The sequence below is a fragment of the Stenotrophomonas sp. LARHCG68 genome (assembly GCF_052871705.1).
Map to the genome: position 1 here is coordinate 623,434 of NZ_JBIXJV010000001.1, position 57,671 is coordinate 681,104.

General features: G+C 66.9%; 46 protein-coding genes (2 of these 46 only partly in view). 33 read left to right on the top strand and 13 right to left on the bottom strand.

The genetic code is table 11. The features are described from left to right. From ACIPR8_RS02710 to ACIPR8_RS02740, 7 genes are all read left to right on the top strand, one after another. Positions 1 to 285: the 3' end of a parallel beta-helix domain-containing protein gene (locus ACIPR8_RS02710; RefSeq protein WP_313252003.1), read on the top strand. Its footprint begins 951 nt before the window's first position; 285 of the gene's 1,236 nt are visible here — the last part of the coding sequence; the start codon falls outside the window, past its left edge; the stop codon is at positions 283 to 285. Positions 286 to 294: 9 nt separating this feature from the next. Further along, complete coding sequence (locus ACIPR8_RS02715) at positions 295 to 1,485, top strand: SO2930 family diheme c-type cytochrome (RefSeq protein ID WP_446540078.1); 1,191 nt, start codon at positions 295 to 297, stop codon at positions 1,483 to 1,485. 56 nt (positions 1,486 to 1,541) lie between these two features. Next, complete coding sequence (locus ACIPR8_RS02720; RefSeq protein WP_446540079.1) at positions 1,542 to 3,959, top strand: TonB-dependent receptor; 2,418 nt, start codon at positions 1,542 to 1,544, stop codon at positions 3,957 to 3,959. A gap of 198 nt (positions 3,960 to 4,157) precedes the next feature. Beyond that, a complete protein-coding gene (gene recG / locus ACIPR8_RS02725) occupies positions 4,158 to 6,263 on the top strand; it encodes an ATP-dependent DNA helicase RecG (RefSeq protein ID WP_313251998.1) in 2,106 nt (701 codons plus the stop codon). 64 nt (positions 6,264 to 6,327) lie between these two features. Next, positions 6,328 to 7,263 carry a nucleoside hydrolase gene (locus ACIPR8_RS02730; RefSeq protein ID WP_192287519.1) on the top strand — a complete coding sequence of 312 codons (936 nt, stop codon included), beginning with the start codon at positions 6,328 to 6,330 and terminating at the stop codon, positions 7,261 to 7,263. Between the two features lie 86 nt (positions 7,264 to 7,349). Then, on the top strand, positions 7,350 to 7,592 hold the full coding sequence (locus ACIPR8_RS02735) for a type B 50S ribosomal protein L31 (RefSeq protein ID WP_132865460.1): 243 nt from the start codon (positions 7,350 to 7,352) through the stop codon (positions 7,590 to 7,592). 296 nt (positions 7,593 to 7,888) lie between these two features. Further along, positions 7,889 to 9,163 (top strand): citrate synthase, encoded by a 1,275-nt coding sequence (locus tag ACIPR8_RS02740; protein WP_132865459.1) that lies wholly within the window; start codon positions 7,889 to 7,891, stop codon positions 9,161 to 9,163. A gap of 249 nt (positions 9,164 to 9,412) precedes the next feature. On the opposite strand, the gene ACIPR8_RS02745 is transcribed toward ACIPR8_RS02740, so the two are convergent. Together ACIPR8_RS02745 and ACIPR8_RS02750 are read right to left on the bottom strand one after the other, a co-directional pair. Then, positions 9,413 to 10,033 (bottom strand): hypothetical protein, encoded by a 621-nt coding sequence (locus ACIPR8_RS02745; protein WP_446540080.1) that lies wholly within the window; start codon positions 10,031 to 10,033, stop codon positions 9,413 to 9,415. Positions 10,034 to 10,110: 77 nt separating this feature from the next. Next, on the bottom strand, positions 10,111 to 12,543 hold the full coding sequence (locus ACIPR8_RS02750; protein WP_446540081.1) for a penicillin-binding protein 1A: 2,433 nt from the start codon (positions 12,541 to 12,543) through the stop codon (positions 10,111 to 10,113). 213 nt (positions 12,544 to 12,756) lie between these two features. Here ACIPR8_RS02750 and ACIPR8_RS02755 point away from each other — a divergent pair, with 213 nt between their 5' ends. The 14 genes from ACIPR8_RS02755 to ACIPR8_RS02820 all read left to right on the top strand — a co-directional run bounded on the left by ACIPR8_RS02755 (position 12,757) and on the right by ACIPR8_RS02820 (position 29,175). Then, a complete protein-coding gene (locus ACIPR8_RS02755; protein WP_132865456.1) occupies positions 12,757 to 13,815 on the top strand; it encodes a pilus assembly protein PilM in 1,059 nt (352 codons plus the stop codon). Next, positions 13,815 to 14,567 (top strand): PilN domain-containing protein, encoded by a 753-nt coding sequence (locus ACIPR8_RS02760; RefSeq protein WP_446540082.1) that lies wholly within the window; start codon positions 13,815 to 13,817, stop codon positions 14,565 to 14,567. Before ACIPR8_RS02755 ends, ACIPR8_RS02760 begins: the two co-directional genes overlap by 1 nt. Next, positions 14,564 to 15,241 (top strand): type 4a pilus biogenesis protein PilO, encoded by a 678-nt coding sequence (locus tag ACIPR8_RS02765; protein WP_323439171.1) that lies wholly within the window; start codon positions 14,564 to 14,566, stop codon positions 15,239 to 15,241. Before ACIPR8_RS02760 ends, ACIPR8_RS02765 begins: the two co-directional genes overlap by 4 nt. Next, on the top strand, positions 15,238 to 15,768 hold the full coding sequence (locus ACIPR8_RS02770; RefSeq protein WP_446540083.1) for a pilus assembly protein PilP: 531 nt from the start codon (positions 15,238 to 15,240) through the stop codon (positions 15,766 to 15,768). Before ACIPR8_RS02765 ends, ACIPR8_RS02770 begins: the two co-directional genes overlap by 4 nt. A 19-nt stretch (positions 15,769 to 15,787) precedes the next feature. Further along, complete coding sequence (locus tag ACIPR8_RS02775) at positions 15,788 to 17,677, top strand: type IV pilus secretin PilQ (protein ID WP_323439172.1); 1,890 nt, start codon at positions 15,788 to 15,790, stop codon at positions 17,675 to 17,677. Positions 17,678 to 17,774: 97 nt separating this feature from the next. Then, positions 17,775 to 18,794: an AAA family ATPase gene (locus ACIPR8_RS02780; RefSeq protein ID WP_192287512.1), complete on the top strand. Its 1,020-nt coding sequence runs from the start codon at positions 17,775 to 17,777 to the stop codon at positions 18,792 to 18,794. Between the two features lie 68 nt (positions 18,795 to 18,862). Next, positions 18,863 to 19,789, top strand: coding sequence for a DUF58 domain-containing protein (locus tag ACIPR8_RS02785; protein ID WP_446540084.1), 927 nt, complete (start codon positions 18,863 to 18,865; stop codon positions 19,787 to 19,789). After that, positions 19,786 to 20,241 (top strand): DUF4381 domain-containing protein, encoded by a 456-nt coding sequence (locus ACIPR8_RS02790; protein ID WP_446540620.1) that lies wholly within the window; start codon positions 19,786 to 19,788, stop codon positions 20,239 to 20,241. Before ACIPR8_RS02785 ends, ACIPR8_RS02790 begins: the two co-directional genes overlap by 4 nt. Beyond that, on the top strand, positions 20,241 to 21,242 hold the full coding sequence (locus ACIPR8_RS02795) for a vWA domain-containing protein (protein WP_132865449.1): 1,002 nt from the start codon (positions 20,241 to 20,243) through the stop codon (positions 21,240 to 21,242). The genes ACIPR8_RS02790 and ACIPR8_RS02795 overlap by 1 nt, the downstream gene beginning before the upstream one ends. Then, the gene (locus ACIPR8_RS02800; protein ID WP_446540085.1) at positions 21,239 to 23,152 is read left to right on the top strand and encodes a VWA domain-containing protein; all 1,914 of its coding nucleotides are present in this window, start codon (positions 21,239 to 21,241) and stop codon (positions 23,150 to 23,152) included. The genes ACIPR8_RS02795 and ACIPR8_RS02800 overlap by 4 nt, the downstream gene beginning before the upstream one ends. 35 nt (positions 23,153 to 23,187) lie before the next feature. Continuing rightward, positions 23,188 to 24,831: a BatD family protein gene (locus ACIPR8_RS02805; RefSeq protein ID WP_446540086.1), complete on the top strand. Its 1,644-nt coding sequence runs from the start codon at positions 23,188 to 23,190 to the stop codon at positions 24,829 to 24,831. Positions 24,832 to 24,887: 56 nt separating this feature from the next. Beyond that, positions 24,888 to 26,195, top strand: a complete 1,308-nt coding sequence (locus ACIPR8_RS02810; RefSeq protein ID WP_446540087.1) for a dicarboxylate/amino acid:cation symporter — start codon at positions 24,888 to 24,890, stop codon at positions 26,193 to 26,195. Between the two features lie 171 nt (positions 26,196 to 26,366). After that, entirely contained in the window at positions 26,367 to 28,373 is a 2,007-nt protein-coding gene (gene tkt / locus ACIPR8_RS02815) for a transketolase (RefSeq protein WP_446540088.1), read from the top strand. A 406-nt stretch (positions 28,374 to 28,779) separates the two neighbouring features. Continuing rightward, positions 28,780 to 29,175, top strand: coding sequence for a hypothetical protein (locus tag ACIPR8_RS02820; RefSeq protein ID WP_446540089.1), 396 nt, complete (start codon positions 28,780 to 28,782; stop codon positions 29,173 to 29,175). Positions 29,176 to 29,230: 55 nt separating this feature from the next. Here the strand turns inward: ACIPR8_RS02820 and ACIPR8_RS02825 are convergent, their stop codons facing one another. The 4 genes from ACIPR8_RS02825 to ACIPR8_RS02840 all read right to left on the bottom strand — a co-directional run bounded on the left by ACIPR8_RS02825 (position 29,231) and on the right by ACIPR8_RS02840 (position 36,950). Beyond that, entirely contained in the window at positions 29,231 to 30,634 is a 1,404-nt protein-coding gene (locus ACIPR8_RS02825; protein WP_446540090.1) for an HlyD family type I secretion periplasmic adaptor subunit, read from the bottom strand. Positions 30,635 to 30,644: 10 nt separating this feature from the next. Further along, entirely contained in the window at positions 30,645 to 32,774 is a 2,130-nt protein-coding gene (locus ACIPR8_RS02830) for a type I secretion system permease/ATPase (RefSeq protein WP_446540091.1), read from the bottom strand. Positions 32,775 to 32,960: 186 nt separating this feature from the next. Further along, positions 32,961 to 34,691: a M10 family metallopeptidase C-terminal domain-containing protein gene (locus ACIPR8_RS02835; RefSeq protein ID WP_446540092.1), complete on the bottom strand. Its 1,731-nt coding sequence runs from the start codon at positions 34,689 to 34,691 to the stop codon at positions 32,961 to 32,963. Positions 34,692 to 34,991: 300 nt separating this feature from the next. Continuing rightward, a complete protein-coding gene (locus tag ACIPR8_RS02840) occupies positions 34,992 to 36,950 on the bottom strand; it encodes an acetyl-CoA hydrolase/transferase C-terminal domain-containing protein (protein ID WP_446540093.1) in 1,959 nt (652 codons plus the stop codon). 121 nt (positions 36,951 to 37,071) lie between these two features. Between ACIPR8_RS02840 and ACIPR8_RS02845 the strand changes: the two genes are divergently transcribed. Genes ACIPR8_RS02845 through ACIPR8_RS02855 form a run of 3 tightly spaced genes read left to right on the top strand, consistent with a single transcriptional unit; the run spans position 37,072 to position 39,528 of the window. Then, a complete protein-coding gene (locus ACIPR8_RS02845) occupies positions 37,072 to 37,443 on the top strand; it encodes a BlaI/MecI/CopY family transcriptional regulator (protein WP_446540621.1) in 372 nt (123 codons plus the stop codon). Then, positions 37,430 to 38,965 carry a TonB family protein gene (locus ACIPR8_RS02850; RefSeq protein ID WP_446540094.1) on the top strand — a complete coding sequence of 512 codons (1,536 nt, stop codon included), beginning with the start codon at positions 37,430 to 37,432 and terminating at the stop codon, positions 38,963 to 38,965. Before ACIPR8_RS02845 ends, ACIPR8_RS02850 begins: the two co-directional genes overlap by 14 nt. A 2-nt stretch (positions 38,966 to 38,967) precedes the next feature. Beyond that, a complete protein-coding gene (locus tag ACIPR8_RS02855; RefSeq protein ID WP_446540095.1) occupies positions 38,968 to 39,528 on the top strand; it encodes a hypothetical protein in 561 nt (186 codons plus the stop codon). Positions 39,529 to 39,576: 48 nt separating this feature from the next. On the opposite strand, the gene ACIPR8_RS02860 is transcribed toward ACIPR8_RS02855, so the two are convergent. Together ACIPR8_RS02860 and ACIPR8_RS02865 are read right to left on the bottom strand one after the other, a co-directional pair. Continuing rightward, positions 39,577 to 40,395, bottom strand: a complete 819-nt coding sequence (locus ACIPR8_RS02860) for a S1/P1 nuclease (protein WP_446540096.1) — start codon at positions 40,393 to 40,395, stop codon at positions 39,577 to 39,579. Positions 40,396 to 40,500: 105 nt separating this feature from the next. Beyond that, a complete protein-coding gene (locus ACIPR8_RS02865; RefSeq protein WP_132865437.1) occupies positions 40,501 to 41,145 on the bottom strand; it encodes an OmpW/AlkL family protein in 645 nt (214 codons plus the stop codon). 211 nt (positions 41,146 to 41,356) lie between these two features. On the opposite strand from ACIPR8_RS02865, the gene gap reads away from it, so the two are divergent. Beyond that, positions 41,357 to 42,358, top strand: a complete 1,002-nt coding sequence (gene gap / locus ACIPR8_RS02870) for a type I glyceraldehyde-3-phosphate dehydrogenase (protein WP_192287497.1) — start codon at positions 41,357 to 41,359, stop codon at positions 42,356 to 42,358. Between the two features lie 125 nt (positions 42,359 to 42,483). Here the strand turns inward: gap and ACIPR8_RS02875 are convergent, their stop codons facing one another. Then, complete coding sequence (locus ACIPR8_RS02875; protein ID WP_446540097.1) at positions 42,484 to 43,524, bottom strand: pirin family protein; 1,041 nt, start codon at positions 43,522 to 43,524, stop codon at positions 42,484 to 42,486. Positions 43,525 to 43,636: 112 nt separating this feature from the next. Between ACIPR8_RS02875 and ACIPR8_RS02880 the strand changes: the two genes are divergently transcribed. From ACIPR8_RS02880 to ACIPR8_RS02890, 3 genes are all read left to right on the top strand, one after another. Then, positions 43,637 to 44,044 (top strand): winged helix-turn-helix transcriptional regulator, encoded by a 408-nt coding sequence (locus ACIPR8_RS02880; RefSeq protein WP_446540098.1) that lies wholly within the window; start codon positions 43,637 to 43,639, stop codon positions 44,042 to 44,044. A 97-nt stretch (positions 44,045 to 44,141) separates the two neighbouring features. Next, the gene (locus ACIPR8_RS02885) at positions 44,142 to 46,853 is read left to right on the top strand and encodes a DUF2339 domain-containing protein (RefSeq protein ID WP_446540099.1); all 2,712 of its coding nucleotides are present in this window, start codon (positions 44,142 to 44,144) and stop codon (positions 46,851 to 46,853) included. Then, positions 46,850 to 48,229 (top strand): DUF3999 domain-containing protein, encoded by a 1,380-nt coding sequence (locus ACIPR8_RS02890; protein WP_446540100.1) that lies wholly within the window; start codon positions 46,850 to 46,852, stop codon positions 48,227 to 48,229. The genes ACIPR8_RS02885 and ACIPR8_RS02890 overlap by 4 nt, the downstream gene beginning before the upstream one ends. A gap of 255 nt (positions 48,230 to 48,484) precedes the next feature. On the opposite strand, the gene ACIPR8_RS02895 is transcribed toward ACIPR8_RS02890, so the two are convergent. Next, positions 48,485 to 49,045 (bottom strand): GNAT family N-acetyltransferase, encoded by a 561-nt coding sequence (locus ACIPR8_RS02895; protein ID WP_446540101.1) that lies wholly within the window; start codon positions 49,043 to 49,045, stop codon positions 48,485 to 48,487. An 81-nt stretch (positions 49,046 to 49,126) separates the two neighbouring features. Here ACIPR8_RS02895 and ACIPR8_RS02900 point away from each other — a divergent pair, with 81 nt between their 5' ends. The 5 genes from ACIPR8_RS02900 to ACIPR8_RS02920 all read left to right on the top strand — a co-directional run bounded on the left by ACIPR8_RS02900 (position 49,127) and on the right by ACIPR8_RS02920 (position 55,530). After that, positions 49,127 to 50,305: a phosphoglycerate kinase gene (locus ACIPR8_RS02900; protein ID WP_446540102.1), complete on the top strand. Its 1,179-nt coding sequence runs from the start codon at positions 49,127 to 49,129 to the stop codon at positions 50,303 to 50,305. Beyond that, on the top strand, positions 50,302 to 50,946 hold the full coding sequence (locus ACIPR8_RS02905) for an HAD hydrolase-like protein (RefSeq protein ID WP_446540103.1): 645 nt from the start codon (positions 50,302 to 50,304) through the stop codon (positions 50,944 to 50,946). The genes ACIPR8_RS02900 and ACIPR8_RS02905 overlap by 4 nt, the downstream gene beginning before the upstream one ends. A gap of 355 nt (positions 50,947 to 51,301) precedes the next feature. Then, on the top strand, positions 51,302 to 52,768 hold the full coding sequence (pyk, locus tag ACIPR8_RS02910; protein WP_132865428.1) for a pyruvate kinase: 1,467 nt from the start codon (positions 51,302 to 51,304) through the stop codon (positions 52,766 to 52,768). Positions 52,769 to 52,933: 165 nt separating this feature from the next. After that, positions 52,934 to 53,938, top strand: coding sequence for a class I fructose-bisphosphate aldolase (locus ACIPR8_RS02915; RefSeq protein ID WP_132865427.1), 1,005 nt, complete (start codon positions 52,934 to 52,936; stop codon positions 53,936 to 53,938). Positions 53,939 to 54,204: 266 nt separating this feature from the next. Continuing rightward, on the top strand, positions 54,205 to 55,530 hold the full coding sequence (locus ACIPR8_RS02920; RefSeq protein ID WP_446540104.1) for a M1 family metallopeptidase: 1,326 nt from the start codon (positions 54,205 to 54,207) through the stop codon (positions 55,528 to 55,530). Positions 55,531 to 55,642: 112 nt separating this feature from the next. On the opposite strand, the gene ACIPR8_RS02925 is transcribed toward ACIPR8_RS02920, so the two are convergent. The 3 genes from ACIPR8_RS02925 to cysG all read right to left on the bottom strand — a co-directional run. Beyond that, positions 55,643 to 56,227 (bottom strand): O-acetyl-ADP-ribose deacetylase, encoded by a 585-nt coding sequence (locus tag ACIPR8_RS02925; protein WP_132865425.1) that lies wholly within the window; start codon positions 56,225 to 56,227, stop codon positions 55,643 to 55,645. Positions 56,228 to 56,404: 177 nt separating this feature from the next. Next, entirely contained in the window at positions 56,405 to 57,364 is a 960-nt protein-coding gene (gene cysK / locus ACIPR8_RS02930) for a cysteine synthase A (protein WP_192287487.1), read from the bottom strand. 22 nt (positions 57,365 to 57,386) lie between these two features. Next, positions 57,387 to 57,671 carry the end of a siroheme synthase CysG gene (cysG, locus tag ACIPR8_RS02935; protein WP_446540105.1) on the bottom strand. 1,179 nt of this gene lie beyond the right edge of the window, so 285 of the gene's 1,464 nt are visible here — the last part of the coding sequence; its start codon lies beyond the right edge, outside the window; it ends in the stop codon at positions 57,387 to 57,389.

The window sequence follows — 57,671 nt, forward strand, 5'->3', positions numbered from 1 at the left end:
ACGCTGTCCGGCGGCGGTGATTCCCCCGATGGCCTGGACCTGAAGGCGCTGAAGGTCGCCACCTTCGGCCTGACCGGCAACTTCCCGGACGTGTTGTGGGATGGCTACTTCAACGCCAACCGGGTGGTCGACGGGGTCCGGATGGGCCCGCAGATCTGCCTGCGCGACGTCAACGGCGTGATCAACGCCGATGGCCCCGGGGGCTACAAGAATCCGAGCAAGGACCTCAAGCCGTTCGATTGTGAATTGCCGCGCCTGCCGGCAATCGACCTGAAGCGGGGTTGAGGACGACCGATGCGTGCGATGCGTGTGCGGGTAGGCATGATGATCGGCGTACTGCTGGCCCTGGTGGGGTGCAGCGGCAAGCCGGCGGTGCATTTCTTCGACGAGGGCCAGCCTGCGACGCTGGACCAGTGGCACGTGCTGCGGGTCGAGGGGGGCAAGCTGCGACTCAATGACGGGGTGGTGCCGTATGACCTGAACACCCCGTTGTTCAGCGATTACGCACACAAGCTGCGCACGGTATGGATGCCGGAAGGAAAGGCCGCCGGCTATCAGCCGGAGAATGCCTTCGATTTTCCGGTCGGCACCATCCTCAGCAAGACGTTCTACTACCCGCTGCCGGAAGGGGGCGGCGCTGACGCCATGGCGGTGGCGCGTACGCCGCCCTCGCAGTCCTCGTTGGAGGGTGAGGCGCTGGACCTGTCCAGGGTGCGCCTGATCGAAACGCGGCTGCTGGTGCATCGCCAACAGGGCTGGGTGGCGTTGCCGTATGTATGGAACCGCGAGCAGACCGTTGCCACGCTCAAGCGCACCGGCGATACGGTTGAACTGGAGCTGGTGGACGCGGCCGGCGCGCGCGAGGCGCTGAGCTACCAGGTCCCGGACCAGAACCAATGCGGCGGCTGCCACATCACCGACAACCGGTCGCGCAAGTTGCTGCCGATCGGTCCCAAGGCCCGGAACCTCAACCGTGACTTCGACTACGCCGGGGGGCGCGAGAACCAGTTGGCGCACCTGGCACGGGTGGGTTACCTGCAGGGCGCGCCGGCCCCGGCGCAGGCACCATGGGCCGCCGATGCCACCGATCCGCAGGCATCGCTGGATGCGCGTGCACGCGCCTACCTGGACGTGAACTGCGGGCATTGCCACAGCCGCACCGGCCCGGCGATCACCTCCGGGCTGTGGCTGGACGCGCCCACCCGCGATCACCTGAAACTCGGCCTGTGCAAGCAGCCCATCGCCGCCGGCAAGGGCACCGGCAACCGGTTGTATGACGTGCTGCCCGGTGATGCCGATGCCTCGATCATCGCCTTCCGCATGGACAGCGACGATCCGGCGGTGATGATGCCGGAGCTGGGCAGGGCGGTGGTGCACAAGGAAGGTCTGGCATTGATCCGGCAATGGATCAATGGGCTTGAAGGGAGTTGCGATACGACGGCCGGCGCGGGGCCGGTCAACACGACGGGACCGCCGGCCGGTTGAGGTCGGTTTCACCCACTGCTGGGAGAGAGGCGATGCGAGTGAAACAAAGGAGTCTGGTGACAGGGCTGCAGCGGGCGATGGCCGGGCTGGTGGTGCTGGGGACGGCCGGTACGGCCATGGCGCAATCGGCGACGGAGGACGCGGCGACCACGCTGGACCGGATCACGGTCACCGCGCAGAGCCGCCAGCAGGAGATCCAGGACGTACCGATCGCCCTGCAGGTGGTCGACCAGAACCTGCTCAGCGACGTGGCCGCCGAGAACCTGGGTGACATCGACGCCTTCGTGCCGGGCCTGGTGATCGATGCGGTACAGCCGACCCAGCCTTCGTTCCGGCTGCGCGGCGTGGAAACCGACGATTTCGGCATCGGCACCGATCCGGCCGTGGGCATCTTCGTCGACGGCGTGTACGGGGGGCGCGGCGGCGGGGTGCTGTTGCCGTTCGTCGACGTGGAGCGCATCGAAGTACTGAAGGGCCCGCAGGGCACGCTGTTCGGCCGCAACACCGCCGCCGGTGCGATCTCGCTGATCACCCGCCGGCCACAGGCCGACGTGGAAGCGCGCGCGACGGTGCGGGTCGGCAACTACGGCAAGAAGTACGCCGATGCGATGTGGAACATTCCCACCGGCGACAACTCCGCGCTGCGCTTCAACGCCCTGATCAATACCAGCGATGGCTGGTTCCAGGACGGTGCCACCGGCAAGGACCTGGGCGGGGACAATGTCTGGGCCACGCGCGCGGCCTGGCAGTCGCGCTTTGGCGACAACACCACCGCCTACATCACCTGGGACCATGAAAGCCTGGACCAGAATGGCCGCGTCACCACCGGCATCGTGGCCCTGCCGGACTACCCGGCGCGCCCCACCGTGCCAGTGGATCCCAACGACTACCTGGACCCGCGCAAGGTCAAGACCTACAGCGATGCCGACAATGCCGAATGGCGCACGTTCGATGGCGTGACCCTGATCGTCGACCATGCGCTGGCCTGGGGCAATTTCACCTCGACCAGTTCCTGGCGCAAGTACGACTCGACCAACCACACCGAGGAGGACGGGACCAACCGCGCCGACCTGTACGTGGACTCGAAGAACACCGAGAGCAACGAGACCTTCTACCAGGAGTTCAAGTTCTCCGGCAGCAACGACCACATCGACTGGGTGGCCGGCGCCAGCTACTTCAACGAGGACGCGCGCCAGGCCAGCGAGGTCAATACCAACACCGAGGCGGTGGACAACATCGTCCGCAACATGGGCATCGCCCCCACGCCCGACGGCAGCCTGTTCGGCTTCACCTCGATGCTGGCGCAGATGAACGGCATCCCGATCTCGTTGGTGGGCGAAAAGTGGAACGAGCGCTTCCTCAACACGCTCGACACCACGTCCTATGCGGTGTTCGGTGACGTGATCTGGAAGGCCACCGACCGCCTCAACCTGACCTTCGGCCTGCGCTACACGCGCGACGAGAAGGACTTCACCTGGCTCAACACACCGCGCAACGCGCCCGGCCTGGAGGCCAAGCTGGACACGCTGGAGGCGCTGGGCTTCTTCCAGGCGCTGGCCGGGATGGGCGTTCCGATCACCCGTGAACTGCTGACCTTCGACATGGCCTTCATCGATGCGCCGGCGATGGTCAACAAGGGCAAGCTGGTCCGCGACAAGAAGCTCTGGAGCGACTGGAGCCCGCGCTTCGTCATCGACTACCACGTCAATGACGACACCATGGTGTTCGCGTCGCTGGCCAAGGGCTACAAGGCCGGTGGCTTCAACGCGCTGCAGATCGGCCCGGCGTTCGAGAACGAGGACGTGTGGAACCTGGAGATGGGCATCAAGCAGAGCTTCGCCCGCTTCTCGTACAACGCCTCGGTCTTCCACTACCGCTATGACAACCGCCAGGCCATCCGCCTGGTCGACCCGGACCCGAACAACCCGGTCGATATCCCGCGCTACGTCTTCGACACCGGTGACCTGGAGGCGACCGGCGTGGACTTCGACATGCGCTGGAAAGTCACCGATGCCTTCAGCCTGGATGCGCAGGCCGAGTGGATCGACTCCAAGTACAAGAACTACGTGACGCCGGAGGGTGTCGACCTGGACGGCGAGCCGACCGGCGAACCGCACTTCACCGCTTCGGCCGGCGCCGCATACCAGGCTGATCTCGGTGGCAACGGCCAGCTGCGCTTCTCTGTCCGGCAGGCGTACCGCGGCGCACAGCGTTGCAACGAGGCCTCCGACCTGCAGGGTGACTGCGGCATCAGCAGGCTGCTCAACGTGGGCCAATCGCGGCAACGCACGGATGCACGCATCGCCTGGACCTCGCCGCTGGGCCACTTCAACTGGGCGGTGTACGCCAACAACGTGTTCGACAAGCAGTACGTGCGCGGCCTGAACACCTACGGCCGTGGCCCGCTGGGCGTGGTCGGCGCGACCATCACCGATCCGCGCACCTACGGTCTGGAAATGACCGTGAAGTTCTAGGCGTTCCAAGCCCTTCTCCCGTGCACGGGAGAAGGGCCGGGATGAGGGCAGGGGGACAGGCAGGTCCCCCGAAGGCGCCCAGACACAGCCCTCATCCCACCTTTCACCTCGGACTTCCAACGCTGCAAGGGGAAGGAAACCCCGGCGCCCACCGCGGCCGGGGTTTCTGTTTTGGGCACATGACGGCATCCTTGTCACATGTCTGCCCGTCGTGACGCCGTATCCCTTGACCTGTCCACCGAACCGCTCAGTCGCCTTGCCGGCGTCGGACCGCGGGTGGCCGCCAAGCTGGAGGCGCGGGGGCTGACCACGCTGCAGGACCTGTGGCTGCACCTGCCGCTGCGCTACGAGGACCGCACCACGCTGCTGCCGATCCGCGCGTTGAAGGCGGGCCTGGCCGCGCAGGTGGAGGGCAGGGTGGAGGCGGTGGAGCGTGGTTTCCGCTACCGGCCGATGCTGCGCGTGGCCATCGGCGATGATTCCGGCGGCACGCTGGTGCTGCGCTTCTTCCATTTCCGCGCCGCGCAGGTGGCGCAGTTCAGCGTCGGTACGCGGCTGCGTTGCTATGGCACGCCGCGCCCCGGGCAGCACGGGCTGGAAATCGTCCATCCCAGCTATCGGGTACTCGGCGACGCCGAGGAGGCCGGGCTGGGCGAAGCGCTGGACCCGGTGTATCCGGCGGTGGAAGGCATCGGTCCGGCCAGCCTGCGCAAGCTGATCGGGCAGGCGCTGGATCGCCTGCCGGAGGAGGCACGGCTGGAACTGCTGCCGGCCGATCTGCTGGCCGGCCTGAACCTGCCATCGCTACGTGACGCCCTGCTGACCATGCACCGCCCGCCGGCCACGGCCGACATCGCCGCGCTGGCCGCCGGGACGCATCCGGCGCAGCGTCGCCTGGCGATGGAGGAACTGCTGGCCCATCACCTGAGCCTGCGCCGCCAGCGCATCGCCCTGCAGCAGCATCGCGCGCCGTCGCTGCGTGGCCGTGATGGGCTGGTCAAGGCTTTGCTCGACGCCTTGCCGTTCAAGCTGACCGGTGCCCAGCAGCGCGTGTTCGACGAGATCCGCAAGGATCTGGCGCGGGCCCACCCGATGTTGCGGCTGGTGCAGGGCGATGTCGGTTCGGGCAAGACCGTGGTCGCCGCGCTGGCGGCGATGTTGGCGGTCGAGCGCGGCAAGCAGGTGGCGCTGGCCGCGCCGACCGAGTTGCTTGCCGAACAGCATCTGGCCAACCTGCGTGGCTGGCTGGAGCCGTTGGGCGTGCGCGTCGCGTGGCTGGCCGGCAAGGTCACCGGCAAGGCGCGCAACAAGGTGCTGGAGGACGTCGCCTCCGGGCACGCGCAGGTGGTGGTCGGCACGCATGCATTGATGCAGGACAACGTGGTGTTCAACGACCTGGCGCTGGCCATCGTCGACGAGCAGCACCGCTTCGGCGTGCACCAGCGCCTGGCCCTGCGCGACAAGGGCGCCAGCGCCGGCGTCGTGCCGCACCAGCTGGTGATGACCGCCACCCCCATCCCGCGCACGCTGGCCATGGCCGCGTATTCGGACCTGGATGTCTCGGCCATCGACGAGCTGCCCCCCGGGCGCACGCCGGTGCAGACCATCGTGATCAGCGCCGAACGTCGTCCCGAACTGGTCGAGCGCATCCGTGTCGCCTGCCAGCAGGGGCGCCAGGTGTATTGGGTGTGCACGTTGATCGACGAAAGCGACGAGGTCGTTGCCACTGCCGCGCAGGCCACCTTCGAGGCGCTGTCGGCGCAGTTGCCGGAACTGCGCATCGGGCTGGTGCACGGGCGCATGAAGGCGGCCGAGAAGCAGGCGGCCATGCGTGCCTTCAAGTCCGCCGGGACCGACCTGTTGGTGGCCACCACCGTGATCGAGGTCGGCGTGGACGTGCCCAATGCCTCGCTGATGATCATCGAGAACGCCGAGCGGCTGGGCCTGGCCCAGTTGCACCAGCTGCGCGGGCGGGTGGGGCGCGGGGCCACCGCCTCCAGCTGCGTGCTGATGTACCAGGCGCCGCTGTCGAACATGGCGCGCGAACGGCTGGAAACCATGCGCCACACCGCCGACGGCTTCCTGATCGCCGAGAAGGACCTGGAGCTGCGCGGTCCCGGCGAACTGCTGGGCACCCGCCAGACCGGCCTGGCCGCGTTCCGCGTGGCCGACCTGGCGCGTGATGCGGGCATGTTGCCGGCGGTTCACGACCTGGCCGAGCGCCTGCTGGCGCAGTCGCCGGACCTGGCCGACCGGGTGGTCCGGCGCTGGATCGGTGGCGCGGTGCGCTACGCATCGGCCTGATCGCGTGCTTCCCCTGTCATGGAGGAGATGACAGACTCCATTGCCAACCAAAGTGAAGCAGAAGATGAGCAAGAAGATACCGTTGCTGATTGATACCGATCCGGGTGTGGACGACGCGCTGGCGCTGTTGATGGCCTTTGCCGACGAACGCCACGAGGTGATCGGTCTGACGGTAGCGGCCGGCAACGTCGGGCTCGAGTACACCGTGCGCAATGCGTTGAAGCTATGCGAAGTGGCCGGCCGTGAAGACGTGCCGGTGTTTGCCGGCACGCCCGACCCGCTGGTCTACCCGGCCGAGGACGCCGCCCACGTGCATGGCCGCGATGGTTTTGGCGACGTCGACCTGCCGCATGCCGCATGCCAGGTCCAGGCCGAGCATGCCGCGCTGGCGATCCTGCGCCTGTCGCACCAGTACGCCGGCGAGCTGCTGCTGGTGGCGCTGGGCCCGCTGACCAACATCGCGCTGGCGCTGAAGCTGGACCCGACCCTGCCGCAGCGCGTGAAACGCTTCCTGGTGATGGGCGGTGCCATCAATGGCCACGGCAACATCACCCCGGTGGCCGAGTTCAACATCGCCTTCGATCCGGAAGCGGCGCACATCGTGTTCACCAGCTTCCCGCATATCGAAGTGGCCGACTGGGAAGCCACGATCGCCCACGGCATGCTGCACCGGAGCGTGGAGACGTGGCTGGCCGCCGATTCGGACAAGGCGCGCTTCTATGAGCTGATCTCGCGCAAGACGCGTCTGTGGTCGGAAGACAGCCGCGGCGAGCACTGGTATGCCGCCGATGCCCTGGCCATGGCATGGGCGCTGCAGCCCGACGGCGCCACGCAGCTCGAGCAGCGCCCGCTGTCGATCGAGCTGACCGGTGCGCGGACCCGCGGTGCGACCGTGGTGGACTGGAACCGCCAGACCGGCGCGCCGGACAACACCACCTTGCTGGTCGGCTACGACCAGGCCCGGTTCGAAGCCCAGGTGCAGCGCGCCCTGGGCGCCTGAAGCCCGGGTTGAATTCCCGGCTTGCTCCCGAGGCAAGCCGGGACTATAATGCCGCTCTTGACCACCAGCCCACACGGTGCGAGCCCATGAAGGCCGATATCCATCCCGATTACCACAACGTCGTTTTCCACGACGTCACCTCCGACTTCAAGTTCCTGACCCGTTCGACCATGTCCTCCAAGGAGACGGTCAAGTGGGAAGATGGTGAAGATTACCCGCTGATCAAGGTCGAAATTTCCTCGGCCTCGCACCCGTTCTACACGGGCAAGCACAAGGTCATCGACACCAGCGGTCGTATCGACAAGTTCCAGAAGCGCTACGCCCGCTAATCTGGTTGTTGTTGTACGCACACAAACATCGGCCGCGCATTGCGTGGCCGATGTTTTGTGCTGTCTGCAGCTTGCTGAACCGATGCTCAATCCGACTGACATTGCCGATAACGCTGTGTCGCATTGCCGGGGCTGCTATAAGACTTTCGTCTGCGCAATCTGGAATTGCTGCTGTGCGATAATAGTGGCAACCGCAGCCGGAAACAGCATGAAAAGCTGCGGATTTCCTTCACGCGTCTGGCCACGGTCACCTCTCTGATCCATGGTCGGCGCCTTCCACTTGAGGAGCGCACACTGTGTCCGATCTTGATCAGGTCACGCTCAACGCCGGCGACAAGTCGGTCGTTCTGCCTGTCGTCAAACCCGTTCTGGGCAATAACTGTGTCGATATCTCGAAGCTGACCAAGGAAACCGGTCTCTTCACCTACGACTCGGGCTACACCGCCACCGCCAGCTGCAAGTCGGCCATCACCTACATCGATGGCGACAATGGCGTGCTGCTGTACCGCGGTTACCCGATCGAACAGCTGGCCGAGAAGTCCAGCTTCGTCGAAGTCGCCTACCTGCTGATCAATGGCGAGCGCCCGGACGCCGCCCAGCTGAAGGCCTTCGAAGCCGAACTCACCGCCGAAGCCGGCGTTGACGCCTCGATCAACACGCTGATCGGCAGCTTCGCCAAGGATGCACATCCGATGGCGATCCTGGCTGCCTCGATCGCGCAGCTCTCGGCCAAGTACCACGACTCGCTGGACCTGGCCGACGCCGAGCAGCGCCGCCAGGCCGCCGTGCGCCTGATCGCCAAGGTGCCGACCCTGTCGGCCCTGATCTACCGCCATGGCAAGGGCCTGCCGGCCAACACCCCGGACACCTCGCTGGATTACGTCAGCCGCTTCCTGAAGCAGACCTTCGAGTCGGCCGATGGCAAGTACGACCTGAACCAGGACGTGGTCAAGGCGCTGGACCTGCTGTTCATCCTGCACGCCGACCATGAGCAGAACGCCTCGACCTCGACCGTGCGTCTGGTCGGTTCCACCGGCGCCAACCCGTACGCCTCGGTCGCCGCTGGCGTCACCGCGCTGTGGGGCCCGGCACACGGCGGCGCCAACGAAGCCGTGCTGAAGATGCTGGAAGAGATCGGCACCGCCGATAACGTCGAGTCCGCCGTGGTCAAGGCCAAGGACAAGACCTCCGGCTTCCGCCTGATGGGCTTCGGCCACCGCGTCTACAAGAACTTCGACCCGCGCGCCAAGGTCATCGGCGAGATGACCAGCAAGGTGCTCAAGCAGCTGGGCGTGCAGGATCCGCTGCTGGACGTGGCCGTCAAGCTGGAACAGGCCGCGCTGCAGGACGAGTACTTCGTCGCCCGCAAGCTGTACCCGAACGTCGATTTCTACAGCGGCATCATCTACAAGGCGCTGCAGATCCCGACCGAGATGTTCACCGTCATGTTCGCCCTCGGCCGCACCGCCGGCTGGGTGTCGCATTGGCTGGAACAGCAGGTCGACCCGGAAATGAAGATCGGCCGTCCGCGCCAGGTCTACACCGGCCACGACGTGCGCGACTACAAGTAATGGCACCGGCGCAGCAATGCGCCGCACCATGACGACAAAGGCCCCGCAATGCGGGGCCTTTGTGTTCCGGGGTGCCGGGCGTTCCAGCTTCGCGCCCGCGGGCGCTTCTACAACGAGGGGTCCCGGTAGGAGCGGCTTCAGCGGCGAAGCAGGAACGGCATCCGCCCACGCACTGCCGGGAACCAGGCGTTCCTCGAGCGCGGGATTACCGGCGCCGGCAGGTTTCCGGTTCTGCGCCCCAGGGCGCTCCTACTCGTCGGCCAGCAGCTGGCGCAGCTGGGCCAGCGTGGCACGCGGCAGGGGTTTGCCGTCATCGCTGGATACTGGCGGTTGCCGCACCGCGTCCTCGGGCAGGATCACCAGCTCGAAGGCAATCCCATCAGCTGCGAACTCCCAGCCCGGGTAATGCTGGCGCGAGGCATGCCCGGCCAGCTGCAGCGGCCACGCGCGTGCCTCGGCGGGAATCTGCTGGTCATGCAGGAAGTGCTGCACGGCCTCGGCGTCGTCGCAGTGCAGGTGCAGGATGACCGGGCTGCTGTCACCGGCCAGGCCGGTCAGCACCGGGCCGGCCAGGCGCGGCTGGAACGCCTGCAGGAACTGCATCGCCTGCAGCGCCGATGCACGCCGTTGCCGCAGCGCGCCCGGCTGGGTGGTGGAGGCGAACAGGCGCTGGTGCTCGCGCAGCGCCTGTTCGACATCGGCCAGGCGTGGCCACAGCGCTTCTTCGTGGATGCCAAGCCGGCTGGCGGCCTTGCGGCGTGCGTGTTCGAAGTCCTGGATGCCGCTCTCGGCGATCAGGCGCGCGGCTTCCTGGGCGATCCGCTGGCGGCCACGTGCGTTGCGCTGGGCGCTCTGTGGGGATGACGGCATCGCGGGCTCCTCCCGGTGGGTGCGGCCCGATTGTAGGCAGGCGGCGGGGTGTGCGTCCCGCCGCCTGCGGCAATGCGTCAGAAGATGTCGAACGCGGCGTCGTCGGCGCTCTGGTCCTGCTGCTCGAAGTCGAACTCCTGCATGCGGTCCAGGTCCTCGTTCTTGACCCATTCGGTGGCGCCGTTGAGCGTGGCCTGCACCATGCCCGACGGGGGGTCGTTGCGCGCGATCGGCGCATCCTTCAGGGCCACGCGCATGTAGTCGATCCAGATCGGCAGGGCGGCCTTGCCACCGTACTCGCGGTACCCCAGCGAGCGGAAGTCATCGCGGCCCACCCACACGGTGGTGGCGAAGGGGCCACCGAAGCCGGAGAACCAGGCGTCGCGGTGGTCGTTGGTCGAGCCGGTCTTGCCGCCGACGTCCTCGCGGCCCAGGACCTTGGCCGCGGTGCCGGTACCGCGCTGGACCACGTCACGCATCATCGATACCAGCTGGTAGGCGGTGCGCTCGTCGATGGCGCGCGGCGCGGTGCGTGCATCCGGGTTGACCGGCTTCGGCGGTTGGACCGCGTCGGGCGTGGCGCTGTCGGGTTTCGGGGCGGGGGTAGGGGCGGCTTCGGCACCGAAATTGAAGCCGTCCACCACCTGCGCGACCGGCGCGGCGCCCGGGCCGGAGAGGCCGCCGCAGCCGCGGCAGGCCATGGCCGGGTTCTCCTTGAAGATCACGGTGCCGTCGCGGTCCTTGATCTCATCGATCACCCAGGTATCCACGCGCGAGCCACCGTTGGCGAACACGGCGTAGCCGCGCGCCACCGACAGCGGCGTCACCGAGGCCGTGCCCAGCGACATCGACAGGTTCGGCGGCAGCTCGGCTTCCTGGAAGCCGAACTCGCTGATGTACTTGCGCGCATAGTCCACGCCGATGCTGTCGAGCAGGCGCACCGAGACCAGGTTGCGCGACTGCACCAGTGCCTCGCGCAGGCGCATCGGGCCACGGAAGCCGCCGCCGTCGTTCTGCGGCTGCCAGGTCTTGCCGCGGCGGTCGCGGAACACCACCGGTGCGTCGAGCACGATCGAGGCCGGGTTGAAGCCCTTGTCGAACGAGGCGGCGTAGATGAACGGCTTGAAGCTCGAGCCGGGCTGGCGACGGGCTTGGGTGGCGCGGTTGAACTTGTTGCCGGCGAAGCTGAAGCCACCGACCAGAGCGCGCAGCGCGCCGCTCTCGGCGTCCAGCGACACCAGTGCGGCCTGGCCGCGCGGGAGCTGGTCGATCAGCCACTCGCCTTCCTTGCTGCCCGCGCGCACGCGGATCAGGTCGCCGCGGGTGGCCAGCTTGGCCGGGGTGCGGTTGGTCCAGCGGCTGGCGGCTGCCGGCAGGGTCAGTTCGGTGCGGTCGGCCAGCACCACGCTGATGCCGCCGTCGGCATGCGTGGCCGAGACCACCGCCGGCAGCAGGCCGGCCTGGGCCGGAATGCCGGCGATCTGGCGGGCGAGGGTGGCGGCATCGGCATCGGCGGCGACATCGAAATGCTGCTCGACGCCGTGCCAGCCGTGGCGATGGTCATACAGCATCAGGCCATCGCGCACGGCGATGTTGGCCGCTTCCTGCCAGGTGCCATTGATGGTCGTGGTGACGTGGTAGCCCTTGTTGAGCACGTCGCCGCCGTACTTGGCGATCATCTCCTGGCGGACCATTTCGGCCACGTAGGGCGCGTAGACCTCCACCGGCGGCTCATGCGGGGCGGCATGCATCGGCACGGCCTTGGCCGCGTCGGCTTCGGCCTGGCTGATGAAGTGCAACTCGGCCATGCGCTGCAGCACGTAGTTGTCACGGCGCTGGCGCGCGCGCTCGGGGTTGCTGATCGGGTTGCCGCTGGACGGGAACTTGGGGATGCCGGCCAGCGAGGCCATCTCATCCAGGTCCAGTTCGTTGAGCTTCTTGCCGTAGTAGTACTCGGCCGCGGCACCGATGCCATAGGCGCGATTGCCGAAGAAGCTCTTGTTCAGGTAAAGCTCGAAGATCTCGTCCTTGCTCAGCTCGCTTTCGATCTTGCGGGCCAGCAGGATCTCGGCCAGCTTGCGGGTGTAGCTGTACTCCGAGCTCAGGAAGAACTGGCGGGCGACCTGCTGGGTGATGGTCGAGCCGCCGGGCACGCGCTTGGCGTCGGTGGTGGCCAGCAGCCAGATCGCGCGGCCCACGCCTTTGTAGTCGACGCCGTCATGCTGGTAGAAGCGGGCGTCCTCGGTGGCCAGGAACGCCTGCTTCAGGCGCTCGGGGACGTCCTTCATCTGGATGGGATAGCGCCGGGTCTCACCGAAGACCGCCATCAATTTCCCTTCGCTGTCATAGACATACATCGGCTCTTGGAGCTCGACGTCACGCAGCGACTGGACGTCGGGCAGCTTGGAGGAGACAACGTAATAGAGCGCTCCGGCGGCGATCGCCCCGATCAGGGCGAAGGCGACGAACAGGGCCAGCAGCCAGCGCAGCCAGCGACGGAAACGTGCCATCCAAAGGTCCCAATTGCGGTTTTTGTGGCCGCAGAGTATAGATTACGCAGGGGAACGGCTGGGGCCGGATCCTTGGGGAGTGCAAAGGGGGTCTTCGGAGCGTGTGATGCGGATCGCGTCTCGTGCCCGGGATGGTTGCCATTTCAGAAAAATCCGTTATTAATGCGCGGACGCAACACTTGCGTCCAAGTGCCCGTCGGCAGGGGAGAATCCGTGGGGCTTATCCCAAAAAGTCAGGCGCCAATCATTGGCGTCGACATCAGTTCTACTGCGGTGAAGCTGCTACAGCTTTCCCGCAGCGGTAATCGTTTCCGCGTGGAACACTACGCCGTGGAACCTCTTCCGCCGAATGCGGTGGTCGAGAAGAACATCGTCGAAGTCGAGGCGGTTGGCGAAGCCATTCGTCGCGCCGTCGCCCGTTCAGGCAGCAAGGCCAAGAGCGCCGCGGCTGCCGTGGCCGGTTCGGCCGTGATCACCAAGGTGATCCCGATGCCGGCCGACCTGGACGAGGACGAGCTGGAGGCACAGGTCGAGCTGGAGGCGGTGAACTACATTCCGTACCCGATCGACGAAGTGAACCTCGATTTCGAGGTGATCGGCGCGGTGCCCAACAATCCCGAGATGGTGCAGGTGCTGCTGGCCGCGTCGCGCTCGGAGAACGTCGAGCTGCGCCAGTCCGCGCTTGAACTTGGCGGCCTGACCGCCAAGGTCATGGACGTGGAGGCCTTCGCCATCGAGAACGCGTATGCGTTGGTGGCCAGTGAGTTGGCGGTGGGCAGTGACGCGGTGGTGGCCCTGGTGGACATCGGCGCGACCATGACCACCCTCAACGTGTTGCGCAGCGGCCGCAGCCTGTACAGCCGCGAGCAGGTCTTCGGCGGCAAGCAGCTGACCGATGAGGTGATGCGCCGCTACGGGCTGAGCTACGAGGAAGCCGGTCTGGCCAAGCGCCAGGGCGGCTTGCCGGAAAGCTACGAGGTCGAGGTGCTGGAGCCGTTCAAGGAAGCGACGGTGCAGCAGATCAGCCGCCTGTTGCAGTTCTTCTATGCCGGCAGCGAGTTCAACCGCGTCGATCATGTGGTCCTGGCCGGCGGTTGTGCCGCGTTGCCGGGCCTGCCGACGATGGTTGAAGAGCAACTGGGCGTTGCGACGTCGGTGGCCAACCCGCTGTCGCAGATGACCCTGGGCCCGAAGGTGCAGGCACACGCACTGGCCCAGGACGCACCTGCGCTGATGATCGCAACCGGTCTGGCCATGAGGGGGTTCGACTGATGGCGCGGATCAATCTTCTGCCGTGGCGCGAGGAGCGCCGCAAGCAACGGCAGCGTGAGTTCTACAGCATGCTCGGCTTTGCCGCGCTTGCTGGCGTGTTCCTGTCCGGCCTGTTGTGGTTCTACCACAGCCAGCAGATCAGTGGGCAGAACGAGCGTAATGCGTTCCTTCAGGCCGAGATCACCAAGGTCAAGGAGCAGAACAAGGAAATCGAGCGGCTGGACAAGCAGAAAGCGCGATTGCTGGCCCGCAAGGCGGTGATCGAGGAGCTGCAGGGCAAGCGTTCGCAGATGGTGCACCTGTTCGATTCGCTGGTGCGCACGATTCCGGACGGCGTGGTGCTGACCGCGTTGAAGCAGGAAGGGGACACCCTGACCCTGGAAGGCCGCACCCAGTCGAATGCGCGCGTCAGTACCTACATGCGCAATCTGGAGGGCTCGGGTTGGATGACCAATCCGGAACTGTCGATCATCGAGGCACGTGCACAACAGAGCGGGAGCAATGGCGTTGCCGTCAACGTCAAGTCGCTGCCCTACGTGTTCACGCTGCGCGTGAAGCTGCCGGCACCGGGTGAGACCACTCCGGGCCAGACGGGTGAAGGCGCGGGCGAGGTTGCGCCTGCCGCCCCGGCCCCGGCGGTGACCGACGCACCGGCGACCGCACCCGCGCCGGCTGCCGCACCGGCGGCGGACGCGCCGAAGGCCGAGGCCGCACCGGCGTCTGCCCCCGCTCCGAAGGAGGCCCGCTCGTGAGCAAGAAGTTCAACGCCAAAGATCTGGATTTCAACAACATCGGCAGTTGGCCGCGCAACGCGAAGATGGTGTTCTGCGCACTGCTGACGCTGCTGATCCTGATCCTTGCCTATCTGCTGGTCATCAAGGGCCAACGCGAGGAGCTGGCAGGGCTGGAAAGCAAGGAGACCAGCCTGCGCAGCGACTTCGAGAAGGAGCAGCAGCGCGCTGCCAATCTCGAGCCGCTGAAGCAGCAGTTGGCGCAGATGGAACAGGTGCTGCAGCAGATGTTGCGCCAGTTGCCCAGCAAGACCGAGATGCCGGACCTGATCATCGACGTGTCGCAGACCGCGCTGTCCAGCGGCCTGAACAACGAGTTGTTCCAGCCGGGCGCGGAATCGCTGAAGGAGTTCTACGCCGAGAAGCCGATCGCCTTGCGCCTGGTCGGTAGCTACCACCAGTTCGGTGCCTTCGTCAGTGGCGTGGCCTCGTTGCCGCGCGTGGTGATCCTGACCATGCACGACATCAACCTGAAGCCCAAGGGTGGCAATGGTGTGATAACTGCAGGTGGTGCGCTGGAGCTGTCGGGGACGGTGAAGACCTACCGCTATCTGGATGACTCCGAGTTGGAGGAGCAGGAGCGTCTGGCTGCCGAGGCCGAGAAGGGCAAGCGCAAGGGGGGATCCAAGCGATGAGCAGAGTTTCTTCCTTCGTGCTCGGCGCGATGTGCGTGCTGGCTTTGGCCGGGTGCGCCCGTGGCATCAGCAGCACGCCCGGTGAAGCGCCGAATCTCAAGAAGTGGGTGGCCGACGTGCGCGCACGTCCTGCCGAGCCGCTGGAGCCGCTGCCGGTGATGCAGCAGTTCGAAACGTTTGAGTACGCCGCGCAGGGCTTGCGCGATCCGTTCAGCGACGCGTGGGTGTCCGCCGATGGTGGCAACCAGTTGCGCCCGGATCCGGACCGTCGCAAGGAACCGCTGGAGGCGTATCCGCTGGACAGTCTCGACATGGTCGGCACCATCGGCGGCGGCAGCGGCATCGTTGCCCTGGTGATGGGGCCGGACAAGGTCACCTATCGCGTGCGCCCGGGGGTGTACATGGGCCAGAGCGATGGCCGTGTCACGGCGGTGCGCGAAGACGGGATTGAACTGATTGAACTGGTGCCGGACGGTGCGGGCGGTTGGCTGGAACGTCCAGCCTCGCTCGCACTGGACGATCGTTGATTGATTAGGGGATAGCACGATGACTTTTACCAAAGCCCTGAGCCTGCGTCCCATCCGGCGCCATGCACTGGTCCGCGTCTGCGCCCTGGGAGTGGCGTTGGCTGCGGTGTGCGGCTCTTCATTCGCGGCCACGCCGCCGGTGGCAGCAGGTGGCACGGCCACCGGCATGCAGCAGGCGACGTCCGCGGTTTCCGTGACCAAGATCGATTTCAAGCGGGGCGATGACGGCGCGGGCCGGCTGATCCTGCAGTTCGACGGACAGGGGGCCAGCCCGGACCTGCGTAACCAGGGCGGCAACGTGGTGGTGGACGTCGGCAATGCGGTACTGCCGGCCGAGCTACAGCGTCCGCTCAACGTCACCGACTTCGCGACACCGGTCCAGCGCATCGATGCCAAGCCCTCCGGGCATGGCTCGCAGTTGGTGCTGAGCACGAACGGTCCGTATGAATCGCTGGCCTACCAGACCGGCAACGAGTACGTGGTCGAGATCACGCCGCGCAAGGAGGATGTCGCCACCGGTGCGGTGACTTCCAGGACCGTGGCGCAGGCGGCGGCGACCGTGGCGGCACGCGGCTACAGCGGCCGTCCGGTGACCTTCAACTTCCAGGACGTGCCGGTGCGCACGGTCCTGCAGCTGATCGCCGAGGAGTCCAACCTCAACGTGGTCGCCTCGGACACCGTGCAGGGCAATGTGACCCTGCGGTTGGTCAACGTGCCGTGGGACCAGGCGCTGGACATCGTCCTGCGCGCCAAGGGCCTGGACAAGCGTCGTGATGGCGGCGTGGTCTGGGTGGCGCCGCAGCCGGAGCTGGCCAAGTTCGAGCAGGACAAGGAAGACGCGCGTATCGCAATCGAGAATCGGGAAAACCTGATCACCGATTACGTACAGATCAACTACCACAGCGCCGAGGCCATCTTCAAAGCCTTGACCGAGGCCAAGGGGATCGGTGGATCGAACGGCGGTGAGGGCGGTTCGGGTGGCGGATCGCAGGAGAATGGCTTCCTGTCGCCGCGTGGTCGCCTGGTGGCCGATGAGCGCACCAACACCCTGATGATCAGCGACATCCCGAAGAAGGTCGCGCAGATGCGTGAGCTGATCGCCGTGATTGACCGTCCGGTGGATCAGGTCCTGATCGAAGGCCGCATCGTCATTGCTTCGGATACGTTTGCACGTGACCTGGGTGCGAAGTTCGGTATCGGCGGCAAGCACAGCTATAACAACGGTGACAACACCGCCACCATCGGCAGCTCGGCCAGCGGCAACGGCAATGCCGGTCGCGGGCTGAACGTGAACCTCCCGGCAGGTACGTTCACCTCCGCCAATGGTGCGGGTCCGAGCCTGGCCTACACCTTGCTGGGTGCCAACTTCAACCTCGATCTGGAACTGTCTGCACTGCAGGAGGAAGGGCGTGGCGAGATCATTTCCAACCCGCGCATCGTCACCGCCAACCAACGTGAAGGCGTGATCAAGCAGGGTAAGGAAATTGGCTATGTCACCATCAGTGGTGGCACTGGTGGTAGTGCTGCCACGGCCAACGTGCAGTTCAAGGAAGTGCTGCTGGAACTGAAGGTGACCCCGACCATCACCAACGACAACCGCGTATTCCTCAACATGAACGTCAAGAAGGACGAAGTTGACGAATACATGGAGGTCACCAACTTCGGCAATGTGCCGATCATCAACCGCCGCGAGATCAACACGGCAGTGCTGGTGGATGATGGTCAGACCGTCGTGATTGGTGGTGTGTACGAGTTCACCGACCGTAGCAGCGTGAGCAAGGTGCCGTTCCTGGGCGATATCCCGTTCCTGGGCAACCTGTTCAAGAAGCGCGGCAGCAGCAAGGCCAAGGCTGAATTGCTGGTGTTCGTGACGCCGAAGATCCTGCGCGTGGCCAAGGCCGCGAACTGATCTTCACCGCACTTGGGAAAGGGGCCGCGCAAGCGGCCCTTTTTCGTTGTTGGCCATTGTTGGAACCATTTCACGCCGGATCAGTCAAACTGCGCCTATGAACCTGCCTCCCGAATTGCCCAACGAGACCACCGCAGCGGTCGTGACCAGCGCCCTGCACGAGGAATTCACCGCGCTGCGCGATGCACTGGCCGCCGAGATCGTCGGCCAGTCACTGCTGATCGACCGCCTGTTGATCGCGCTGCTGGCCGACGGCCACCTGTTGGTGGAGGGCGCGCCGGGCCTGGCCAAGACCACCGCGATCCGGGCCTTGGCCTCGCGCGTGGATGCCAGCTTCGCGCGTATCCAGTTCACCCCGGACCTGCTGCCGGCCGACCTGACCGGTACCGATATCTGGCGCGCCCAGGAAGGGCGTTTCGAATTCCAGGCCGGGCCGATCTTCCATCCCATCCTGCTGGCCGACGAGATCAACCGCGCGCCGGCCAAGGTGCAGTCGGCGCTGCTGGAGGCCATGGGCGAGCGGCAGGTGACCGTGGGTCGCAACACCTATGCGCTGCCGCAGGTGTTCCTGGTCATGGCGACCCAGAATCCAATCGAGCAGGAAGGTACGTTCCCGCTGCCGGAGGCGCAGCTGGACCGTTTCCTGATGCATGTGCGCATCGGGTACCCCGATGCCAGCGCCGAGACCGAGATCCTGCGCCTGGCGCGGGAGCGCGCCCTGCAGGCGATGCAGCCCAAGGCCGCACCTGCGCGCAAGCTGTCGCTGGAGAAGATCGAGCAGGCACGCCGTGCGGTGTTGGAATTGCACATGGCGCCGCAGCTGGAACGCTACCTGGTGGCGCTGGTGCTGGCCTCGCGCGATGCCAGTGCGTATGACGCGGCGTTGGCGCGGCGCATCGCTTGGGGTGCCAGCCCGCGCGGTTCCATTGCCCTGGAGCGTTGCGCCCGGGCCCGGGCGTGGCTGGCTGGCCGCGACTTCGTCACTCCGGACGATATCCGCGCGGTTGCCCCGGACGTGCTGCGCCACCGTGTGCTGCCCAGCTACGAGGCTGCTGCCGAAGGCTGGGATGGCGAGCGCCTGGTCGCCGCGCTGCTCGACAGCGTGCCGTTGCCCTGAGCCATGGCCGCAGGTGATGGACAGGATCGATGCGCCCATGGTCCGGGCATCCTGAGCGGGGGCGGGCGATGAGCGCTCCGGCGAGGGAATCCACACGGGAGCCGGCGATTGGCGCCGGCCTGCGCCCGACGCTGCCGGAGCTGATCGCCCTGCGCCAGGCCGGCGTGCAGGGGCGGCAGGCGCGGCGCGGTCGCTATGCGGTCAGCGGCCGCGCGGCATCGAGCATGCGCGGGCGTGGCATGGAGTACGCCGAGTCGCGCGAGTACGTGGCCGGAGACGATGCCCGTCATATCGACTGGAAACTGACCGCGCGCACCGATGCCACCCATACCAAGACGTTCCAGACCGAGCGCGAACGGGTGACGTTGGTGATCGCCGATACGTCGGCGGCCTTGTATTTCGGTACCCGCGTGCGCTTCAAGTCGGTGCAGGCGGCGCGTGCCGGCGCTGTCGCGGCGTGGTCGGCCATGCGCGACGGTGACCGGCTTGCAGCGTTGCGTGGTGCCCGGCAGCAACCCCTGGTTCCGCCCGCCGGTGGCACGCGCGGTGTGTTGCGCGTGCTGGATGCGCTGGTGCGCTGGTACGCCGAGCCGCCCGCCGACGACGCGGGGCTGCAATTGGCGTTGGAGCGCGCCGCGCGCGTCCTGCACCCGGGGGCACGGGCCGTCGTCCTGGCTGACCCGGCCAGCGCCCTGGCGGTACCGGCAGCGGTATGGTCGGCGCTGTCGATGCATGTGGAGGTCCAGTTGATCCTGTTGGTGGACCGACTGGAAACCGATCCGCCCCATTGCCTGTTGCCAGTCGCCACGCCGGCGGGACGGATGCGTTTCGACCTGGCTGCCGAAGGCGTGCGCCAGTCATGGCATGGGGCGTTGGTCGGGCCGATGGAGACATTGCTGCGGCAGCTGCCGGGGCGACGCGTGCGGGTAACGCCGCTGGCGTCGGACCAGGCCAGCGACGCATGGCTGGGTGCCAGCGCACAGGGAGCGTACTGATGGCCGCGAAACTGCCGTTGCGGGACGTGCATCTTCCCGCCGCGCCGTCCTGGTGGCCACTTCCGCCGGGCTGGTGGATGGTCATTGGTGTGGTTCTGGTCGTGACCGTGGTCGTGGCCGGGCTGTTGTGGCTGCGCCGTCGCCGCCGCCGGCGCTGGCTGGCCCTGTTCGATGGACAGGTCGCCGCCGCGCTGGAGGGGCCGGTACGTCTGGCGGCGATATCGGACCTGTTGCGCCGCGCCGCGCGCCGCGCGGATACCCGCGCCGCACAGTTGCAGGGCGAAGCCTGGCTGAGGTTCCTGGATGGCCGTCAGGGGCGGGAGTTCAGTGACGGCGAGGGCCGCCTCCTGCTGGAGGGGGCATACCGCCCGCAGGTGGACGTACAGGGCGTGGAGCAGGTACGTGCCCTTGCCCGCGCGCGTTTCCTGGAACTGATGGAAGGGAAACGCTGATGCAGCAGTGGCTCGATCTGGTCGCCGGATGGTTGCCGCCGTTCGCATGGCCCTGGCTTTGGCTGTTGCTGCCCTTGCCGGTGCTGATGCGCTGGTGGCCGCTGCGCGACAGCCAGGCTCCTGCGCTGCGGGTGCCGTATGACCCGGCCCGGTTGCAGTTGCAGGCGTCCTCGTCCAGTGCCGGAGCGTGGTTTGCCGGCGTGCTGTTGTGGCTGGCATGGCTGTGCCTGTGTGCGGCTGCCGCGCGTCCGCAGCAGTTGGGTGAGCCGGTCGAGCCGCCGCGCGAGGGGCGGCAGATGATGCTGGCGGTGGACCTGTCCGGCAGCATGAGCGAAGCGGACATGCAACTGGGTGGACGCGTGGTTGATCGCCTGACCGCCGCGAAGGCGGTGCTGGCCGACTTCCTGGACCGCCGCGAAGGTGACCGGATCGGCCTGGTGGTGTTCGGCCAGCAGGCCTATGCGTTGACGCCGCTGACGGCCGATCGCGCCACCGTGCGCGAGCAGCTGCGTGACAGCGTGGTCGGCCTGGCCGGTCGTGAGACGGCGTTGGGCGATGCGATCGGGCTGGCGGTCAAGCGCCTGCGCGAACAGCCCGAAGGACAGCGGGTGTTGATCGTGCTGACCGATGGCGTCAACACCGCCGGCGTGCTCGAGCCGTTGAAGGCTGCCGAGCTGGCCAAGGCCGAAGGGGTCCGCGTCTACACGGTGGCGTTTGGTGGTACCGGCGGGATGTCGTTGTTCGGCGTGCAACTGGCTGGCGGCGACGACCAGGTCGATGAAGCCACCTTGACCCAGGTGGCGAGCGAAACCGGCGGCCGTTTCTTCCGCGCACGCGATACCGATGAACTGGCTGGCATCTATGCCGAACTGGACCGGTTGGAGCCGATCAAGAGCGTGGGCCCCGCGGTGCGCCCGCGCATCGAACGTTATCCGTGGCCGTTGGCCTGTGCGCTGGTGCTGGGCGTGTTGGGCCTGGCCTGGCGGGGGCTGCGCGCATGAACCTGCTCGACGCACTGCACTTCGTCCGCCCGGATTGGTTGTGGGCCCTGTTGTTGCTGCCACTGGCGATGCTGGCGCGATGGTACCGCCGCCGTCGCCACGCGCGTTGGCATGACGCCGTGGATCCGCACCTGTTGCCGCATGTGACCACCGGCGGCAAGGCGCGGGGTGGCGGCTGGGGAACGCTGGCATTGCTGCTTGGGCTGTTGCTGGCAGTGCTGGCACTGGCAGGCCCGAGCTGGCGCCAGGTGGAACAGCCGCTGTGGGAATCGAAGACACCGCTGGTGATCCTGCTGGACCTGTCCAGCAGCATCCGCACGCCCGACCTGCCGCCCTCGCGCCTGTTGCAGGCGCGGGCCAAGCTGGCCACCCTGCTGCGTGAGCGCAAGGGAGGCGAGGTGGCGCTGGTGGCGTATGCATGGGAGCCGTTCACGGTGGCGCCGTTGACCGATGACGCTGCCAATGTCGCCCTGTTCCTGGACGCATTGACGCCGGAAGTGATGCCGGTGGATGGACAGAAGCTGGACAAGGCATTGGCCTGGGCCGGCACGTTGCTGAAGCAGTCCGGGGCCCGCCAGGGCGACGTGCTGGTGCTCACCGATCATGCCGACGGCGCTGCGCTGGCCGCGGCAGCACCGCTGCGGGCGGCGGGGTACCGGGTGTCGGTACTGGGCCTGGGCAGCCTGCAGGGCGCGTCCTACCGTGACGTGCGCGGCGAGATCGAACACGCGCACCTGGAAGAGACCTCGCTGCGTGCGTTGGCCGCCGCCGGTGGCGGCAGCTACCGGCGCATCGCGCCCACGGATGCGGACCTGCAGGCGTTGGATGTGTTGGAACCGCAGGTGGGCAAGGCCGAACGCGGGCAGGTGCCGCAGGGAACCTCCTGGCAGGACGAAGGCTACTGGTTGTTGCTGCCGCTGCTGTTGCTGGGGGTACTGGCATTCCGGCGTCCGCGCCAGGGAGCTTCGGCGGTCGTGCTGTGCCTGCTGCTGCCGACGCTGCAGCCGGCGCATGCAGCCACGCCGGTACGCGCGGCCGTCGAGCCGGGCACCCTGTGGCAGCGTGCCGACCAGCGCCAGCACCAGCGCTTGAACGATGGCGTGGATGCCTATCGCGCGGGTGATTTCGGTACGGCGCAGAAGCGCTTCGAAGGCATCGACACCGACCAGGGGTGGTACAACCTGGGCAATGCACTGGCCCGACAGGGCAAGTACGACGATGCAATCAAGGCCTATGACCGCGCCCTGCAGTTGCATCCGGGGATGCCGGATGCGGTGGCCAACCGCCAGGCGGTGGATGCAGCGCGCAAACGGCGTGGCCAGCAGGGTCAACAAGGCCAGCAGGGCAAGCCGAATCAACAGAACCGGCAAGGGCAGCAGCAATCCGGACAACAGCAGTCAGGACAACAACAGTCAGGACAACAACAGTCGGGGCAGCAGCAATCCGGGCAACAGCAGCAGGGCAACCCCGGGCAGCAATCGCAGCAGAATGGCAATGACCCTCGCTCACAACAGCAAGGGCAGGGGCGGCAATCACCGTCCGATCAACAACAGCCGCAGGATGGCTCCCGGCAGGGACAGCAGGGAAGGGACGGCCAGCAACGGCGGGACCAGGGCGGCAGCGGCCAGGCGCAACCGCAGCCGCCGCTGGATGCGGAGAACGGCGGCGCGCAGCAGCAGGCCGATGCGGCGCAGCGCGAGCGCATGGCCCAGGCGATGCGCCAGCAGGCCGACGCTGTGCGTGAAGGTGAGCGTGCCGCCGCGGCGGCGCGCGCGGCGATGACGCCGGAGCAGCGCGAGCGCCAGCAGGCGCTGGACGCCTGGATGCAGCGCGTGCCGGATGAGCCTGGCAATCTGTTGAAGGCGAAATTCCAGCTCGAGTACGAGCGACGGATGCGGGAACAGCGATGAAGACGAAGATCGGGCGCCTCTGCTGCAGGGGTTGGATGGCACTGTGGCTGCTGCTCACGTGCATGGGCATGGCACAGGCACAGACCCGCGCCTGGCTGGACCGCGAAAGCATCAGCCTGGGGGAAACGGTCATCCTCAACATCGAGACCGACCAGTCCGGACAGCCGGACTACGGCCCGTTGCGGGCCGAGTTCGACCTGAGCCGGCAGAACACCAACCGCCAGATGCAGATGAGCAACGGAACGGTCAGCAGCAGTGCGTTGTTCTCGGTCGCGTTGTCGCCACGCCGCAATGGCGAGCTGCAGATCCCGGCGCTGCGGGTGGGCAATGCGCAGACCGCGCCATTGCGGCTAGTGGTCGCGCAGGCACCGCTGGCCACCCGTGACAGCAACGCGCTGGCCTTCGTCGAGACCACCGTGGACGACACCCAGCCCTACGTGCAGCAGACAGTGGGCGTGGTGGTGCGGCTGTACTTCGCCACGCAGCTGGCGTCCGGCGAGCTGGTACTCGACACCCCGGCCGGTGCCTCGTTGCAACGCGTGGGCGAGGATGCCACCTCCACCCGCGATATCGGCGGACGTCGCTACAACGTGGTCGAACGCCGCTTCATGCTGGTGCCCGAGCGCAGCGGGGCGTTGCAGGTGCCCGGCGCGCGCTTCAGCGGGCAGGGCGTGGGTGGGTTCTTCGATGATTTCCTCGGCCGCGACAGTGGCCAGCTCAGCGCACGTGCCCCGGACCAGACCCTGCAGGTCCGGGCGGTCCCGGCCAATGCATCGCAACCGTGGTTGCCGCTGAAGAGCCTGCAGCTGCGTTACACCACGGCACCCAACAGCGCTCGTACCGGTGAAGCGGCCAACATCGTGGTCGAGGCCACTGCTACCGGCGTGACCAAGGCGCAGTTCCCGGACCTGCCGGTGCCATCGCTGGGCGATGCCGCGCAGGTGTTCGCCGAGCCGCCGCAGTACGACGAGAGCTTCGTCGGCGGCAGCCCGCAGTTGAAGTTGACCCGCCGTTACTCGGTGGTGCCACAGCAGACCGGCCCGTTGACGGTGCCGGGCATCAGGCTGGGGTGGTGGGACGTGCGGGCCGGCCAGGCGCAGGTGACCGCGTTGCCGGACCTGCAGTTGCAGGTCGAGCAGGGCAGCGGTGGCGTGCAGCCCCCGCCGGTGGCGCAGGCGGCGGTCGGTTCGCCGGCGCTGAAGGGCACGGACCTGGCACTGGCGGCGGCCGGTCAGCGTGACTGGTTGTGGCCGGCGCTGGCGGCGGGTTTCGCGCTGCTGTGGCTGGTGACGCTGATCTGGGGGCTGTCGCGCCGTCGCGACGCACCGGTGCGGGAGCGGCGCCCGGGCGTGTCCGGAACGACCGGCACTGCCGCGCCCGCCTACAGCCAGGCCGACCTGCGGCGTGCGTTGGATGCCGGTGGCCTGGACGAAGTGGTGCAGATCCTCGCGGCGATGGCCGGTGTGCGGGACCTGGATGCGGTGCTGGTCCGCCTTGGCGACGCCGGGCAACGCCAGGCGCTGGAGCGGATGCAACGGGCGCGCTGGGCAGGCGAGGGCGATGTCAGCCAAGCCAGGGCACAGCTGCGCGAGGCCTTCCGTGCGGGACCGCGTTGGCGCGATGCCGGCAAAGTGGCGGAAAAACCGCTCCTGGACCCTCTCTATCCGGGACAAAGCTGAAAAGGCGCCGTGGAGGCGTCTGCTAAGCTGCTTCACTGACCAAGGGGAATCCGCGTATGACCAACCCAACAACTGCCGGCAAGCTGCCGTTCCACTGGAAAATCGGGATTGGCTTCGGTGTTGGCCTGTTGTTGGGCCTGATCGTGCACCTGGTATCGCCGGGTGCGGAATGGGTGCATTGGGTGACCTCGTACCTCACCACGCCGGTGTCGGGCCTGTTCCTGAGCCTGATTTTCATGCTGATCGTGCCGCTGATCTTCTCGGCGCTGGTGATGGGCGTGTCCGAGATGGGCGACATCCGCTCGCTCGGCCGCATCGGCTGGAAGTCGCTGGCTTACACCATCGTGCTGTCGGGCCTGGCAGTGCTGATCGGCCTGGTGCTGGTCAACCTGCTCAAGCCTGGCGCCGGTGTCGATCCGAGCGTCGCCGCGCAGCTGCTGGCCGAGAACGCCGAGCGCAGCAAGGAGATCGTGGCCGGTGTCGGCTCCCAGCCCAAGGGCATGGAAATGCTGCTGTCGATCGTGCCGAACAACGTGCTGGAGGCCGCCTCCGACAACGGCAAGATCCTGTCGCTGATGTTCTTCGCGCTGATGCTGGGCGTGGGCATGGTGCTGTCGCCGGCGGAGAAGGTGGCAACGCTGCGCAAGGCGATCGAGGGCCTGTTCGAAATCTCGATGACCCTGATCAACCTGGTCATCCGCCTGGCCCCGTACGCGGTGGCCTGCTTCATGTTCAATCTGGCGGCCATCTTCGGCTTCGGCCTGCTGGTCAAGCTCGGGGCCTATGTGGGCGTGGTAGTGCTGGCGTTGGCCGTGCACATGTTCATCAGCTATGGCGTTGCGGTGAAGCTGGCCGGCCGTTCACCGATGGCGTTCTTCCGTGAAACCCAGGAAGCGACGCTGATGGCGTTCTCCACGGCCTCGTCCAATGCAACCCTGCCGACCGCGATGCGCGTGGCCGACCAGATGGGCCTGCCGCACAAGGTCTCGCGCTTCGTGCTGACCGTCGGAGCCACCGCCAACCAGAACGGCACGGCGCTGTTCGAGGGCGTGACGGTGATCTTCCTGGCGCAGTTCTTCGGCGTGGACCTGAGCATCGGCCAGCAGTTCATGGTGATGGTGGTCTGCATCCTGGGCGGCATCGGCACCGCCGGTGTGCCGTCCGGTTCGCTGCCGGTGGTGGCGCTGATCTGTGCCATGGTCGGGGTCAACCCGGTCGGCATCGGCCTGATCCTGGGCGTGAACCACTTCCTGGACATGTGCCGCACCGCGCTCAACGTGACCGGCGACCTGGCCCTGACCACCCTGGTGGCGCGTGGCGAGAGCCAGGACGGGACCGAGCCGGCGCCGCCGCCGCAAGGCTGAGCGGGCACCCATGGCATCCAGATGACGGCCATCCTGAACAGGGTGGCCGTCTTGCCATGGGCAGGTGCTTTGCGATGCGTGAAGGCAGGGAATGCGGCCTGATCCGGGCGGTGGCTTGTGGGACAATAGGCCGCCCGCAGTTCCGCGGGAGCCTCCCGATTCCGACGAACCATGACGCAGCCCACCCGCCGCCAGTTGGCGAATGCCATTCGTTTCCTCGCCGCCGATGCAGTCGAAGCCGCCAAGTCCGGTCACCCCGGCATGCCGATGGGCATGGCCGATATCGCCGAAGTGCTTTGGAACGACTATCTCCGCCACAACCCGAACAACCCGAAGTGGTTCAACCGTGACCGCTTCGTGCTGTCCAACGGCCACGGCTCGATGCTGCAGTACGCGCTGCTGCACCTGAGCGGCTACGACCTGCCGATCGAGCAGCTCAAGGCCTTCCGCCAGCTGGGCAGCAGGACCGCCGGCCACCCGGAGCGTCACGAAACCCCGGGCGTGGAAACCACCACCGGTCCGCTGGGCCAGGGTTTCGCCAATGCCGTGGGCTTCGCGCTGGCTGAGAAGCTGCTGGCGCAGCGCTACAACCGCCCGGAATTCGAAGTCGTCGACCACCGCACCTGGGTGTTCATGGGCGATGGCTGTCTGATGGAAGGCATCTCGCACGAAGCCGCTTCGCTGGCCGGCACCTGGGGCCTGGGCAAGCTGGTCTGCTTCTGGGACGACAACAACATCTCCATCGACGGTGAAGTCGAAGGCTGGTTCACCGACAACACCCCGGAACGTTTCGAGGCCTACGGCTGGAACGTGGTGCGCGACGTGGACGGCCACGATCCGGAAAGCATCAAGGCCGGTATCGATGCGGCGCTGTCGCAGTTCGACAAGCCGACCCTGATCTGCTGCAAGACCACCATTGGCTTCGGCTCGCCGAACAAGGCCGGCCAGGAATCCAGCCACGGCGCACCGCTGGGCAAGGACGAACTGGAAGCCACCCGCAAGGCACTGGACTGGCCGTATGGCCCGTTCGAAATCCCGGAAGCCATCTACGCCGGCTGGCGTGCAGGCGGTACCGGCACGCTGCGCCAGGCCGAGTGGGAGCAGCTGTTCGACAAGTACGCTGCGCAGTTCCCGGAACAGGCCGAAGAGCTGACCCGCCGTTCGCACGGTGAGCTGCCGGACGACTTCATCGCCAAGGCCGATGCCTACATCGCCCAGGTGCAGGCTGAAGCGCCGAACATTGCCTCGCGCAAGGCCTCGCAGAATGCGATCCAGGCCTTCGCGCCGCTGCTGCCGGAAATCATCGGTGGCTCGGCCGACCTGGCCGGTTCCAACCTGACCCTGTGGAAGGGCGCACACACCGTGGTCGGCGAAGACCCGCAGGCGAACTACGTGCACTATGGCGTGCGTGAGTTCGGCATGAGCGCCATCGCCAACGGTCTGGCTCTGCACGGTGGCTTCCTGCCGTTCGACGCCACCTTCCTGGTGTTCAGCGACTACGCGCGCAACGCGCTGCGCATGAGCGCGCTGATCCCGGCGCACGTCATCCACGTGTTCACCCATGACTCCATCGGCCTGGGCGAGGATGGCCCGACCCACCAGCCGGTCGAGCACGTGTCCTCGCTGCGTTACATCCCCAACAACGATGTGTGGCGCCCGTGCGATGCCGCCGAATCGGCGGTCAGCTGGAAGGCGGCCATCGTGCGCAAGGACGGCCCGAGCTGCCTGATCTTCAGCCGCCAGAACCTGGCCCCGCAGCAGCGCAGTGCCGAGCAGGTCCAGCAGATCGAGCGGGGTGGCTACGTGCTCGCCGATGCCGCCGATACCCCGGACGTGATCCTGATCGGCACCGGTTCGGAAGTGGGCCTGGCCATGGCCGCCAAGGCCGAGCTGGAAGCGGCCGGCCTCAAGGCCCGCGTGGTGTCGATGCCGTCGACCAACGTGTTCGACCGCCAGGACGCGGCCTACCGTGAATCGGTACTGCCGAACGCGGTGCGCGCACGTGTGGCGGTGGAAGCCGGTGTCACCGGTTTCTGGCGCCAGTACGTGGGCCTGGACGGTGCGGTGGTTGGCCTGGATACCTTCGGTGCCTCGGCCCCGGCGGACAAGCTGTACCAGCACTTCGGCATCACCGTCGACGCGGTGGTGGCCGCCGCCAAGGCGCAGGTCGCGAACTGAGCGACGCTGTAGCTGAGGTGGAGCAAAGGCCGGGGAAACCCGGCCTTTGCGTATCTGCAGCCCTGCAGCGCCACGCGCAGGGATGGCCGCGTACTTCCAAGCCTTCCTCCTTTGCGTCGTCGTTGCTTCCGCTGCCCCTGCAGGGGGAGTCGAAGCGCCCCATGAATCCTTCCGGGTAGTGAGTGGGGTTCGGGGCCGCAGCAGGTGCAGGATCAAAGGCGGATAAATGGCAAGCGCGATGCGACGCGGTGGTGATGTGCTGCCTGCCGGACCGATGCAATACGCGGACGTGGGGCCTGCCAGACGCCTCCAGGCCGCCTCGATCGCCTGGACGACCGAGTGGCAGGGTGCGGCGACGGCAGGGGCCTGTCATGCTTGGCTTGGGCGATGACACGGACAACAACGCATGGATGACAAACGGAAGGAACTGGTGGGACGCACCAACATCGACCAACTGTTGGGACCCACCGCGCGCGAAATCGATCTGAACCAGCCGGTCCAGGCGCGTCAGGACGTGGCTGACGTGCAGATACGTTCGACCACAGATCCGCTGCAGATCCATTTCGCCACTACCGACGTCATCGGCAAGTTGCAGGAGCCGGCCGCCAGCAGCCGCATGCGCGCGTTCGCCCTGGTGTTCATCGGTGGGCCGATGATCGTGTTTGGCCTGATGCAGATCGGCATGGCATGGAGCAGCGATGTCAGCTTGCTGCGGCGCCTGCTTGTCAGCGTGCTGGGTGGCGCGATGGCTGCGTTCTGGCCGTTCCTGATCTATCGCGGCAGGCGCCGCGGCAAGGGGTGAACCCTCCGGTGACGGGCGTGCTGGTGAGTTGGTGACCCCGTAGCTTCAATGCCGTTCAGCGCTCGCGCAGGCTTTCGCTGGCGTGCCGCTTGAACGGGCTGAGGAAGTAGTCGATCACCCGTTGCCGGTCGGTACGCACTTCGGCCCGGATGGACATGCCCGGTGCCAGCGGTACGTTCTCCTGGCCTACCCGCACATGGCTTTCGTGCAGGGCGATGCGCAGGCTGTACAGCGGTCCCTGCCGGGCGTCGTCGATGGCATCGCGCGAGACGTTGAGCACGGTGCCGTGCAGGATGCCGTAGCGGGTGAAGTTGAAGGTCTCCACCTTCACTGACACTGCTTGGCCGGCACGCACGAAGCCGACATCACGGTTATGCAGGCGCGCCTCGACTTCCAGCGGCTGGTTGCTGGGGACGATGACCATCAGGGGTTGTGCCGCGGTCACCACGCCGCCGGCGGTATGCACGGACAGTTGCTGCACGGTGCCGTCCACGGGGGCGGTCAGGCGGGTCAGCATGTCGCGCCGTTCGGCCTTGATCAGTTCCTGCTGCAAGGTGGTGGTGCGGCGCTCGTTCTGGTTCAGCAGGTCGTGCACGCTGCGGCGGTACCGGGAGAGCGTGCTGCGGTGGCGTTCAAGCGCCTCCTGGTGCGAGGCGTTGAGCTCGACGATATGGCTGCGGCGCTCGGCCAGCTGGCGCTCCTGCTCCAGTTGCTCCTGTTGCTTGCTCAGGTAGTGGTGCTTGGAGACCAGGCCTTCACCGGCAAGCTTGGCGTAGTCGGCGGTGATGCGCTGGGTCATGGGCAGCATCTGCGCCAATGCATTGGCCGATACCTGCGCGGCGCGGATCTCCGCGCTGCGGCGGGTGATCACCGCTTCACTCTGGGCCAGCTCGCTGCGCAGTTCGTGGTACTGACTCTGCAGCCAGGCATTGGCCGCCGAGCGTTGTTCCGGGGTTGCCTGCGGGAGCAGCGAGGTGATATCGGCCGGTGGGTGCTGCTGGTCGATGGCTTCGAGCAGGATGCGTGCGCGTGCGGCGTCCAATTGCGCGTCATCGCGGTCATTGCTGAGCCGATCCTTGTCAGCCGTGGTCTGGCTGGCGTCGAGCTCGATCAGTACGTCACCGGCCTGCACCGTCTGGCCGTCGTGGGCATGAATGGCTTTCACCACCGCTACTTCATGCGACTGGATGAGCTTGCTTTGGTCGCTGGAGACGATGCGGCCCTCGGCGATGGCCACCACGTCCAGGCGTGCGAACATCGACCAGGCCAGGGCACTCAATGCGAAGGCCATGATCAGCCACTGGATGCAGCGCGGGGCGGGGTGGATCGGCGTCTCCTGCAGGGCCTGGACGGCAGGAAGGAAAGCCAGGTCCGCCCGCTGGTTGCGCGCGTGGCGACGAGCCAGGAAGTGCTGCAGCAGAACATGCAGCCGGTGACGAAGGACGGTATACGGCTTCATGCTGCGTGAGTCATCCCTGCTGCATCCGGTGCAACTGGGCGTAGCGACTGTCCGGCGTGGCCAGCAGCTGCGCAGGGTTGCCTTGCTCGACCAGCCGCCCGCGTTCCAGGACGATGATGCGATCGGCATTGCGCACGGTCGATAGGCGATGGGCGATGATCAGCACGGTGCGGCCGGCGCAGATCTGGCGCATGTTGGCCTGGATCAGCCGTTCGGACTCGTAGTCCAGTGCGCTGGTGGCCTCATCGAAGATCAGGATGCGGGGATTGCGCAGCAGGGCGCGGGCGATGGCCACGCGTTGGCGCTGGCCGCCGGACAACGAAGCACCTTGCTCACCGACCACGGTGTCGTAGCCTTCGGGAAGGTCGAGGATGAAGTCATGTGCGCCGGCAAGTCGTGCCGCGTGGATGACGGTATCCAGTGATGCACCAGGGTCGGCCAGCGCGATGTTGTCGCGGATGCTGCGGTGGAACAGCATGTTTTCCTGGAGGACCACGCCCATCTGACGGCGCAGCGAGCTGGCCTCGGTCAAGGCCAGGTCAATGCCATCGACGGTGATGCGCCCCTGTTCCGGGACATGCAGGCGTTGCAGCAGGCGCGCCAGGGTGCTCTTGCCCGAGCCGGAGCTGCCGACGATGCCGATCACCTCGCCGGGGGCGACCTGCAGGCTGAAGCCCTGCAATGCGGCTGGACCATCGGGACGGTAGCGGAAATGCACCTGATGGAACTCAACGCCGCCACGCAGGGCCGGCAGCACGTTGCGCCCGGTCGCCGCCGATTCGGTCGGTGTGTCGAGGATGTCCCCCAACCGTTGCATCGACAGACGGGTCTGCTGGAAGTTCGGCCAGAGCTGCGCTAACCGCATGACCGGCTGGGCGATGCGCCCGGCGAGCATGTTGAAGGCGATCAGTTGGCCGACGGACAGATGGCCATCAATGACCTGTCGAGCGCCCAGCCACAGGGTCAGGACGGTCACCAGCTTGCCGATCAGGCCGGCCGATTCGTTGGCCAGGGTCGACAGCACCTGGGTCCGGAAGCTGGCGCCTACGTAGGCCGCCAGCTGCGTGTCCCAGCGGCGCCTGGCCTGGGGTTCGACGGCCAGTGCCTTGAGCGTGGTGATGCCGGTCAGGGATTCGACCAGGAACGCCTGGTTCTCCGCGCCGCGACCAAAGGTTTCATGCAGCTGCGTGCGCAGCAGCGGCGTGATGGTCAGCGCCAGCAGCAGGTAGAGTGGCAGTGATCCGATGACGACGAGCGTCAGGACAGGGCTGTACATCAACATGACCGCCAGGAAGACCGCACAGAACAGCACATCGATCACCAGGGTGATGCTGCTGCCGGTGAGGAAGCTGCGGATGTTCTCCAGCTCGCGCACCCGTGCCACCGAGTCACCGACCCGGCGTGCCTGGAAGTAGGCCAGCGGCAGATGGACGAGGTGCCGGTACAGGCGTGAGCCCAGCGTGACATCAATGCGGCTGGCGGTGTGCGCCGAGACATAGCCGCGCAGCCCGCTGAGCACGCTTTCGAACACCACCACCGCGAGCAGGCCGAACATCAGCACGTTGAGGGTGGACAGGCCCTGGTGCGCGAGCACCTTGTCCATCACCACCTGGAAGAACAGCGGTGTTATCAGCGCGAAGACCTGCAGGAACAGGCTGGCGGCAAGCACTTCGAGCAGGATGCCGCGGTGCCTGTGCAGGGCAGGCAGGAACCAACGCAGGCCGAAGCGCTGCGTGACTCGGCCGTTGGCACCCCGGGGTTGCAGCAGGATCAAGGTGCCAGACCAGTACGTCCGCAGGGCTGCCAGTGACATCACCTCCGGCTGCTCGGCGCCCGGGCGCTGGATCAGTACCTTGTCCTCGTCGGCGCGGGCGAGGATGAAGCATCCATGCCGGGTATCCATGCCGATCGCCGGAAGCGGCATGCGCGACAATCGTTCGACGGATGCTGTGAGTCGCCGGGTGCGCAGTCCCAGGGCGCGGGCAGCCTGCAGCAAGGCAGGCATGTCCAGCGGCGTATCTCCTTCGCCGAAGTCGTGGCGCAGCTGCTCGGCGTTTGAGGGGATCTGGTGAAACCTCGCCAGCGTCACCAGGCAGGCCAGGCCACTGTCGGACGGTGGAGCGGGGTGCGGCGGGGTCACATTGCCTTCCTGTCAGACGCATCATGGAGTTGCGCGGCTGCACGGTGGTGCGACGGACGCAGGGTCCGTGACACGACGGCTGTCGCGCATGTGATGCTGCCTTCCATGGATAAAGCGGCCGGGCAATACCCGGCCATGGGAAGTGTCTGGACTACGGTTGAACAGTGATCGTCGTCGATGCGGTGGTCAGGCCCAGGCGGCGGCCAACACCGGTGCCAACGCCTGCTGCTGGTTCGCCGGAAGCGTGGTCTGGCCCAGGGGAGGGGGCGAGAACGCGGCCATGCCCTGCACCAGCCGGTCGATGCCGGCGATGTCGAGTACACGTCCGGCGGAATCCTGCACCCGGTCAAGGATGGCGTCCTTTTGGATGAAATAGTTGGAAACAGTGACGGCGTCGGAGGTGCCGATGATCCGGACGGAGAGGTTGTTGGTGCCGCGGACACGTTCGAACCAGAGCTGGTTGGCGGCGATGTTCTTCTGGAAACGGAGCGTATCCACATCACCGGGATCGAACTCACCGGGCATGAGGGTGTCCCTGCCATCGCCGCGATTGAAGATGAAGGTGTCGCTGCCGCGTCCTCCATACAGCACGTCATTGCCCTTGCCGCCGATGAGGGTGTCATTTCCGTCATAACCCATCAGGCAGTCCTTGACCGAGGTTCCGGTCAGGGTGTTGTTCAGGACATTGCCGGTCAGGCTGCGAGCCGAACCCGTGTCGACCAGATGGAAGTTCTCGACATTGGCGTACTTCCGGGTGTCGTTGTTGTTGATCGAGAGGTAGATGGTATCTACGCCGCCATTCACATCTTCGACGACAACATCATTGATGTTGTCCACGTAGTAGACGTCATTGCCGGCACCGCCGATCATGCGGTCCGCACCGGTGCCGCCATCCAGGATGTCGTTGCCGGCGCCGCCGACCAGCAGATCGTTGCCGTCATGCCCATACAGGGTGTCATTGCCGTCACCGCCATGCAGCGCGTTGTTGGCGGCATTGCCGTGGATCAGGTCGTTGCCGCGCGTACCGATCGCATTCTCAATGACGGTGCCATAGGCGATACCGATGCAGTCCTTGCCCGTATACAAATGGGGCGAGCTGACGCCGGCGGGCGTGGCATAGGTGATGGAGCTGTAACTGCCTTCGGCAAGGTTGATCTGCGCGCCCAGCGAGTATGCGGAAAGGTCCAGCGTGTCGGTGCCGCCGCCATCCCATAGCGTGGTGTAGAAGCCGGTATCGGGGCTGAAGGCATAGACCGTGTCGGTATTGTTGTGCGTCATGTTGGCGCCGTACAGATACTGCAATGCGGCGATGTCGTAGATGCCAAGGCTGTCGGTGCTGGCTTGGCCGATGTAGTTGCCGGCGGCATCTGCCATCATGGTTGGCTGACCACTGGTATAAGACATGACGGTCTGCAGCGTGGTGAACCCAGGAACGTGCAGGCCGGTGATGTGTCCGGGATGATCGAGTCCGAGCACATGGCCCATTTCATGCAGGGTGAAGCCCATGTTGTAGCCGGCATACCACGAAACCCAGACATCACCGCCCCAGGCGTGGCTGTAGGGGCCATAGGCCCAGCCACCCGCACCGTACTCGCCGAGGGGGGCGGCATATGCATTGAAACGGATCACCGCCTCTCCCTCGGTACGTTCATCCACATACTGGAAGTTGATGTCCAGGATGCTGCTGTAGACCGCCATCGCCTGGTTGATGACCGCGATGTCGGCGGCGTCATCAATCGCGCGGAAGTAGGGCAGCTCGCCGCGGATGCCGTAGGGGTCGCTGGAGAAGACCGCATCGGCCTGGGTGATGGTCCAGGTAATGGTGCGGCTCGCGTCCAGGCTCCACTGACGGTAGGAAATGAGCGTGTCGATAGCGTTGATGCCGGATGCGACGGTCTTCTCGATGCCGAGGGACATGGCGGATCTCCTTGCGTGATATGCGCCTTCATCGCGCCCCGCAGGCGCAGGGCGGGATGAGGGCCTGCGGATTGCCGGCGACCTGCATGCCCGGGTGTCGGGTCACGATGATGTGGGCATGGGGCATCCGGTACAGGTGAGGCCACCGACGGGGCGGCGCCACGACTTCCATGGAATGCCTGCGGGCATGCCAATGCCATGAGAAACGTCTGGAATGGCCTGTCCCGGGACGATGATGTTGCGCTTCTGCTCACCGGGATGCAGGCAGCGACGGTACTCGCCCAACGGTACCGCGTGGCATCAACCTGCGTGCAGCGTGCGGGCCAGTCCCAGCCGCAGCAGTCGTGCGTTGAGTCGGTCGCCGAGTGTGCCGGGCGTGCCCAATCCCATCCGCTGCAGGTACATCGCATCGTTGTCGCCGGTGGCCTGGGCCATCGCTGCCATGACGGTGCGCAGCTTGGCCAACGGCGTGGCGGTGTTGGCCTTGAGCCAGGTCAATGCGCGCAGCAGGTCCTGTTCGATGGCGGTGAAATCGCTGCCCAACGGATAGTCCGGCAGGCTACCATCGGCGCGGAACGGCGCCAGCACCGCGGCGAAGGTATCGCCACGATTGCGCCGCCACGATGGCGGCGCGGTGAAGTCCGTGGCCAGCTTGCCGCTGGCCTTGGCCTGTTCGAGCAGTGCGGGTTGGAACGCCGCATCCGTGATGCCTGCCATGGCGATCACGCAGTCTTCGTCGGTGCGATGGCGGAGGTCGGCGATGCCGTACTCGTTGACGAACACGTCGCGCAGATGACGTGGGATGGTGGTGTGCCCATAGTTCCAGCGCACGTTGGAGGCCGGCTTCCCGGCCTCCTCGCGGACGGCGCGGAACATCAGCACGCTGCGCGCGTCCGGCAGCGCGTGGGCCATCGCCACGAAGTTGTACTGGCCGCCCACGCCGGATACCACGCGGCCGTCCTCCAGCGCGTCGGACACTGCTGCCCCCAGGGCGGTGGCCATCATGCAGGAGTTGAAGAAGCGCGCGTCGCGGCGCTGCAGCTGTTCCAGTGCCTCATTGCCGCCATAGAGCTGGTTGATCTCACTGATGCGGCGCATGCCGATCGCCCGGCACTCCTCTTCGGGCAGGTACCGAAGCCAGTCGTAGAACTCCGGCGAGCCGAGGTAGAAGGCACCGTGCAGGTACTCGCCTTCCGCCGCGAGGGTCGCATGGTCGGCGGTGTAGGCGCTGCCATTGGCCAGGCGCTGCATCAATGTCAGGTCCTCATGCACCTTGCGCCGGATCACGCCACGTTGCACCAGTACGCGGAAGCCCTCGTTGAGCATCTCGCTGCAGCCATACAGACCGACCTCGAACGGTTCCAGGCCTCCGGCTTCGCGTACCAGCGGGTGCGTGGCCAGTGACGGGTCCAGTGCGTTGATGATGGCCCGGTAGCGTGCGTTGTCGGTATGCCGCAGGACCAGTGCATGGCTGAGCGCGTCGGCCAGGGTGCCAATGCCGATCTGCAGGGTGCCGCCGTCGCGCACCAGGGCACTGGCGTACAGGCCGATGGCGTAGTCGGCATCGCTCACCGGTTGTCGTGGCAACCCGAACAGTTGCGGATACGGCCCCGGCGGGACCACCACCAGGTCGAAGAAGTCCGGGGCCACCGTGGCGCTGCCGCCCAGCCAGGGCAGTTGCGGGTCCACTTCGGCGATGAGCAGGGGGCGCGGCAGGCCGCGACGGGCGATGGCGTCCAGCGTGTCCTGGGTGATGTCGTTGTTGCAGGACAGCGACAGCCGCCGGTTGCCTTCGCGGAAGGCCACCTTCTGCACGATGACATGCGGTGCGCGCTGTGCCACCGCATCGGCGGCATGGGTGTAGTTGAGGCTGGTGTAGCCGCACTGGGCCTGCCGCGAACCGAGCAGGGCGCCGGACTGCATGTAGAACTCCTCTACCTGCACATGGGCGGGCAGGGCGTCGCGGCCGATCGCGTCGGCGTAGGCCAGGCGCGGGAAATCCGTGCCGAAGTGGCGCTCGACGAACGGGCGCATGAAGCGCGCCTCCAGCCCATCGCCCTTGGCCATCGGCGGATTCAACGACAACGCGGTGTACAGCTGCAGCGGGCGCGCTGCATCGTTCTCGATGCGCGCATAGAGCTGGTTGAGCAGGCGATGTGGTTTGCCCAATGCCAGCGGTGCGGCGATGCGCAGGGGGCCGTCGACACGGGCCAGCAGCCAGTCGACGGCAGCATCCAGATCGGTCAGGTGTTGCGGCATGGGCACGGTTCCTGCGAAGTCGGCTGCATTACAGCACGCAGGGCCTGAATCCCCCTGTGGACGCTTGACAGGGGATTCGTTTACTCGTGTAATCGCATAAAATTTACAGGCGTAAACGATGATCCGGATCAGCGAGGCCGAAGCAGTGGTGATGCAGGTGCTGTGGGGTGACCACCCGCTCTCGGCAGATGAGGTGATGGCGCGCCTGCCCGGTGGCAACGACTGGGCCGAAGCCACGGTGAAGACACTGCTCAACCGCCTGCTCAACAAGGGCGCCATCGCCGCCGAGAAAGAGGGGCGGCGTTACCTGTACTCGCCGCTGGTGCAGCGCGATGCATGGGTGCTGGAAGAAAGCCGCAGCCTGATCGATCGCCTGTTCGATGGTCGCGTCGCGCCGCTGGTCGCGCATTTCAGCCAGCACCGCAAGCTCAGCACCGAGGACGTGGCCGAACTGCGCCGCCTGCTGGAGGAGTTGGACGATGAACAGCGTTGAGCTGCTGCAGGTGCTGCTGAAGACCACGCTGTCCAGCAGCGCGGCGATGCTGCTGGTGCTGGCATTGCGCGGACCGGTGCGCCGCTGGCTCGGGGCCAGCGCGGCGTATCTGCTGTGGCTGGCGGTGCCGGTGGCGTTGGGGGCGGTGCTGCTGCCTGCGCCGCAGGTCGTGGCAACGCCGATGCTGCCAGCGGCGATGGTGGGGCCGGTCACCCAGGTGCTGGCGGTGCCGGCCCAGGCGGCGCTTGGTCCGGTTGCGTGGTTGCTCGCGTGGGCCGCCGGTGCGCTGTGCATGGCGGCCGGGCTGTGGGTGCAGCAGCGGCGCTTCCTGCGTGGGCTTGGGCCGGTCGAGCGCCGCGGTGACGGCCTGTGGCAGGCGCAGGGGGCCATCGGCCTGCCGGCGGCGATGGGCGTGCTGCGGCCGCGCATCGTGCTGCCGGCGGACTTCGAGCGCCGTTACGAGCGGTTTGAACAGCAGCTGGTGGTCCGCCATGAGCAGGTGCACCTGCGCCGCGGCGACATCCTCATCAACGCATTGTGGGCCGCGCTGCGCTGCCTGTACTGGTTCAACCCGCTGTTGCCACTGGCGGTGCGGCGCTGCCGCGAGGACCAGGAGTTTTCCTGCGACGAGCGCGTCATCGCCGGCAGCCGTGGCGCACGGCGCAGCTATGGCAACGCCATGCTGAAAACCGGGCTGGCGTTGTCCCCGTTGCCTGTGGGTTGCCATTGGCACGACCACCATCCATTGAAGGAGCGCATTGCCATGCTGAAGCGACCTGTACCCGGAAAGAAGCAATGGGCGACGATGCTGGTGGTATCGGCACTGTTGTCCTCGGGCCTGGGGTACGCGGCATGGGCGGCACAGCCGGCGCGCAGCACGGAGGCGGCGCCGCTGTCGTTGTATGGCGTGGTGGTGACCGCCACGCTCGATGGCACGCGGCAGACCTTTGAACTGCGCCAGCCACTGGGACAGCCGTTCTCATTCCGCATGACCTCGGAGAAGGGCGTGGGTTGGATCGGTGAATTCACCCTGCAACCGGAGGGGAAGTTGCTGCGCCTGAGCGGGAGCCTGAAGGCCGATGGCGTGCTGGTGTCCTCGCCGATGCTGTTGATGAACGCCGAGGTGCCCGTTGGCATCCAGGTCTCCACGCCGGACGGCCGTTCGGTATGGGCGCTGGAAATGCGCGCTTCTCCGGTGGCGAGGGCCAGGGATGCCGAGGTGGTGGTGATCAGCAAGCAGCAGGCGCCGCCCTCCTATCCGCTGGAAGCGATGCATCAGGGCATCAGTGGCAAGGTCGTGCTGGAGATCGAGGTGGCGGCCGATGGCAAGGCCACGGACGTCACGGTGGTGCAGTCGCAACCGCAAGGCGTATTCGATGCGGCCTCGATCGCCGCCGCTCGGCAATGGCGCTTCACCCCGGCGCGCCGGGACGGGCTGGCGGTTGCCGGCAAGGTGCGCGTGCCGATCTGGTTTGACCTCGACGAAGAGGTGACCCACACCGACGACGCGACGGAGGGCTGAGCATGCGCGGGGGGAGAGGTGCCGTACTGGCGCTGGTGCTGTCCGGCTGTGCTGGCCACGCGGTCGTCCAGGAACGTGAAGCGTCGAGCTACAGCGTCGACCGGCGGCTGCTGGTACCGGAAAGCGGCGCGGCAGGTGGGTCGGTCAATGCCTATACGCTGGCGGCGAGCGAGGGCTTCCGCATGCCCCGGCCGGTGCAGGTGCCGTCGCCGCAGCTGCCGCAGCAACCGTCGCTGCCGGCCACCACGGTGTGCGTGCAGGTGATCCTGGATGCCACTGGACAGGTGCAGCGCAGTGAGCCATTGCTGGGCCATTCGGCCTGCGCGGCGGGTGCCGATCCCGCCAACCAGAGGTTGTTGCAAGCGGCCCAGGCCGCCACTGCGCAGTGGACGTTCGTGCCGGCGGCACGGTGCCATTTTCCTGCCGGTGTATCGCCGCGTGCGGCGGATGATTGCAGCGGCGCGACGCGCATCGAGGAAGTGCCGGTGACGTTGGCCTATGCCTTCACCTTTGAGGTGATCGAAGGCAGGACGGTGGTGCGCAGCCAGTCGGGCGTGCGCTGAGGCGATGCTCCCGGCGGCGGGCGGCCGCCGGGGAACGGGCACTGGTGATCAGTTCCTGTCGAGCAGGTCGTTCAACAGGGCCGCCAGGCGTTCGCCGGCCAGGCGGACCTGCGCTTCGGCCACGGGGCGCCAGGTGGCGGCGTACTCCTCGCCGACCTTGCGGGTGTCCGGGTACACGCCCTTGCGGGTGGCCAGCCTGCAGGACTGCTCGGCCCAGCGCGTGGCATCGCGCTGCAGTTGCGGGCGCCCGACGTCACGCGGGGCGGGCAGGGCTTCAAGCCGTTCCAGGAACTGGTCGTCGTTCAACTGCAGCGGGTAGAACATGCCGCTGTCCCACACCGAATGCAGGTTGGTGCCGCGTCCGTTGAACTGCAACTGGTAGGTGTTGCCACCGCGGTCATGGCCGTAGCCGGCATGCATGGGCTGGTGCACGTCGCCGGCCAGGTGCACGACGAACTTCAGCGCCTGCAGGCGCTCGGCGTCGGACTTGCTCGGGTCGGCCAGGATCTGCGCCTGCGCCTTGAGTGCTTCGACCACGCAGTTGCCGTTCGGGCAGTGCTTGGGCGGGTCGTAGTCGCAGCCTTCCTCGGCCATGTTGATGTAGTGCCAGCCGGCCGAGCGGCGGCCCAGGCCGGGGTCCTGCGAACGCAGGTCATCGGCCCACGGGGCGATGCTGGACAGCGTGGCGCCGGGTTCGGTGGCCAGCAGGCGATCCACCTCGGCCCTGGCCTGCGGGTCCAGGCGGGTTTCGGCCACGCGCGCGACCAGTCGATGGCCTTGTGCGCCCCATGCAAGGGCGTGGCCGGGCAGCAGGGCGGTGAAGGCGACAGCCAGGAGGGAAACGGAGAGTCGGTACGGCTTGTTCATCGGCGCATTCTAGCGGCAGCCGATGGCCGGGCAGCATGCCGTTCATGGCAGAACGCCCTCCCGGCGAGGCCGGGAGGGCGTGGGTACGGCAGGTTCCGGCGTGGCTCAGAACTTGAAGACGTAGGCCATGCCGTAGACCAGCGGGTCGACCTTGGCGGTCCCCAGCGTGTTGCCGTTGACCTTGACCTTGGAGTCGATGTCGGCCCAGCGCAGGTCCACGCGCAGCGCGCCCTTCTCGCTCAACGCGAAGTCCAGGCCCGCGTGCGCGGCCAGGCCCCAGGAGTCCTCCAGCTTCAGCTTGGTGCCGGCCAGGGCACCCTTGCTGTCGGTGCTGAAGAACTTGGTGTAGTTCACGCCCAGGCCGACGAACGGGGTGACCTTGCTGCTGTTGGCGAAGTGGTACTGCAGCGAGACGACCGGCGGCAGCTGCTTGGTCTCGCCGACCTTGCCGACGCCGTCGATGCTGATTTCGTGCTTGAACGGCAGGGCGCCCAGCACTTCGATGCCCACGTTGTCGGCGACGAAGTACTCGAAGGTGACGGTCGGGCGGACGCTGCTGTCGACCTTGGTCGGCAGGGCGCCCAGGCCCAGGGCGGCGCCGTTGAGGTCACCGGCATCGGACTTCGGGTCGACGGCGTGCACGCCGACGCCCAGCGTCCAGTCACCCTTGGACTGGGCCATGGCGGGAGCGGCGGCCAGGGCCATGGCGGCGGCCAGGCCGGAGAGCAACAGGGCGGAGGTCTTGCGCATGTTGTAATTCCGTTACGTGGTGGAGGTGGCGCCAGTGTCCGGGGCGCACCGCCGAGGCGCTTTGATCCTGATCAAACAGCCGTTTGCACTCAGCTGGCGGTCATCTGGCCGCGCTCCCCGCAGCGCCACGGCCGGGGGGCCGCACCTGTTAGAATGGCGGCCCCTTTCAACCCCCGCCGCAACGGGCTTGCGGCTGCAGGAGCTTGTGAACATGGCAATCAAGGTCGGCATCAACGGTTTCGGTCGCATCGGGCGCAACGTGCTGCGTTCGGCAGTGCTGAACTTCGGCAACGACATCGAGATCGTGGCCATCAACGATCTGCTCGAGCCGGATTACCTGGCCTACATGCTCAAGTACGACTCGGTGCATGGCCGTTTCAAGGCTGACGTTGCGGTCGACGGCAAGGACCTGCTGGTCAACGGCAAGAAGATCCGCCTGACCCAGGAACGCGATCCGTCCAACCTGAAGTGGGACGAAGTCGGCGTCGATGTCGTCATCGAATCCACCGGCCTGTTCCTGGACAAGGTCAGCGCGCAGAAGCACATTGATGCGGGCGCCAAGAAGGTGATCCTGTCGGCCCCGTCCAAGGACGATACGCCGATGTTCGTGTTCGGCGTCAACGACAAGACCTACGCCGGCCAGGCCATCATCTCCAACGCCTCGTGCACCACCAACTGCCTGGCCCCGCTGGCCAAGGTCATCAACGACAAGTGGGGCATCAAGCGCGGCCTGATGACCACCGTGCATGCGGCTACCGCCACCCAGAAGACCGTTGACGGCCCGTCCAACAAGGACTGGCGCGGCGGCCGCGGCATCCTGGAAAACATCATTCCGTCCTCCACCGGTGCAGCCAAGGCTGTCGGCGTGGTGATTCCGGAACTGAACAAGAAGCTCACCGGCATGAGCTTCCGTGTGCCGACCTCGGACGTGTCGGTGGTCGATCTGACCGTCGAGCTGGAAAAGGAAGCCACCTACGCCGAAATCTGCGCCGAAGTGAAGGCACAGAGCGAAGGCGCGCTGAAGGGCATCCTGGGCTACACCGAAGACAAGGTGGTCGCCACCGATTTCCGTGGCGAGACCCACACCTCGGTGTTCGACGCCGACGCCGGCATCGCGCTGGATTCCACCTTCGTCAAGCTGGTCAGCTGGTACGACAACGAGTGGGGCTACTCCAACAAGTGCCTGGAAATGGTGCGCGTGGTTGCTGCCTGACCGGCACGCTGCGTGGATGCGGAAAGGGCGCCTTGAGGGCGCCCTTTCTTTTTGCCGTCGATCAATGGTCGCCGTCGCGGGGAATGCACCGTGCCGGCCCGGGCGAGGGTGCCTTGCTGCCGGGATCAGGCGGTCGGTGGTGTATCGATGGTGTCGCTGCCGGGGTACCTGGCAAAGCGTCCCTGTCCAGCCGGATGTACCGGGCCGTAGCTGGGCCACGGCCAGCCGCCGAACTGGGTGCGCCCATAGTCGCGGCGGGCCTGTTCGATCTCCTCGGCGGTGTTCATCACGAACGGGCCATAAGCCGCTACCGGTTCACCGATCGGTACGCCCTGCAGCAGCAGGATCCGGACCTGTTCGGTACCGGTGTTGTGCAGGGGCAGCGTGGCATCGGCGGCGACTTCCAGCAGGCGGGGGCTGGCCACGGGGCTGCCATCCACCTCCAGCTGCTGGCCGCCGTGCACATACAGCGTGCGCCGGGTGCCGGTGCCGGTCGCGGCTGGCAGGGTCAAGGTCGCTCCCGGCTGCAGCAGGATCTGCCAGATGGCGACGTCGGCGTCCGGGTTGGCAGCCCAGGAGTTGCGCGCCGGCGCCAGCGGCACGATGGCGGCCTGCGCCGACTCCTGCGGCTGGTAGCGGCCAGCCACGACCTTGACCGCCGCACCTTCATGGCGGTACCACGGGATCTGTTCGCCCCACAGCATCACGAACTCCGGGTCGGTCATCTTGTTGCGCGGCGGCAGGTTCAACCAGATCTGGTAGAGGTCCAGCGGGTTGGGTTGCCCGCGCTCGCGCAGCGGGAACATCTCCGAGTGCTGCACGCCGCGGCCGGTGGTGAGCCACTGCACGTCGCCGTCGCCATAGCGCGCGGTGGCACCGAGCGAGTCGGCGTGGTCGACCAGCCCCTGCGGCACCATGGTGACGGTCTCGAAGCCGCGATGCGGGTGGGCCGGGAAACCGGGCACGGTGACGCCGTGGTACATGCTCCAGCCGTCCTTGCCACTGAAGTCCTGGCCCAGTTCACGCCCGCCGAGCTGGCGCATGTCCACGCCCTGCTCGGCGGTGGCCGCAGGGTAGTGATCCAGGTGGTGCATGCAGAACAGGAACGGGTCGGTGCCGGGCCAGGGCCGGCCGAGCGGCTCGTTGCGGAGGATCAGGTCGGACATGGGAACTCCTTTACGCGGATGCGGGACGCGGGGCCCGGCGTACTTGGCGGCCGAGCCATCGGCATGGTCTATTGATGGGGCGCACGGTTCGGCGGCACAAGGAGGCACGTTGATGGCAGCTACTCACACCGGTGATACCGTGCGCGGTCGCGAGCAGGGGGCGGCGTACTGCCAACAGATGCGCCTGCTGCTGGAACGGGTCGGTGAGCGCTGGAGCCTGCTGGCGGTGATCGCCCTGCGGGCGCAGGCGCTGCGTTTCAACGCATTGCGCCGCGAGCTGCAGGGCATCTCGCCGCGGATGCTGGCGCGTACCTTGAAGGCGCTGGAACGCGATGGCCTGGTCAGCCGCACGGTGCATCCCACCGTGCCGCCGCAGGTGGACTACGCCTTGACCGCCCTGGGGCGTTCACTGTTGCAGCCGGTGGATGCGCTGCTGCACTGGGCCGATGAACACCGGGAGACGATGGATGCGGCGCGCTGCGACTTCGATGCCCGGGAGGCGGTGGCTGCGGCGACCTGAGGGATGTTATCTGCGCGTGAAGTGGTCGCGTGACGGCTTGCGTTTCCCAAGCGCGTGATTAAGGTGGTGCGGCACCTGACGGGGTACAAGGACGGTAATGGAAGAGATACTGTGGTTGTTCGGGATCCTGCTGCTGATCGTGGTGCTGGCGATGCCGGTGCTGCTGTTGATCGCGCTGGTGTCGGTGTCCTCGCTCAAGCGCAGGGTCGCGGCGCTGGAGGCGGCATTGGCCGCGCAGGGGCCGGCGTCCGCCAGCGAGGCAGAGCGGCCCTACGGCTGGATGCAACCCGACGCATTCGAGGAGCCTGCCACGCAGCCGCCGGAGGCCATCCCCGAAGCGCCGGCCGTGGCAGCGCCGCCGGTCGACGTAACGTCGGCGGCTCCCGCACCACCGCCCTTGCCGGAGCCGGTCCGCGTGTCTGCGGCACCGGTGGAGCCGATCCCGGAACCAACCCCGGAGCCGAGACGCGCGCCGGCCGCGCCCTCCGGGCCCAATTTCATCGAACGTGGCATCGAACGTGTCCGCCAGTGGTTCACCAGCGGCAATGTGCCGGTCAAGGTGGGCATGCTGGTGTTGCTGGCCGGTGTCGCGGCGTTGCTCAAGTACGCCAGTGACCAGGGCTGGGTGAGCATCTCCGCGCAGATGCGCCTGGTGGCGGTCAGTGTGGCGGCCCTGGCCGGGCTGGTCTTCGCCTGGCGCAAGCGTGAAAGCCACCGGACATTCGCCCTGGCGCTGCAGGGGGGCAGCATCGGGATATTGCTGTTGACCGTGTTTGCGGCGTTCAAGATCTACGGCTTCATCGATGCGGTGCCCGCGTTCCTGATCAGCGTGGTGTTGATCGCCGGGCTGTCGGTGATGGCGGTGCTGCAGGAGTCGCGTACGCTCGCCATCCTGGGGGTGCTGGCCGGATTCATGGCGCCGATCTGGCTGTCCAGCAACAGTGGCAACCACGTGGGCCTGTTCTCGTACTACGCGCTGCTCAACGCCGGCATCTTCGCCATCGCCTGGGTACGCCCCTGGCGCATCCTCAACCTGCTGGGCTTCGCCTTCACCTGGGGCATCGGCACGCTGTGGGGCGTGCTGCAGTACGCACCGGCCAAGTTCAACAGCACCCAGCCGTTTCTGGTGCTGTTCTTCGTGTTCTACCTGCTGCTGCCCTTGCTGTATGCACGCAAGGCAAGCACGCCGGGCAGCGCGCGCATCGATGGTTGCCTGTTGTTCGGCACGCCGTTGATCGCGTTCTCGCTGCAGGCAGGGTTGCTGCAGGGCGAGCGCATGCCGCTGGCGTTGTGCGCGCTGGGCGTTGCGGTGGTGTATGCGCTGCTGGCCAAGGCGCTGATCCACAAGGAGCGCCTGGACGTGCTGGCGCGCGGTTACGCGATCCTGGCGGTGGGTTTTGCGACGTTGGCGGTGCCGCTGGCCTTGTCAGCGCGCGTCACCGCTTCGGTGTTCGCGCTGGAGGGGGCCGGCCTGGTGTGGCTGGGGCTCATGCAGGAGCGCAGGCTCGCGCGCTGGACCGGTATCGGCCTGCAGGTGCTGGCCGGCGGCGCGCTGCTCATCGGTGCGGGTAATGCCTATGGCTATGGCACCCTGGCCATTGCCAACGCGACCTTCATGGGGGCGTTGCTGATCGCGCTGGCTGGCTTGGCCACCGCCTGGTTGTACCGCGGTGCAGGCCGCCTGCCGGTGGCCATCGCTGCCTACGGCTGGGGCCTGCTCTGGTGGCTGGGCAACCTGCTCCACGAGAACGACCAGCATGTGGCGTGGAGCAGCCGTCTGCACGTGGCCTTGCTGGTGTTCGGCGTGACCGGTTGGCTGGCCGCCGAAGTACAGCGGCGTGCGCCGGCCCTGCTGTTGTCGTTGACCACGCTGGGATGCCTGGTGGTCGCGTTCCCGTTGGCATTCCTGCAGGTCGACAACTACGGCCAGCCGTTTGCCGGGTACGGGCTCTGGGCCTGGCTGGCGTTCGCGGTGCTCGGCATCCGCAGCCTGTTGTGCCTGCGTGCCGGCAGCGGCGTGATCGCGGGCCTGGCGCAGTTGGCGTGGTGGCTGTTGTGGCCGACCGTGCTGTCGCTGCTGGCCTGGCACATCGGCGAGCGTTTCACGCTGGCCGAAGGCTGGGTCGGGCTGCTGCTGGCATCGCCCTGGTTGCTGCTCGGCCTGGTGTCGATGCGTCGCTGGAGCTGGCTGGCGCAACCGTTGGGCGAGGCTTTCGATCGCTACCGCCTGGCATTGCAGGCGGCGGTGTTCGGCGTGCTTGGCCTGTGGTGGCTGGGCTCGCTGGCCAGCGCCGGCAACGCCGCGCCGCTGCCCTGGATCGTACTGTTCAATCCGTTGGAACTGGCCGAGGTCGCAGTGCTGGTGCTGGTCGCCATGCGCGTGTGGCAGGGCCATGACGGACATGCGCCGCCGGCGCAGCTGGTGGGGATGGCCGTCGCCGCGTTGGTGCTGGTGACGGTGATGACCCTGCGCGCCGTGCATCAGTGGGGCGGTGAGCCGTGGAGTGATCGTCTGCTCGGCACCCAGCTGGCGCAGACCAGCCTGACCGTGGTGTGGAGCCTGCTGGGCGTGTTGGGCTGGGTATCCGGCTCGCGGCGCGGGCAATGGGGGCTGTGGCTGGCCGGTGCGATCCTGATGGGCGTGGTGCTGGCCAAGCTGCTGCTGGTCGATCGTGGCAACCTCGGCGACCTGCTGGGCATTGGCGCGTTCATCGCCTATGGCCTGCTGTGCACCCTGGTGGGCTGGCTGGCCCCGGCACCGCCGCGACGCGCGGCAGCGACGAACAACAACGAGGAAGTATCCGCATGATCAAGCGTCTGCTGTGGCTGGCCCTGTTGCCGATGGGCGCGCAGGCTGCCGACGATTTCGCCCGGCAATGGCCGTTGCAGTTGTCCCAGCCGGACGCGGGCGCATACCGGGTACCGCTGGATGCCTCCGTGTATGCCGCCGCGCACTGGCGCGACCTGCGCGATGTACGCGTGCTCGATGCCGATGGCAAGCCGGTGGCCAGCGCGGTGTACGCAGCGGCCATGCCGCTGTCCGCACCGCTGCGCACGGTGGAGTTGTCCTGGTTCGCGCTGCCGGTGTCCGCAGCGACGGCGGATGATGACCTGAGCGTGGTGGTCGAGCGGGACGGCGGCGGCAAGGTGTTGTCTATCCGCAACTCGGTAGCGCGGGCCGGAGAAGCGGGTAGTGCCGATCCGGTGTGGTTGGTGGACCTGGACAAGGACGCCGGCAAGCTGCGTGCATTGCAGGTTGATTGGGCGGACCCCTCGGCAACGCTCGACCTGGGCTACCGCCTGGAAGGCAGCGATGACCTGCGCGGCTGGCAGGTGCTGGATCCGCAGGTGCGGCTGGTGCAGTTGAACAACCAGGGCCGAGCCCTGCGCAACACCACCATCAAGGTCGAGAGCGGCCTGCGCTACCTGCGGCTGGTGCCACTGCAGCGGCACGGTGCGCCGGCCCTGCGCGGCCTGCGCGGTGAAATGGCCGACATGGTCGACGCCGGCGACTGGCAATGGCAGGTCCTGCAGGCGCAATCCGGTGGCAACGCCCGTGACGGCTATCTGTACACGCTCAAGGGACGCCTGCCGGTGCAGCGGCTGGATGTGGTGATGCCGGCCAACAGTGCGGTGAGCTGGACGGTTTCCAGTCGCGATCTGGACCGCACCGGCTCGGACGGCCAGACCCCGCACTGGCAGACCCTGACCCAGGGCTGGAATGCGTGGAACCTGAGCGAAGGCGGCCAGCAGCAGCGCTCGGCCCCGTTGGAGACCTCCGGGACGGTTACGGACCGCGAATGGCGCCTGCAGGCAGAGCCCGGTTCGGAGCCGGCGCAGGCCCCGGAGCTGCGATTGGGCTACCGCCCGGGCAGCGTGATGTTCCTGGCGCAGGGCAGGGCGCCGTACCTGCTGGTGGCGGGCAGCGCGAACGTGGGCCAGGCGCAGGCCGCGCTCGACCCGATGCTGGATGCGCTGCGCGCACGCAACGGCCAGCAGTGGCAACCGGCTGCGGCAAGCCTGGGGGCGCAGGCGCAGCGTGCAGGTGACGCGGCGTACCAGCCGGCTCAGACGCCGCGCGACTGGAAGAACCTCGTGCTATGGGCCGTGCTGGTGTTGGGGGCGTTGGTGGTGGCCGGGTTCGCGCTCAGCCTGATCCGCAGTGGTCAGGCCGGAAAGCAGTGAGAGGTGGCGCTTGCCGGTTTGCTGGATCGCAGGGCTTTTGCTTCTGAAGGCTACCCCTCCCCAACCCTCCCCTTGGCTGCGCCAAAGGGAGGGGCCAGGAGCGGCTTCTGCTGTGGCCGGACAGTGCTGCGACCCGACAGCTCACGCGGAACCGCCCCCTCCCTTTGGCGCAGCCAAGGGGAGGGCTGGGGAGGGGTAGGCTCCACTCCCGCAGCAACCGCAGCGGTATGAAGCATCGCATCGGCGCGTTGCGGGTCATTCCCCGCGCCTGAAGTCCCGTTCCAGTAGCCCATACAGCGCCGTATCAGTGATCTCGCCGTTGACGTGCCAGCGCTCGCGCAGCACGCCTTCGCGCACGAAGCCAAGCTTCTCCACCAGCCAGCACGAGGCTGCGTTGCGTGGGTCGATGTCCGCTTCCAGCCGCCGCAGTTCAAGCACATCGAACAGGTAGGGCACGATCAGCCGCATCGCTTCCACTGCCAGCCCTTGCCCCTGCCGGTCACGGCGCAGGCTGTAGCCGATCTCGGCGCGGCCCTGGTCGCGGTTCAGCGCGAAGGCAACGGCGGTGCCGATCAACTGGTCGCTCGCCTTGTCCGCGATCGCCCAGATCAGTATTTCCTGCTCGCGCCGTTGGCTCAGGATGTCGGCCACTTTCTGCTCGGCCTGTGCCAGTTCGGTCCAGGCCGGGTAGCTCCAGTAGCGCATCACCACCGGGTCGGAATGGATGTCGTACAGCGCCGCGGCATCGTCCTGGCGGACCTCGCGCAGGCGCAGGCGGCTGCTTTGCAGTTCAGGTTGGGGCAGCGGTATCTGCATCGGAACGAACCCCGGGTTTGCCCCGGTTGCCGGGGCGGGCGAAAATGGGGGTTTCCTACCCCCTGCGGAGCAGATACTGCCATGTCCATCGTTCGCATGACCGACCTCGATCTTTCCGGCAAGCGTGTCCTGATCCGCCAGGATCTGAACGTGCCGATCGACGAGAACGGCAGGATCACCTCCGAGCAGCGCATCACTGCCTCGCTGCCGACGCTGAAGCTGGCGCTGGAAAAGGGCGCCGCGGTGCTGGTCACCTCGCACCTGGGTCGCCCGAAGGAAGGCGTGTGGAGCCAGGCCGATTCGCTGGCACCGGTCGCCACGCGGCTATCCGAACTGCTGGGCGTGGACGTGCCGCTGGTCAAGGACTGGGTGGACGGCGTGGATGTGGCGCCGGGCAAGATCGTGCTGCTGGAAAACTGCCGCATGAACGTGGGCGAGGGCAAGGACGACGAAGCGCTGTCGAAGAAGTACGCCGCACTGTGCGACGTGTTCGTGATGGATGCCTTCGGCACCGCGCACCGTGCGCAGGCGTCCACGCATGGCGTGATCCGCTTCGCACCGGTTGCCGCCGGTGGCCCGCTGTTGATGGCCGAGCTGGATGCGCTGGACAAGGCGTTGGCCAACCCGGCCCGTCCGCTGCTGGCCATCGTCGCCGGTTCCAAGGTGTCGACCAAGCTGGAGCTGCTGTCCAGCCTGGTGAGCAAGGTGGACCAGCTGATCGTTGGTGGTGGCATCGCCAACACCTTCATCGCGGCCGAAGGCCATGGCGTGGGCAAGTCGCTGGTCGAGAACGATCTGCTCGACACCGCGCGCAACATCGACGCCGCGGCCAAGGCGCGCGGCGCCGAAATCCCGCTGCCGGTCGACGTGGTGGTCGCACCGGCGTTCGCCGCCGACGCGCCGGCCACGGTCAAGGCGGTCGATGCGGTGGGTGCCGACGACATGATCCTGGACATCGGCCCGAAGACCGCCGAGCAGTACGCCGCACTGATCGCCAAGGCCGGCACCGTGGTCTGGAACGGCCCGGTTGGCGTGTTCGAGTTCGACGCGTTCGGCAAGGGCACCGAGGCACTGGCCCGCGCCATCGCCAGCTCGCAGGCATTCTCCATCGCCGGCGGTGGTGACACCCTGGCCGCCGTGGACAAGTACGGCATCGCAAAGGAAGTGAGCTACATCTCCACCGGCGGCGGCGCGTTCCTGGAGTTCCTGGAAGGCAAGACCCTGCCGGCGGTGGCCGCGCTGGAGGCCCGCGGCCAGTGAGCCGGGATGTGTTCTTCTTCGATCTGGACGGCACGCTGATTGATTCGGCCGTCGGGATCACCCGCTGCGTGGCCTACGCACTGGAGAAGATGCAGCAACCGGTGCCGCCGGAGGCCGCGCTGCGCAAGTGGATCGGCCCGTCGCTGCGCACCAGCTTCGGCCCGCTGTTCAACGATGCGCAGCGCGTGGAGCAGGCGGTGGAGCTGTACCGCGAGCGCTTCGAAGTGCTTGGCTGGCAGGAGCACGATATCTACGCCGGTATCGGTGAGGTCGTGCAGGGCCTGCACGCGGCCGGGCATCGCCTGGCCGTGGTCACCGCCAAGAACGAACCGCATGCCCAGCGCATCATCGAGCACCTGCCGTTTGGCGGTTGCTTCGAGGACGTCATCGGTGCCACGCCGGACGGCTCGCGCAGCGACAAGCCGCAGTTGATCGCCGAGGCCCTGCAGCGGCTGTCATTGCCGCCGGCGCAATGCTGGATGATCGGTGACCGCCGCATGGACATCGAAGGCGCGCGTCACCACGGCATGCGCAATGTCGGTGTGCTGTGGGGGTTCGGCGGCCGTGAGGAACTGCTCGCCGCCGGGGCAGGGCGATTGGCGGAGACGCCGGACGAACTGGCTGCGGTACTGCACGGTTGAACGAACGCACAGGCCCCGCTTCGCGGGGCCTGTGCATTTCAGGGCAGGGTTGCCCCGGGGCGTTGCGTTCCGCCCGCGGGCACGGCGCAGCCTGTCCCGTCTGTCCGGTGAGGATGTCCCTTCTCCGTCACGCAGCGGCCCGGACATCGCCGCATCATTGCGCCATCATGTTCCCGGTGCATGCAGTTCGGGACAGCGATGGGACCCGCGTTGTCATACCGTACGGTATGTCCAGACAGGCTGTCCCAGCTGTCTTTGGGACAGTGCAGAAAGTGTCTTATGAAATCGTATGCGACATCGTTGTCATGCAATGGATGTGCTACTTTCGGCGGCTTCGATAGGGAGACTTCGCACAATGCTTGAACGTCAGCGCCGCACCAAGATTCTTGCCACCCTCGGCCCTGCGACCGACGCGCCAGGGGTACTGGATGAGCTGTTCCGCGCTGGCGTCAACGTGGTCCGCCTGAACTTCTCCCACGGTGATCCGTCCGGCCAGGCCAAGCGTGCCGCCGAGGTCCGCGCCGCCGCGCAGCGCGTGGGCGTGGAAGTGGGCATCCTGGCCGACCTGCCGGGCCCGAAGATCCGCATCGAACGCTTTGCCGAAGGCAAGGTCACGCTCAAGGCGGGCGACCGCTTCGACCTGATCGCCAGCAGCAGCGCGCCGTCCGGCGATGCCAGCCAGGTGGGCGTGAGCTACCTGGGGCTGCCGCAGGACGTGGGCCCGGGTGACGTCCTGCTGCTTGATGACGGCCTGATGCAGCTGCAGGTGGTCGAAGTGCAGGGCGAGCGCATCATCAACACCGTGCTCAACGATGGCGTGTTGTCCGACCGCAAGGGCCTGAACAAGCAGGGCGGCGGCCTGTCGCTGGGCGCGCTGACCGAGCGTGACAAGGAACTGATCGGCATCGTCGCCAAGATCGGCGTGGACTTCATCGCCGTCTCGTTCTGCCGCAATGCGCAGGACATGAACGACGCACGCGCGATCGCCCAGCAGCATGGCTGTGACGCGGCGCTGGTGTCCAAGATCGAGCGCACCGAAGCCATCGAGAACCTGGAGGAGATCGTCGAGGCCAGCGACGTGGTGATGGTGGCCCGCGGCGACCTGGGCGTGGAAATCGGCGATGCCGAGCTGCCGGGCCTGCAGAAGAAGATCATCAAGGCCTCGCTGGCGCAGAATAAAGTGGTGATCACCGCCACGCAGATGCTGCAGTCGATGGTGGAAAGCCCGATCCCGACCCGCGCCGAAGTGCTGGACGTGGCCAACTCGGTCATCGACGGCACCGATGCGGTGATGCTGTCGGCCGAAACCGCGGCCGGTGCCTACCCGGTCAAGGCGGTCGAGGCGATGGCCCGCATCTGCCTGGGCGCCGAACGCCAGTTCCAGACCGAAACCGACTTCAACGCCTCGCCGCGCAACCTGGAGCGTGCCGACCAGGCCATCGCCATGGCCACCATGTTCCTGTCCCAGCACGTGGGCGTGCGCGCCATCGTGGCGATGACCGAATCCGGTGGCACCGCGCGTTACCTGTCGCGCTTCCGTGCCAAGGCGCCGATCTACGCGGTCACCCGCCATGACGGTGCGCGTCGCCAGATGGCGCTGATGCGCGATGTGTTCCCGATCAACTTCGACAGCCGTGGCCTGACCCCGCGCGAAGCCGCGCGTGGCAGCATCCGCCTGCTGGTCGAGGCCGGACAGCTGGAAGCCGGTGACCGCGTGGTGTTCACCAGTGGTGAGCACATGGAAACCCACGGCGCCACCAACACGCTGCGCCTGCTCGAAGTGGGTGCGGACGGTCGCGCCAGCGGCCTGGGCGAACTCTGATCGCGCGGGCGTGAGACAACGCCCCGGTCAGGAAGCTGATCGGGGCGGACAAGATTTGTCCTGACAGGGCGGATTGAAACCGGTTCCAGACCTTGCGGGCGGACAGCTCGCGAGCGGGCCGGGCTATAATCCGGGTTTTCCCGCACCCCTGTTACAGGAAACTCAATGAGCATCGAACTGCTGGCTGAAACCGCCCAGGCAATGGTCGCACCGGGCAAGGGCATCATCGCCATCGACGAATCCACCGGCACGATTGCCAAGCGCTTTGCCAGCGTCGGCATCGAGAACACGGAAGAGAACCGCCGTGCCTATCGCGAGCTGCTGCTGACCACGCCGAAGCTCAACGAGCACATCTCCGGCGCGATCCTGTACGACGAAACCATCCGCCAGTCGACCAAGGACGGCGTGCCGTTCGCCAAGTACATGGCCGACAACGGCATGATCCCGGGCATCAAGGTCGACAAGGGCGCGCACCCGCTGGCCGGCTGCCCGGGCGAGCTGGTCACCGAAGGCCTGGACGGCCTGCGCGAGCGCCTGCAGGAGTACTACAAGCTCGGCGCCCGCTTCGCCAAGTGGCGTGCGGTCATCAACATCGGCGAAAGCATGCCGTCGGGCACCTGCATCGAGTCCAACGCCCACGCGCTGGCCCGTTATGCCGCCCTGTGCCAGGAATGCGGCCTGGTGCCGATGGTCGAGCCGGAAGTGATCATGGACGGCGACCACGACATCGAGACCTGCTACGAAGTCACCGAAGCCACCCTGCGCTCGCTGTTCGATGCGCTGTACCAGCAGAACGTGGTGCTGGAAGGCACCATCCTGAAGGCATCGATGGTCATCCCGGGCAAGACCTGCGACGAGCAGGTGGACGTGGAGGAAGTGGCCGAGTCGACCGTGATGTGCCTGAAGTCGACCGTGCCGGCCATCATGCCGGGCATCGTGTTCCTGTCCGGTGGCCAGAGCGACGAGCAGTCCACCGCGCACCTCAACGCCATGAACCAGCTGGGCAACCTGCCGTGGCCGCTGAGCTTCTCCTACGGCCGCGCCATGCAGCAGGCCGCGCTGAAGCTGTGGGCCAAGGACATGAAGGGCAACTACGCCGCAGCACAGAAGACCGTGTTCGAGCGCGCCAAGGAAAACGGCCAGGCGGCGCTGGGCAAGTGGAACGGCTGATCGCCATCGGCTGTGATTGATCGGGAACGCCGGCCTTGTGCCGGCGTTTTCGTTTCTGCTCTTTGGAAGGAAGGGCTTACCCCTCCCCAGCCCTCCCCTTGGCCGCGCCAAAGGGAGGGGGCGGTCTAGTACGATCTGTCAGGTCATCGCAGCACTCGCTTTGGGCCCCCTCCCATTGGCGCAGCCAAGGGGAGAGCCGGGGAGGGAGAAGCCCCAGAAGCAACCCGCCCACTACAATCGCTGCTTCCCGAACAAGGCAGCAGCACATGCGCGAAGGAAAACAGCACCGGTTATGGTTGGCACTGGCCCTGTGGTTGCCGCTGTCCGGCATCGCGGCGGAGCGGAACTTCCAGGTGCTGCATTACCAGACCATGCTGGACCTGGACATCGCCGCCGGTGAAATCCAGGGCGAACAGGTCGTGCGCTTCCGCGCCGGTGACACCCCGTTGCAGCAGCTGGAGCTGGACAGCGGCGCCTTGCAGATTGCGGCGGTACGCCAGGACGAGGCTTCGCTGGACTTCACGCAGGGCGAAGGCAAGCTGCGCATCACCTTGCCCGCGCCACTGGCACCGGGTGAAACGTCCAGCGTGGCCTTGCGCTACCACGGCAAGCCACCGTTCGGGCTGGAGTTCGCACCCGCCCGCAACGAGGCCTACACGGTCTTCTCCACCAGCCAATGGATGCCCTCGCTGGATGCGCCGGATGCACGAGCCACGCTGGACCTTGCCCTGCGCCTGCCAGGCACCGTGCAGGCCACCGCGGTGGGCGAGGTGATGCCGTCCCGCCTGCTCGACGATGGCCGCATCGAGCGCCGTTGGCGGCTGCGCACGCCGATGCCGGGTTATGTCTATGGTTTCGCCGCCGGCCCGTACCGGCACGTGCAGCAGCGCCACGGGAGCATCGACCTGCACTTCTATTCGGTGGACCGCACCGACGCCGAGCTGGCGCAGGTGTTCGCCGCCACCGGTGACATGCTCGACTTCTTCGCCGCACGCGCCGGACTGGCCTACAACGGCGACTATCATCAGGCCTTGGTGGCGCGCACGATCGGCCAGGAACTGGCGGGGCTGTCGCTGCTGTCCGAAGCCTATGGCAAGGAGCTGCTGGACGACCCGGGCCGGCAGGGCCTGCTGGCCCATGAGGCGGCCCACCAGTGGTGGGGCAACCGGGTGACCTGCGCGGGCTGGGAGCACTTCTGGCTCAACGAAGGCATGGCCAACTTCATGACCGCCGCGTGGCTGCAGCATGCGCAGGGCGAGGCGGCGTACCAGCAGACGGTGGCGCGTTGGGAAGCACGCATCGGCACGCTGCGCGAGAGCGGGGCGGACCGCGCACTGGTGTATCCGGACTGGAACAGGCCCAGCGCCGATGACCGCGCAGTGGTCTACCAGAAGGGCGCCTACGTGCTGCATCGCCTGCGCGGCGAACTGGGCGAGGCGGTGTTCTGGCAGGGGCTGCGTGCCTATACCCAGGCCAATGACGGGCGCTCGGTGGTGACCCGGGATTTCCAGCAGGCGATGGAAGCGGCGGCAGGGCGATCACTGCAGCCGTTCTTCGATGCGTGGGTCTACGGTACCGGCGGCCAGATCTGATCGGCAGGCCGGGATGCAGTCCCGGCCTGCCCGGAATCCTCGACGGCGCATGACCGTCGCCTCCCTGTGCCGCAGGCAGGGGAAGGGCCGTTCCTGAACCGAAGGGACGGCCTCAGCCGGCCGCCAGCCCGACCAGTGGCACCAGCGGCGGTGCCGCCGGCTCGCTGCTCAGGCCTTCCCTGGCCAGCGCCTGCTGGTAGATCTTGAAGGCCGCCGCGTTGTACGCCACCAGGATGATGCGCAGCGGGTGCGGGTGGCTCTTCTGCCAGGTCATGGTTTCGGTGACGGCGATGGTCGCGGCCTGGTGCAGCGGGTAGCCGTACACCCCGCAGCTGATGGCCGGGAATGCGATCGATTCCAGCCCCATCTGTTCGGCCAGGCGCAGCGACTGCCAATAGCAGTTGGCCAGCAGCGCGGCCTCGTCATAACGGCCGTCGCGCCACACCGGGCCGACCGCGTGGAACACATGGCGGGCCGGCAGGTTGTAGCCGTCGGTGGCGCGGACCTCGCCGGTCGGGCAGCGCACGCCCAGCCGCAGTTCCGGCAGGCGCTCGCACTCGGCCAGCAGGCCCGGGCCTGCCGCGCGATGGATGGCCCCGTCCACACCGCCGCCGCCAAGCAGGGTTTCGTTGGCCGCGTTGACGATGGCGTCAACAGCCAGTTCGGTGATGTCGCCCTGCCAGACTTCGATGCTCATGGCTGTGATCTTCCCGCTCCCTGTATGAGAAAAGTGTGACGGCACACCCGGGCGACCTGCCCGTGGCCAGTCTGCACCGGTCCCGTCTCATCGGGCGCGATTCGTCTTCACGTCGCGGGCGGCAAACACGAAGGCCGCCCGGAGGCGGCCTTCGACGGATGCATCCAGTAATGGCGGTTACGGCAGACCGGCCAGCCAGTCGTCGTCCGAGCCATCGTTGACGTCGGCGAACAGCGGGGTGGAGAAGTAACGCTCGCCGGTATCCGGGGCCACCGCCAGCACCACCGAGCCGGCTTCGGCCTTGGCCGCCACTTCCAGCGCGGTGGCCACCGTGGCGCCGGAGGAGATGCCGACGAAGATGCCTTCCTCGGCGGCCAGGCGGCGCGCGATCTCGATGGCGCGCTCGTCCTGCACCGAGTAGAGCGCGTCGTAGACCTCGCGGTTGAGCACCTCCGGCACGAAGTCCGGGGTCCAGCCCTGGATCTTGTGCGGGGTGAAGTCCTTGCCGGCCAGCAGCGCGGCGCCGGCCGGCTCGGTGGCGATGATGCGGGTCTCCGGGCGGGCCAGTTTCAGCACTTCGCCAACGCCGGTCAGGGTGCCGCCGGTGCCCCAGCCGCTGACGAAGTAGTCCAGCCGCTTGCCGGCGAAGTCACGCAGGATCTCGGCAGCGGTGGTCTGGCGGTGGAAGGCCGGGTTGGCCGGATTGGCGAACTGGCTGGCCAGGAACCAGCCGTGCTGCTCGGCCAGTTCCCTTGCCTTGCGCACCATGCCGCTGCCACGCTCGGCGGCCGGGGTCAGGATGACCTTGGCGCCATAGGCGCGCATCAGCTTGCGGCGCTCGACCGAGAAGGTTTCCACCATCGTGGCGACGAACTTGTAGCCGCGTGCGGCGGCGACCATGGCCAGTGCCACGCCGGTGTTGCCCGAGGTTGCCTCGACGATGGTGTCGCCGGGCTTGATCAGGCCCTTCTTCTCGGCGTCCAGGATGATGGCCAGGGCCAGGCGGTCCTTGACCGAGCCTCCCGGGTTGAACGACTCGACCTTGACGTACACATCCACGCCGGCCGGCGCCAGGCGGTTGAGTTTGACTACCGGGGTATTGCCGATGGTGTCCAGAATGCTGTTGTAGATGGCCATGGGGTTCTCCAGGGAAGAGGGGTCAGGCGGCGTCGGCCAGTGTCGTCGGCGGCGTCTTTGTGGAAGGTGAGGGCGGGGTGGTCCTGCCGTGCAACGGCGCGGCCCCGAACCAGTGCAGCTCGTCGGCCAACGCCGCCACCTCGCCGAGCACCAGCAGTGCGGGCGATTGCACCTGGTGTTGCCGGGCGGTTTCGGGCAGGGCATGCAGCGGGCCGGTGATCACCCGCTGCTCGCGGCGCGAGCCGTTCTCGATCAGCGCGAACGGCGTGCCGGCGGCCAGTCCGGCAGCGAGCAGGCGTGCCTGGAT

Bases quoted from the DNA above. Each gene is read 5' to 3' on its own strand.
- ACIPR8_RS02885 (WP_446540099.1), top strand. From the start codon at position 44,142: ATGGAAGAGATACTGTGGTTGTTCGGGATCCTGCTGCTGATCGTGGTG.
- gap (WP_192287497.1), top strand. From the start codon at position 41,357: ATGGCAATCAAGGTCGGCATCAACGGTTTCGGTCGCATCGGGCGCAAC.
- ACIPR8_RS02890 (WP_446540100.1), top strand. From the start codon at position 46,850: ATGATCAAGCGTCTGCTGTGGCTGGCCCTGTTGCCGATGGGCGCGCAG.
- ACIPR8_RS02750 (WP_446540081.1), bottom strand. From the start codon at position 12,543: ATGGCACGTTTCCGTCGCTGGCTGCGCTGGCTGCTGGCCCTGTTCGTC.
- ACIPR8_RS02775 (WP_323439172.1), top strand. From the start codon at position 15,788: ATGACTTTTACCAAAGCCCTGAGCCTGCGTCCCATCCGGCGCCATGCA.
- ACIPR8_RS02820 (WP_446540089.1), top strand. From the start codon at position 28,780: ATGGATGACAAACGGAAGGAACTGGTGGGACGCACCAACATCGACCAA.
- ACIPR8_RS02730 (WP_192287519.1), top strand. From the start codon at position 6,328: ATGAGCAAGAAGATACCGTTGCTGATTGATACCGATCCGGGTGTGGAC.
- recG (WP_313251998.1), top strand. From the start codon at position 4,158: ATGTCTGCCCGTCGTGACGCCGTATCCCTTGACCTGTCCACCGAACCG.
- ACIPR8_RS02735 (WP_132865460.1), top strand. From the start codon at position 7,350: ATGAAGGCCGATATCCATCCCGATTACCACAACGTCGTTTTCCACGAC.
- ACIPR8_RS02770 (WP_446540083.1), top strand. From the start codon at position 15,238: ATGAGCAGAGTTTCTTCCTTCGTGCTCGGCGCGATGTGCGTGCTGGCT.
- ACIPR8_RS02860 (WP_446540096.1), bottom strand. From the start codon at position 40,395: ATGAACAAGCCGTACCGACTCTCCGTTTCCCTCCTGGCTGTCGCCTTC.
- ACIPR8_RS02810 (WP_446540087.1), top strand. From the start codon at position 24,888: ATGACCAACCCAACAACTGCCGGCAAGCTGCCGTTCCACTGGAAAATC.
- ACIPR8_RS02920 (WP_446540104.1), top strand. From the start codon at position 54,205: ATGCGCGAAGGAAAACAGCACCGGTTATGGTTGGCACTGGCCCTGTGG.
- ACIPR8_RS02875 (WP_446540097.1), bottom strand. From the start codon at position 43,524: ATGTCCGACCTGATCCTCCGCAACGAGCCGCTCGGCCGGCCCTGGCCC.
- ACIPR8_RS02835 (WP_446540092.1), bottom strand. From the start codon at position 34,691: ATGTCCCTCGGCATCGAGAAGACCGTCGCATCCGGCATCAACGCTATC.
- ACIPR8_RS02865 (WP_132865437.1), bottom strand. From the start codon at position 41,145: ATGCGCAAGACCTCCGCCCTGTTGCTCTCCGGCCTGGCCGCCGCCATG.
- ACIPR8_RS02880 (WP_446540098.1), top strand. From the start codon at position 43,637: ATGGCAGCTACTCACACCGGTGATACCGTGCGCGGTCGCGAGCAGGGG.
- ACIPR8_RS02900 (WP_446540102.1), top strand. From the start codon at position 49,127: ATGTCCATCGTTCGCATGACCGACCTCGATCTTTCCGGCAAGCGTGTC.
- ACIPR8_RS02850 (WP_446540094.1), top strand. From the start codon at position 37,430: ATGAACAGCGTTGAGCTGCTGCAGGTGCTGCTGAAGACCACGCTGTCC.
- ACIPR8_RS02895 (WP_446540101.1), bottom strand. From the start codon at position 49,045: ATGCAGATACCGCTGCCCCAACCTGAACTGCAAAGCAGCCGCCTGCGC.
- ACIPR8_RS02840 (WP_446540093.1), bottom strand. From the start codon at position 36,950: ATGCCGCAACACCTGACCGATCTGGATGCTGCCGTCGACTGGCTGCTG.
- ACIPR8_RS02780 (WP_192287512.1), top strand. From the start codon at position 17,775: ATGAACCTGCCTCCCGAATTGCCCAACGAGACCACCGCAGCGGTCGTG.
- ACIPR8_RS02715 (WP_446540078.1), top strand. From the start codon at position 295: ATGCGTGCGATGCGTGTGCGGGTAGGCATGATGATCGGCGTACTGCTG.
- ACIPR8_RS02915 (WP_132865427.1), top strand. From the start codon at position 52,934: ATGAGCATCGAACTGCTGGCTGAAACCGCCCAGGCAATGGTCGCACCG.
- ACIPR8_RS02825 (WP_446540090.1), bottom strand. From the start codon at position 30,634: ATGAAGCCGTATACCGTCCTTCGTCACCGGCTGCATGTTCTGCTGCAG.
- tkt (WP_446540088.1), top strand. From the start codon at position 26,367: ATGACGCAGCCCACCCGCCGCCAGTTGGCGAATGCCATTCGTTTCCTC.
- ACIPR8_RS02805 (WP_446540086.1), top strand. From the start codon at position 23,188: ATGGCACTGTGGCTGCTGCTCACGTGCATGGGCATGGCACAGGCACAG.
- ACIPR8_RS02745 (WP_446540080.1), bottom strand. From the start codon at position 10,033: ATGCCGTCATCCCCACAGAGCGCCCAGCGCAACGCACGTGGCCGCCAG.
- ACIPR8_RS02785 (WP_446540084.1), top strand. From the start codon at position 18,863: ATGAGCGCTCCGGCGAGGGAATCCACACGGGAGCCGGCGATTGGCGCC.
- ACIPR8_RS02800 (WP_446540085.1), top strand. From the start codon at position 21,239: ATGAACCTGCTCGACGCACTGCACTTCGTCCGCCCGGATTGGTTGTGG.
- ACIPR8_RS02795 (WP_132865449.1), top strand. From the start codon at position 20,241: ATGCAGCAGTGGCTCGATCTGGTCGCCGGATGGTTGCCGCCGTTCGCA.
- ACIPR8_RS02925 (WP_132865425.1), bottom strand. From the start codon at position 56,227: ATGAGCATCGAAGTCTGGCAGGGCGACATCACCGAACTGGCTGTTGAC.
- cysK (WP_192287487.1), bottom strand. From the start codon at position 57,364: ATGGCCATCTACAACAGCATTCTGGACACCATCGGCAATACCCCGGTA.
- pyk (WP_132865428.1), top strand. From the start codon at position 51,302: ATGCTTGAACGTCAGCGCCGCACCAAGATTCTTGCCACCCTCGGCCCT.
- ACIPR8_RS02855 (WP_446540095.1), top strand. From the start codon at position 38,968: ATGCGCGGGGGGAGAGGTGCCGTACTGGCGCTGGTGCTGTCCGGCTGT.
- ACIPR8_RS02760 (WP_446540082.1), top strand. From the start codon at position 13,815: ATGGCGCGGATCAATCTTCTGCCGTGGCGCGAGGAGCGCCGCAAGCAA.